Origin of the sequence: Sphingorhabdus sp. (assembly GCF_046292425.1) — a bacterium.
Classification (GTDB): domain Bacteria; phylum Pseudomonadota; class Alphaproteobacteria; order Sphingomonadales; family Sphingomonadaceae; genus Sphingorhabdus_B.
In genome coordinates, this window is the sequence record NZ_JBKBQV010000015.1 from 1 (window position 1) to 48653 (window position 48653).

The following is a 48653-nucleotide window of genomic DNA, read 5'->3' on the forward strand; positions in this document are numbered from 1 at the left end:
GGCTGCGCTGCGGCAAGTGCTGCAGCTGCGGCTGACTTGTCACCAAGTTCAATCGCCGATTCGACTTTTTTGATAAAAGTACGGATCCGGCTGACGCGTGCGCCATTTACTTCAGTGCGACGCGCATTGCGACGGATACGCTTTTTTGCTTGCGGCGTATTGGCCATTTTTGTCCTCGAATTTCAATAACTGAGAGGGCGCAACCATTTGGTACGCCTGTTGAAGGTGCGGCCCTTAACCCTGCCTAAGAGATTCGTCAACCTCCTATTGCCGCCCTATCGCTGGCATTTCGGGCAGTAGAAGGTTGATCGGCCCGAATCAACACGTCGCAATATCGTGCTGCCGCAGACGCAAGCATCACCCTCACGGCCATAGACGCGCCAGTCCTTGGCGAAATAGCCCAATTCCCCATCAGGAGCCGCAAAATCACGCAACGTCGATCCGCCAGCGGCGATGGCGGCCTTCAGAACTTCCTTGATCGCGGTCACCAATCGAACAAGCCGCGCTTTGGAGATAGATGATGCTGCAACGCGTGGGTCAATGCCCGCCAGATGCAACGCCTCGCACACGTAGATATTGCCTAAGCCAGCCACGATGTTCTGGTTGAGCAACATAGCCTTGATGGGCGCCTTGCGACCGAGCAGCGCCTGTAGCAAAACAGAGGCATCGAACGCGTCCGACAACGGCTCAGGACCCATTTTGGCAAAGAAGCGGTAATTGTCGATTTTGTCTGAATCGATTATATCCAGCGACCCGAAACGGCGATGATCGTTAAGCGCGACCACGCGCCCACTTGCGGTTTCCAAGATGAAGTGGTCGTGCTTTTCAATTTCGACCGGGTCAACACGCCAGCGGCCAGACATGCCAAGATGAAAGATCATGACGTCCTGCCGGTCTGTGTAAATGAGCCCATATTTCGCCCGCCGCCCAAGCGTTTCGATACGCGCGCCAGTTAATCGCTGGCGCAAATCCGGCGGCAACGGCCAACGCAGGTCCGCACGGCGCGGTTCAGCGCGCACGATGAGCTCGCCTTCAAGGACGGACCGTAGGCCAGATACTGTAGTTTCAACTTCAGGCAATTCGGGCATAGGAGTTTGCACCTAACAGCCTTTGCGGCTGGCGCAACAATCGGCTAGAGGCAGCAGAATGAACGACACCGTATCCTTTGGCTATGAGGAAGTTAGCCCCGAAGAAAAGACCCAGCGCGTTGGCGATGTCTTTTCCAATGTCGCGCGCAAATATGACATCATGAATGACGCGATGTCGGGCGGCATGCACCGACTGTGGAAAGACACCTTCGTCCGCCGGGTAAAACCGCGCGCTGGCGAGGATATTCTCGATATGGCGGGCGGCACTGGCGACATTGCGTTTCGCATGGAAAAATCGGGCGCGCAGGTCACGGTATCCGACATTAACGAAGATATGCTGGATGTCGGTATGGAACGCGCCATGAAGCGCGGCATCGACAGCCTGATCTGGTCCGCACAAAACGCCGAGACGCTAACCTTTCCCGACGCGCATTTTGACGCGTACACAATTGCTTTTGGCATTCGGAACGTAACCGACATTCCAAAGGCCCTGCGCGAGGCGCACCGAGTCCTGCGTTATGGTGGCCGCTTTTTCTGCCTTGAGTTTTCGACCGTAGAATGGCCGGGCCTTGCCCAAATTTACGACATATATTCCGACAAGCTTGTGCCGAAACTAGGTAAAGCAATTGCCGGCGACGAAGACAGCTATCGCTATTTGGTCGAATCCATCCGCCGTTTTCCCGACATGCAGAGCTTCAAGCGCATGATTGGTGAGGCTGGCTTTGTGCAAACCAAGGTCGAGCCTATCATGGGCGGTCTGGTCGCAATTCACAGCGGCTGGAAGGTTTAACGCCCCACCCTATGACTCGTCCAGCAACCCACATACTTCGTTTGCTCAAATGGGGCCGCATTCTTGCGCGCCATGGCGCATTGCGCGCCATCGAGGCTGATCGCAACACCCCGCCACAGGTCAAGCGATTGTGCCGCATCGCGCGGTTCGGCACCATCCAGCCCAAAGTGCCGGATTATGCAGGAGCGTTCCGTGCCATAGGTCCTGCCGCAATCAAGCTTGGCCAGACGCTTGCGACCCGGCCCGATATCATCGGCGATGAAGCTGCGCACAATTTGCTCACGCTTCAGGACCAGTTGCCGCCAGCGCCTTTTGACCAAGTCTACGCCCAAATCGACAGCAGTTTGAATAAACCCGCGGCAGCGCTGTTCGAATATATCGACCCCGTGCCAGTCGGTGCCGCGTCAATAGCGCAGGTGCACCGCGCCCGCACGACCGAGGGCAAGGATGTCGCAATCAAGGTCCTTCGCCCTGGAATTCGCGAACAATTCGCCAGCGATATTGAAACCTATGAATGGGCCGCCGCCCATCTCGAAGCGCTTGGCGGCGAAGCGGCGCGGTTGCGCCCGCAACTGGTTATCGCCAACCTCAAACGCTGGACATTGCGCGAGCTGGATTTGCGCCGTGAGGCGGCGAGTGCGTCTGAGCTTAAGGACGCAATGGTCGCGGTTGAAGGCTATACCATCCCGACCATCGACTGGGACCGCACATCCGGCCGCGTCCTGACGCTTGAATGGGTCGATGGCATCAAGATTTCGGACATCGACGCGCTCAGGGCGGCTGGCCATGACCTCGATAAAATGGCTGAGAAACTTGTCCTCACCTTTTTGCGGCAGGCGATTTCAGAAGGTTTTTTCCACGCCGACATGCATCAGGGCAATCTGTTTGTCCGCGCGGATGGCACCATTGTCGCCATTGACTTCGGTATCATGGGCCGCATCAACCGGCAGGCACGATTTTGGCTGGCGGAAATTCTCTATGGCCTGACAACGGGCAATTATAAGCGCGTCGCAGAAATCCATTTCGAGGCGCAATATGTGCCGAGCTATCACAATGTTGACGAGTTCGCGACCGCCCTGCGTGCCGTGGGCGAGCCAACGCGCGGCAAGCCCGTAAGCGAACTGTCGGTCGGGCAAATGCTCGACAGCCTGTTTGCGATTACCCGCGATTTCGACATGCAGACCCAGCCGCATTTGCTGTTGCTACAAAAGACGATGGTCATGGTGGAAGGTATCGCAACGTCGCTAAACCCGCGTATCAATATGTGGGACGTCGCCGCCCCTTATGTGCGCGACTGGATCCGGGGTGAGCTTGGGCCAGAGGCAATGTTGGCCGATGGCTTACGCAAACAAGCCGACACGCTGAAGTTGATACCCGATCTCATCCGCCGTTTGGATGAACAGTTGCCGCGCAAAGGCGGGGCCCCGGAACCGCCGCCGTTGCCGTCCGTGCAACTGATTTGGGAACGCAAGGGCGAGACCAACACTGGCCGCTATCTGCTGGTCGCGGTACTGGCGGGTGGCCTGGGTGCAGCCAGCATGTGGGCGTTGGGCTTAGCTTGATGACGCAAAAGCGCATCCTCTTGATCGTGACAGGCGGCATTGCTGCTTACAAATCGCTTGAGCTCGTCCGGTTGCTTAAACGACAAGGTATCGCGGTGCGTGCAGTCATGACCCAGAGCGCGACGGAATTTGTCACGCCCTTGTCGATGGCCGTGATGACTGAGGATCAGGTGTACGGACATATGTTCGACCTGAAAGAAGAACGCGAGATTGGTCATATCCAATTGAGCCGTCAGGCTGATTTGATCGTCATCTGTCCCGCCACAGCCAATATCTTGGCCAAAATGGCAGCCGGGATATGCGACGACCTTGCGACTACGATATTGTTGGCGACGGATAAGCCGGTGCTTGCAGTGCCAGCCATGAATGTGCGCATGTGGAACCATCCGGCAACGCAACGCAACTTGGCGCAATTGCGCGGCGATGGTGTGCACATCATGAACCCGGACGAAGGCGCCATGGCATGTGGCGAATTTGGCCCAGGCCGCCTGCCCGAGCCGCCAGCCGTCGCAGAACAGATTTGCGCGATGCTGGGACAGCCGTTCGATGCTGCTTTGACCGCAGGGCGTTCGCCAACAACGCTTGCCAGCGCCTCGCCGCTCACCGCGCAACCGGATTTCGCGGGTGTGGACCATCGCCCCCTGTTCGGAAGGCGCATATTGGTGACCGCTGGCCCGACGCATGAGGCCATCGACCCCGTACGGTATATCGCTAATCGTTCATCCGGACGTCAGGGCTTTGCGATTGCCGCAGCAGCAGCAGATTTAGGCGCAGAAGTTACGTTGATCGCTGGCCCTGTCCATTTGGAAACTCCGCCCGGCGTTGTCCGTATTGACGTAGAAACGGCGCTTGAGATGCAGGTCGAAGTTGAGAAAGCCTTGCCCGTTGATGCTGCGATAATGGTAGCCGCCGTCGCCGACTGGCGTGCTTCGCATCCGCCTGATCATAAGATCAAAAAGGAGGGCAACGAAGTGCCCCCGCTCGTATTGACTGAAAACCCAGACATATTGGCAAGCCTTTCTACGCATATATCTCGTCCAAAGCTGCTGATTGGCTTTGCAGCAGAAACCGAAAAGATTGTTGAGCATGCACAGGCAAAGCTCGCCAAAAAAGGCTGCGACTGGATTGTCGCCAATGATGTATCAGGCGATGTGATGGGCGGCGCGAACAACGCGTTTCACATCGTTACCAAAAACGGTGTTGATAGCTGGCCGGAAAGCCCCAAAGATATCATCGCCCGCAAATTGATGGAGAAGGTTGCCGATGCACTCGCAAAAGGTTGAAATTCGCGTCAAGCGTCTGAACCACGGCGCTGAAATGCCGCTGCCCGAATATGCGACTTTGGGCGCAGCAGGCATGGACATTTGCGCTGCGGAAAGCGTCAACCTGCGCGTCGGTAAGCGCCATGCGGTCGCCACCGGCTTTGCTTTTGCCATTCCAGAGGGATATGAAGTTCAGGTGCGTCCGCGTTCGGGCCTTGCGCTGAAGCACGGCATTACCTGCCTGAATACACCCGGCACCATCGATAGCGACTATCGCGGCGAAGTGAAGGTCATCTTGGCGAATTTGGGCGATGATGAATTTATGATCAACAAGGGGGACCGGATCGCCCAGATCGTGGTCGCACCCGTTACGAGGGGCGTAATGGTCGAAGTCGAGGCCCTTGACGATACCGAACGGGGTAGCGGAGGCTTTGGTTCTACGGGGATATGATTCTTACCGACCAGCAGCTGGACCGTTATGCGCGCCACATTGTGTTGCGAGACATTGGCGGCCCCGGACAAACCAAATTGTTGTCGAGCCATGTGCTGCTTATCGGCGCGGGTGGTATTGGATGTCCCGCAATCCAATATCTTGCGGCATCTGGCGTCGGAACCATCAGCGTCGTTGATGACGACACAGTGTCCTTGCCAAATCTGCAGCGGCAAATCCTCTATAGCGATAACGACATTGGCACGGCGAAAGTCGAAGCCGCCGCCGCCGCCGTCGCGCGTTTGAACCCCGACGTCACATTCCACGCAATCAAACAGCGTATTGACCATATGACGTCCGCAGATCTGTTCCAGGATGTCGACATTGTCATCGATGGCAGTGATAATTTTGCTACCCGGCTCATCGTCAACGACTTGTGCCTTGCGGCGAAGGTGCCGCTGGTCAGTGCCGCTATTGGACAGTTTCATGGGCAAATCGGCACGTTTACGGGGTGGCAAGACGATGCCCCTTGCTACCGCTGCTTTGTCGGTGACGCACACGACCCCGATGATTGCGACGATTGTGCCACACAGGGCGTTCTGGGGGCCATGTGCGGACTGATGGGATCATTCGCTGCCATGGAGGCCATTCGTGCCCTGACAGGCTTCGGAGAAGCTCAAAAGGGCAAGCTAAACCTTTTCGACGGTATGGCTCCCGCAATGCGGTCTATAAGGCTGCCCAAAGACCCGGCTTGCACTAGCTGCGGTGCCTCAATTCCCTAAAATCTCTTCGACCCAGGCAGGTACAACCTCAGTCGCTGGGCCATGCCGCGATTCTTCAAACCATGACGTGCCGTGCGACGGTTCAAGGTTTAGTTCCAACGTCCTGATGCCCTTTTGCCGCGCCTCGCGCACAAGGCCTGCGGCTGGATAGACTGCCCCCGATGTACCAATGCTGACAAACAGGTCGGCGCGGTTAAGCGCATGATAGATGTCGTCCATGCCATAAGGCATTTCCCCGAACCAGACGATGTCAGGGCGAAGCTTTCCTTCTATTCCGCACGCCGGACAGGCTGGCCGGTCAATCAACGTTCTGCGCCAAGGGTGGCGTTCATCACAAGCGCTGCACCACGCGTTCAGATGCTCGCCGTGCATATGCAGCAGGCGCTTTGACCCTGCCCGCTCGTGCAGATCATCGACATTTTGTGTCACCAGCAGCAAATTGCCTGTCCATGCCGCATCCAGCCGCGCCAGCGCCAAATGCGCTGCGTTCGGCTCGACCTGTTGAATACGCTCGCGGCGCATATCATAGAAACGCAGCACCAGGTCCGGGTCGCGTGCGAACGCCTCAGGCGTGGCGACGTCTTCGACCCTATGCTGTTCCCAAAGCCCGCCTTCGCTGCGGAACGTGTCGATCCCGCTCTCGGCACTGACCCCGGCACCGGTCAGGATCACGATATTTTTGGTTTCCGAATTCACATTCATTCCTTCTTCATCACCCTGCAGCCAGCGGCGTGCACAGCACAACTTGTTTCACGGCCTTAATATAGTAAGACCCGTCGACAAGATCAGGGTGGTAACAAATGAAAATTGGAATCATTGGCAGCGCAGGGCGCATGGGGCAGGCTTTGGTCGACGCGATTGTCGCCGACGGCCACGAACATGCAGGCGGCGTCGACAAGGATGGTGATTTGGCTTCGTTAATCGCCGTGTCCGATGTGCTCGTCGATTTTTCAAGTCCTAATGGCCTTGAGGCCAGTCTCGATGCATGCGTCGCTGCTGGTAAACCGATCGTTATTGGCACGACCGGACTGGAAGAACGACATCATTTTTTGATCGACGATGCCGCGCGCGACATTCCGGTATTGCAAACGGGCAACACATCGCTGGGTGTTACGATGCTCGCTGCACTGGTGGAGCAAGCGGCGCGCCAGTTGGGCGAAGATTGGGATATCGAGATATTGGAGATGCACCACCGCCATAAAGTCGACGCGCCATCAGGCACTGCCCTGCTACTTGGCGAAGCGGCCGCAAAAGGTCGCGGGATTGACCTTAAGGACCACAGCGACCGCGGACGCGACGGTATTACAGGGGCGCGCACGTCCGGAAATATCGGTTTTGCATCGCTGCGCGGCGGTAGTGTTGCAGGTGACCATCTGGTTATGTTTGCATCTGAAAATGAACGCATTGAGCTTGTCCACCGCGCGGAAAACCGCGCGATCTTTGCCAAAGGCGCAGTCAAGGCTGCAACCTGGTTAGCCCGACAGAAAGCCGGTCGGTATAATATGCAAGAGGTTCTGGGCCTTTAACAACTCAAGCCTTGGTCTATTTCCCGTCCTTCAATTTCTGCAGCAGATAGACATGCTGCAGCGCCAGTCTTTTTGCGGTTTCTTTCAGATTCGCCGCAGCACTGTGCCCGCCGTCGATATTTTCATAATATAGAAATTCATGCCCCTGATCCTGCATCCGCCGGGCCATCTTGCGGGCATGTGCTGGGTGTACCCGGTCATCCTTGGTGGAAGTCAGGAAAAAAACTTCGGGATATTTCCCGTTGGCCTTGATGTTGTGATAGGGCGAAATCTTGCGCAGGAACGCGCCTTCGACCGGATCGGCAGGGCTACCATATTCCCCGACCCAGCTAGCGCCTGCGAGCAATTGGTCGAAGCGCAACATATCGAGCAAGGGCACGGCGCAGACGACCGCATTGAACAGGTCCGGACGCTGGGTAAACATGACACCCACCAATAGGCCGCCGTTGGAACCACCCTCAATCCCCAAATGTATCGGAGCAGTTATCTTGTCCGCAATCAGTTTCTCGGCAACGCTTATAAAATCGTCATAAATCTTCTGCCGTTCGGTCTTCAGCCCTGCCTGATGCCATTTCGGGCCATATTCGCCGCCACCGCGAATGTTCGCAAGGACATATACGCCCCCCTGCTCCAGCCATAACTTGCCGCGTGTTGCCGAATAAGACGGGTTCATGGACACTTCAAACCCGCCATAGCCGTACAATAACGTTGGATTGGTGCCATCAAGCTTGGTCGACTTGCTACGCACTACGAAATAGGGAACCTGCGTGCCGTCTGTTGATGTCGCGAAAAATTGTTCAGCGATCATGGCACTGGCATCAAACCAGTTCGGCAGGCCCTTGGCCTTCGTGCTTACGCCCGCTCCCGTATCATAGGTCCACAAAGTGCTCGGTGATAGGAACGATTCGCTGTTGATGAACGCGATATCTTCTTTGTCGTTGGTCGCGCCGATTGAGACTGAACCATTGGCCGGAAAATCAAGCGGTTTTGAATTCCACGCTTTGCCGTCCCAGTCGAATTCATATGCTGCGCTGGTGACGTCGCGCGAAATGCTCATGAGTATCTTTGACTTGGTTTGGCCGTAGCCATTTATCGACGACCGCGCATCCGGCCTGAATACAAGATTGACCATGGCGATTTCGCCATCAGCCATGAAGTCGTCCATCGCAAAACTGACCAGATCGCCCGTTTTGAACGTGCGCCAATCTTCGTTAAGCGTCAGCAGCATCTGCCCTTTGAATTCTTTGCCCATGCTGGATTTTGCCGGCACCGGAAATTTGACAGGTTTTTGCAGGACACCGTCTTTGCGCGGGACCCAGAAGGTTTCGTTATCGTAAAAAGTCACCGCACGCGTGATGATGATCTCGCGGCTGCCATCGCCGCGTTCGAGTGTTCCAGGCCAAAGGCCAACATCGCTGGGCTCGCCACGTATGAATTCTACCGCTGAACCCAGCGCCTGACCGCGCTTCCAGATGCGCGCTGTCATGGGATAACCCGATGCCGTCATCGTGCCCGGACCGAAATCGACGCCAACAAGCTGCGTATCTTTATCCAGCCACGTTGATCCGCCCTTTGACTCGTTGGTGACAAAGCCACCTTCGACCCAAGCCTTGGTCCGTGCATTGAACTCACGCTGGATTGCTGCGTCCTTACCGCCGTCGGACAGGCTGACCATGCAATGTTCGTATTCGGGGCTCAGGCAATCATTGCCCTTATACACCCAGTTCTTTCCCTCGGCGGTGGCCAGTGCATCGATATCGAGCACGGTCTCCCATTCAGTATCTGCTGATAGATAGCTTTTAAGCGTCGATTTGCGCCAAATGCCGCGCACGGACTGCGCATCCTGCCAGAAGTTATGCGTCTCGCCGTTGCGGTAGGACACATAGGGAATCTTGTCTTTTGAATTCAATATTTCGAGCGCATGCCCCTCAAGCACCGCAAAACGCGGGTCACCGGTCAGCCGTTTCAGCGAACGGTCGTTCCAGGCTTTTACTTCGGCAATCGCCTTGTCGCCCAATACCTCCTCAAGGTAGAGATGGTCGGCATCGGTCTGGCCCGGTGTGGTATATTCGATCATGTCACTCGCTTTAATTGGGCTTTTTAGAGGGGTATCGGCCTGGGCTGCGATTGGCGCGATTGCCATCAGGGCACCAGCCAAAAGTTTAGATTTGCTTGAAATGCGACCGGTTTTCACCATGGAGTTGTGTCCCTGTCTTGTGTTGGCTCGAGTTCTTCTGGATAGTAGCTACATGACTTTTAAACGCTACTCGCTGTCCGCGCATTGTCGGCAGAATACAACATGAAAAAGGCCGACATCTTCGAATTTTACCGGCGTTTGGCCGAAGCGAATCCCGACCCTGAAACTGAGCTGGCATTTGGCAATCCGTATCAGTTGCTGGTGGCGGTAACCTGCTCGGCGCAATCGACCGATGTGGGAGTGAACAAGGCGACCAAGGCATTATTCGAGGAAGTAAAAACGCCGGCAGAGATGCTCGCGCTTGGCTTGGATCGCCTAAAGGCGCATATCAAGACCATTGGGCTGTTCAACAACAAGGCCAAACACGTCATCGCATTATCGGAAATTTTGGTGCGGGACTATGGTGGCGAAGTTCCGGCGGACCGGGACGCGCTGGAATCGCTGCCCGGTGTGGGGCGAAAGACAGCCAATGTGGTGATGAACACCGCATTTGGCGCAGAAACCTTTGCCGTAGATACCCACATCTTTCGCGTCGGTAACCGCACGGGGATTGCGCCGGGTAAAACCGTTGGTGCAGTGGAAAAGGCTTTGGAGAAAAGCACGCCCAAACCCTTCCGCATTGGTGCGCACCACTGGCTGATCTTACATGGTCGGTATGTCTGCAAGGCGAGAACGCCGGAATGCTGGCGCTGTTCTGTCGTGGATTTATGCCGCTACAAACCCAAAACACCCCCGCCCAAGATAAAGTCAGCAAAAGTTCAGGCTGATGATGATACGGCCAGTAGCTGAAAATGGAGAAACCTTATGCGTAAGATGCTGCTGATCATTCCTGCCTTTGTTTTGCTGTCGGGCGGCGGCGCGGTTGCCCTTTCGAACAAAAAAGCCCCTGAACCCGTTCGCGCGGTTGGTGAACCGAAAAGCTGCGTAAATATCTCGCAAATCCGGTCAACGAAGGTTGTCGACAATAGCACCATAGATTTCCGTATTGTTGGCGGCAAAACGTACCGAAACACCCTGCCACAAAGCTGCCCGGGCCTGAAGTTTGAAGACCGCTTCTCCTATCGCACATCGTTAAACCAATTGTGCAACGTCGATATCGTGCGTGTATTGCATGACCAAGGGGGACGTTTGACCGAAGGCGCCGGCTGCGGGTTGGGGAAATTTCAGATGATCGAAAAAATCGCGCAGGCGCACTGAACGATTATTTCCCCGTCCAGTTACCGGGGCGCTTCTCAACGAACGCGGCCATGCCTTCTTTCTGGTCTTCCGTACCGAACAGCCCGTGGAACAAGCGGCGTTCAAACACGACGCCCTGCTGCAAGGTGGTTTCAAACGCGGCGTTCACCATCTCTTTGCACGCTATCACCGCTAACGGTGCCATGCCTGCAATAGCGGCGGCGGTCTTGATGGCTTCATCAACCAGTTCAGCCGCAGGAACAACCTTGGCGACAAGGCCCGATCGCTCGGCCTCTGCTGCATCCATCATGCGCCCCGTCAGGCACATTTCCATGGCCTTGGCCTTGCCGATGGCGCGGGTCAGCCGCTGTGATCCGCCCATGCCAGGGGTGACCGCCAGCTTGATTTCCGGCTGACCAAATTTGGCATTATCGCCCGCGATGATAAAATCGGCCATCATCGCTAGCTCGCAGCCGCCGCCCAGCGCAAAACCGTTGACGGCCGCGATCCATGGCTTGCGGGTTGCAGTGACCCGGTCATAGCCTGCGAAGAAGTTTGATCCGTACATCTCTGCAAAGGACTGGCTTTGCATTTCCTTAATGTCTGCGCCTGCAGCAAAGGCCTTTTCACTGCCCGTCAGCACAGCGCATCTTTGGCTATCGTCGGCATCAAAGGCAGCAAAGGCCGCAATAAGGTCAGCAAGCACCTGACTGTTCAGCGCGTTCAGCGCCTGTGGCCGGTTGAGCGTGATCAGCGTCACCGCGCCGCGTTGTTCAACCAGGACTGTTTCATATGTCGCGCTAGGGCTGGTCATAAGGGCTTCCATTCTTCATGCGCTGGCAAGGGTGCGAATATCGCGTCGATCAGATCGTCAGTCACGCCTTCTGGCGTTGCCGGATTCCATTGGGGCGCATTGTCCTTGTCGATGATGACCGCGCGGACGCCTTCGGCAAAATCGGGACGCGCGATGACCCGGCTGGCGATGCGATATTCCATCGCCATATTATCGGCAAAGTCGGTAAGCGCGGCGCTTTCAGCCAACTGCCGCAACGCCACTTTGCAGGTCTGCGGGCTTTTCGTCCGCAATGTCGCCAATTCGCGCATCGCCCATTCGCTCTCGTCGCCTTCAATGCTGGCGAGAATGTCTTCAAATTTACCGGAGGCAAAATGGCGGTTAATCTGAAAGAGCGTGTCGACGACCTTTGACGGTGGCGGCGTCTCTGACAAAGTGCCAAGCAATCCGTCAATGCGGTCGACATCTTCGCTGGCAATGCGTGCCTTGGCGTCGGCCAGCGCGCTGCTTGGCAAATAATGCGTGGCGAGGCCAAGAGCAAGACAGCCGGGGCCAGCTACGCGCGAGCCGGTGAGCGCCAGAAACTCCCCCACCCGCCCTTCAAGCCGCGAGAGATACCAGCCACCACCGACATCTGGGAACAGGCCAATGCCCGTTTCCGGCATCGCAAATTTCGTGTTCTCGGTCGCCACGCGAAAACGCGCAGGCTGACTAATGCCAACGCCGCCGCCCATCGTGATGCCGTCCATGAATGCCACCACGGGTTTGGGATAGGTGAATAACAGATGGTTCAGCTGATATTCGTCGTGGAAGAATTTCCGGCCCGACTGCCCGCCATCATTGATCGCCGAATCGCGCAAGAAAGCAATATCGCCACCCGCACAAAAGCCCCGTCCTTCGGCATGATCGATGACCACGCATTTGACGGCGTCATCATCGCGCCAGGCAAGCAAAGCCTGAGTCATCGCATGCACCATCGGAAGCGTAAGCGCATGCAGCGCCGATGGCCGGTTCAAGCTAATAAAACCAGCATGGCCTTCGACGCGGACCAAAATATCCCCGGTCATTGGCGTAACAAATCCCGGCCAATAATCATGCGCATGACCTGATTTGTCCCTTCAAGGATGGAGTGGACGCGCAAGTCCCGCCAGAAACGTTCAATGGGATAGTCGCGCAAATAGCCATAACCGCCAAAAAGCTGAAGCGCTTGGTTGACAATTTCGCTGCCGCTATCGGTCGACAGCCGCTTGGCCATCGCCGAAAAGCGGGACTTGTCCGGCGCGTTCGCCGTGACCTTGGCTGCGGCAATATACAGCAACGCACGCGCGGCCTCCAGATCGGTTGCCATGTCGGCGAGCATGAATTGCGTATTCTGGAATTCGGACACGGGCTGACCGAATTGCTGGCGCTCCTTGGTATAGGCAATCGCCTCATCAAGGCAGCGCTGCGCGCCGCCAATCGAGCACGCGCCAATATTCAACCGGCCGCCGTCGAGGCCCATCATCGCAAAACGGAAACCATCGCCTTCTGCGCCAACACGGTTAGCCACAGGCACACGGCAATCTTCAAAAATCACTTGCGCAGTTGGAGAAGCATTCCAACCAAGCTTCTTCTCTGGCGCACCGAAGCTCAGGCCCGGCGTGTCCTTGTCGACGACAAGGCACGTAACGCCCTTGGTCTTTTCCTCGCTTGTGCGGACCATCACGACATAGACATCATTATATCCAGCGCCTGAGATGAACTGCTTTGTGCCGTTGAGCACATAATGATCGCCATCAAGCCGCCCGCTTGTTTTCAGAGCCGCTGCGTCCGACCCGCTGCCGGGCTCGGTAAGGCAATAGCTCGCGATTTTCTGCATCGATACAAGGTCAGGCAAATAACGCGCCTTCAACTCCGCATTGCCAAAGCAGTCGATCATCCAAGCCGCCATATTGTGGATGGAAATGAAAGCGCTGGTGGCAGGACAGCCATAAGCCATCGCTTCCATGATCAGCGCCGCTTCCAACCGGCCAAGGCCAGTCCCGCCCGATTCTTCAGACACGTAAATCGCACCAAAGCCAAGCTCGCCAGCGGCTTTCCACACATCGACCGGATAATGCGACTTTTCATCCCATTCCGCCGCAAACGGCGTGATGGCATCGGCAGTGAATTTACGCGCCATATCCTGGATGGCGACCTGATCGTCGGTGAGTTCAAACTGATTTTGCATGCGGTCGCCGTAGCATCGCAATTTTCAGTTATCCAGCCATTAGCTTTGGACAGCGTACATATCGCGTCCGCATTCCGTCGGATAGATCAGTGCGGGTAAGCCGCGAGCGGTCTTCGCTCAATTCAAATGCCATCGCCCTCGTTGATTTGCTGGCTTTACCTACAAAATCAAACTCGGCCTCCATTGTCTTCGATGTCATCCTCTTGCCTTGAACCATTGTGCCCACAGCGTCTGGCAACTTGATAAGCCTGCCTTGGAGCGACATGATTGAAGCGCTCCTCTCGGGATCCTCAGCGCAGCCTGCAGCCGTTTGCGCCCAGCGTGACTGATAGCCGCCGGGAAACTGGTTGAGCGCGATTTCCAAAGCTACATCGGCAGCGCCCTCGCCGACTGTCGCTGATGCCGCGTTCTCAGAAGCGCCATTTCCGCTATTTTCGGCCATGGGCCAACATGCGCCAACGGTCGCGCCTAACAGGCTTGCACTCAAGCATAATAGTTTAGCAGCCATCCATATGTCCCCATTTCATCTACGAAAACATTCGGACTGGCGATGGGTTCCATGACGCACAGCAATGGATCAAGCCGCGATATCATAACCCCCTAAAAAAAAACTTGGCCCAATGCCCTTCTCCCTGCTAACCGGACCCGGCCCGCACCCATAGCTCAGCTGGATAGAGCGCTGCCCTCCGAAGGCAGAGGCCAGAGGTTCGAATCCTCTTGGGTGCGCCATTATTCCCCCATTTGAGACGAAATTTGCTGCTGCAAGTGTCACGATCATGGTTGGCTAGGGGCGGCTGGTCCTTGGACAGAAAATACTGATCCGCGCCTCTCGCCCGCGCCGATGATTTTTACGCTGTAAGCTATTCACATCCCACCCCATCACCATCGCGGTCTAAATGGCGTCCATAACCTGGCTGCCCAGCAAGTACCGGCGCGGCTCCCGCGGCGCGTGCCGCCGTGCAATTGGGGTATGCCCCCTGCGTTTCGGACGACCGCTGTATTGGCGCTGGCGATTTCCTGCCACCGCCATGGCAATGCCGGCCACCGTTGTTGCGGTCATTGTGGCAGCCATCGGCAGCTAGGCCGCCGCCGTGCGCCAAAGTACCGTTGACAGGCGTGACCAAGGCTATGGTCACGCCAATGGCAATACAACGGCGCATCATATGCTTAATTTGGCTTCGTGCTGAGTGTTACCTCACCCTGTCCAGTCTGGGTCACTTGTGATTTGGTCCCGACGGATTCGATGTGAACTGCCGGAATCGGAGACAGAGGCATAGGCGGAGGGGTTGATGTCATCGATACAGCAATATCTTCATCAAGAAACGCCTTCACGGTGCTCCCGGTTTGAATCATTGCGCTCGTACCTGTCGTGAAGAAGCCGACAACCGGAATCAAAACCACGGCAGCCACCACACCGGCAGTGCCAGTTACACCTTTATCGTCGAACGATCCATTAAGCCTGATGGTGCGATCTCCCACGCGCATAGAGATCGCACGGGCTCCAATATAACCGGATTTACCCCACATGCCTTTATTCCGAATTTCTGTAATTTCACCAACGGCAGGAGTTCCGGCAGGAACTATTATCTGGTTGTTGACACGAATTGGCTCTGCGACCTCCATCTGAAAACGGTAACCGACCTTCAACTTCTTCTTTTTTGTTGTCAGTTCTTCGCGTGTTTTGAGAATGACTTCTGAACCTGCGCGGATCATGTTTTCGTTTGCTGGAGCTAGAATAGTTGGGGCTGGCGCCGGTTGCAAATTTGCTTGCGCAAAGGCTGGTGCGCTAGCCAGAATAACCACGCCACAAACTAAGGCGGTTCTTACCGCTGTATTTAATCGAATCATGAATTGCCCTCCCAAAAGTAACACTTTTACTGTGTTACAAAGGTTTACAAGTCAATAAGCTTTTAAATATTTAGCCGCTTCAACAATATATATGGTTGAATAATTTTGTTGGGCACAAACGGGCTTCGCAACGACATCAACAAAACAGAAACTGACAACGCAAACCTCTTCAGGATTCTTTATCAGGAATAAAGGGGAGCAATATACAATTTAGATCCGGAATATTGCTGCCTCGTCTAATATCTTTGGGATTGACGAACTTTTACACCGGCGTATCATCACGGTAATACACCAGAAGGAGGTTCCACCCGTGAAAAATACAGTTTTTACTTCAGCTCTAACATTAGCCGTGCTTTTGACTGCTACGCCCGTTGATGTTGCATTTGCGCAAGAGACGGTTCCGTTGATTGAGCGCGAGAAGCTGTTTGGTAACCCGCAAATGGCTGGTGCTGCTCTAAGCCCAGATGGGAAATGGATCGGGTGGCGGGCCCCTCTCGATGGCGTGATGAACGTGTTTGTCGCACCTGCCAACAACATGGCTGATGCAAAACCGATCACTGCTTCCAAAGATCGTCCGATCCGCAATTTTAGCTGGTCGGGCGATTCATCGATGGTCCTGTATATTCAGGACAAGGGCGGCGATGAGAATTTCCTGCTTTACGGCGTCGATGTCGCCACTGGTAAGGAACGCAATTACACGCCATTTGACAAAACTCGCGTTACACTTGTCGGCGCATCTTACAAAGATAAGGACACATTACTGATTGGTCTAAACAACCGCAATCCGCAATATCATGATGTCCATTTGCTTGACCTGAAAACGGGCGCAACCACAGAAGTCATGCGCAATGACAGCTATTCGGGCTTCATTGCAGACGACACGTTGACGCTTCGCATGGCGCAGCGCTCTAATGCCCAAGGCGGGTCCGACTATTTCAACATTGTCGGTGGCAAGGTGGAAGAAAAACCTTTCGCGTCGACCGGATTAGAAGACTCGTTGACCACTGCCCCAGCCGGTTTCACACATGACGGTACTTTATTGTACTGGATCGACAGTCGCGACCGCAACACGGCAGCGTTATACGCGCAGGATATGAAAACCGGCAAACGCACACTCGTCGCGGAGAATGCGAAGGCCGACATTGGCGGAACGCTGCGTGATCCGAGGACTGGGGTTGTAGAAGCGTATAGCGCCAATTATCTGCGCAATGAATGGACGATCGTTGACGAAGATCTCAAGGCGGACTGGAAGTTCCTGCGCACGCAATTGACTGGAGACTTCGGTTTGCAATCGCGCACTGATGCCGACGATATATGGTTGGTCTGGAACGATCCGCTGATCGCGCCTTCGACCGTTTATCAATTTGACCGCAAGAGCAAAAAGCTCACCCAATTGTATGTCGGACGCCCAGAACTGATTGGGGCGCCCCTTGTGCCCATGTATCCAGTCGAGATAAAGTCGCGCGACGGCTTGAATTTGGTGAGCTACCTGACCCTGCCGAAGTCCGCTGACGCCAATGCGGATGGAAAGGCGGATAAGCCAGTACCGATGGTTTTGATGGTGCACGGCGGACCATGGGCACGCGATTCCTTTGGCTTCAATGGCTACCACCAATGGCTTGCGAACCGTGGCTATGCCGTATTGTCAGTCAATTTCCGCGGCTCGACGGGTTTTGGCAAGGATTTCATCTCGGCAGGCGACCTCGAATGGGGCCGCAAGATGCAGGATGACCTGACCGACGCTGTTGCCTGGGCGGTAAAGAGCGGGGTAGCTCCGAAGGACAAGGTGGCAATAATGGGCGGCAGCTATGGCGGATATGCAACGCTCGCCGGGTTAACATACACGCCAGATGTGTACGCGTGCGGCGTTGACATCGTTGGCCCGTCCAACCTCGAAACCTTGCTCAAAACGATACCGCCATATTGGGCTCCAATCGTAAGCCAGTTTCACAAGCGGATGGGCAACCCGAACACGCCCGAAGGACTGGCAATGCTCAAGGAGCGTTCGCCGCTCTATTCTGCTGACAAGATCGTCCGTCCGCTGCTCATTGGGCAGGGTGCCAATGACCCACGGGTCAATAAAGCCGAATCGGATCAAATTGTGTCGGCTATGCAGGCAAAGGGGATTCCGGTTACCTATGTGCTATTCCCCGACGAAGGGCACGGCTTTGCAAAGCCGAACAACAATATTGCGTTTAACGCAGTTACGGAGAGCTTTTTGGCCAAATGTTTGGGCGGCCGTGCAGAACCAATTGGCGACACCGTTCGCAATTCGACTGCAGAGGTGCCCGCCGGAGCAGAATATTCGCCGGGCCTCGCCGCAGCGCTTAAATCCAATTAATTCGACTGGCGGGTCGGCATCTGCCGGCCCGCCATCTTCTATAGGTGGCAAACGCATGCTATCTGATTGAAAAAAATAGAGTTGATTGCCGCGCCATACTCGCTAGGACGTAGTTAGTTTGCAAAATAATGCAAATTATGGGGTGAGTATGGGAAACTTGTCAGCATATATGCGAGACATTACTGCGGACGTCAGTCCGGTAGATAGTGAATTAACCCTTCAGAATGTTCAAATGGGCTGCACGATATTGGTAGTCGACGACGATCCTGTCTGCCTTGATGAATATTGCGAAACAATCATCAATCTTGGTTATAGCGTGCGATCCGCTTCGGACGCACCAGAAGCGTTAAAATTATTAGCCGACTCGCCAGACATTGGTGTTGTGATTACAGATATCGAAATGCCGAGCATGGATGGTATTTCGCTTTTGTCTGAAATTGCCAACCGCTTTTTACCGACCAGGCCCATTGTGACCCTGGTTATCACTGGCCATTCTAGTTTGAATGTCGCGACAAGGGCGATGCAGTCGCAAGCAACCGATTTGCTGAGCAAGCCGGTTTCGATGGAGGATCTGGCCGCAGCATTGCGGCGAGCGTCGGCGCATCATTTTACGATGTCGAACAGGTTTCATATTGCCGCACTAACAAAGCGGTTGGATCCAAATGCTCTCGGCGACCGGGCGACAAAAGCCGATTCTGCGCCAACAGGTCAGGAATTACAGTCGTTCATCCGCATGTTGCTGAAATTCCAGCATAACAAATCGAGATATTTTGACCCGGCAATATTCTCCGGACCGTCTTGGGAAATTTTGCTTGATATCACAGAAGCAAGTTTGCGGGGTGAGGCTGTACCGGCATCAAGCGCATCAGTGACGACGCTTGTGCCGCTGAGCACCGCTTTGCGCCATGTGAATAATCTGGTTAGCGCGGGACTCGTGCGGCGCTGGATTGACCCGACAGACAAGCGCAGGACCCTGCTGCAACTGGAACCACATGCGTTGGAGGCCATGCAGCGCTATCTGGCTTCAGCGTGGAAAATTCAAACACAGGCGGGCTAGATTCTCACCCCATGGCTGGCCGCACGGCAAGGTAGTTGGCATTTTCGAGGTCTTGGCGATAAAACGGCGTCAGGGTTCGCCTTGTTCATCAAGACATTGATTTTCCTGAAAAATCCGTCGGATACGAATGGCCTGCTGTTCAATTCGTTCCATCTTCTTGAGAAGATAATCCGCGTCTTCATTTTTCAGATTAGCGATCCTTGCGCGGACGTTTCCGCATGACAGCAAAATGATGTTTAGAGGCTGCATGACATCGTGCAGTGCTGGCATATCGGTCCCGTCAGGTTTCCGCATGTACGTACCCCCCGATCAACATTTAGAACCTATTTCAAATAAAAAGCAACGCCTTGAGTTGTTGCCGCTGACAACCGGTCAGGACGCGATTGCCATGTCCCTGTAAACGTCATTCAACAATATGCGTTGGATTTCGGCAGCCGTTTCTTCCGTGAGTTCCAGAAAAACCCGTCGTTGATCTTCGGGGTCAAATTGACGCTTAATAATATTACGTTCAGTCAGTATCGCAATATGCCGCAGGGCGGTCGTGACTGGTGAAAATGATGCATGGCACGCACTTGACACGCTTGTCTTGAGACCTGAATTCTGCCGCACAAATAGGTCGAGCAATATGAACCAAGCCGGATCAGCAAATAAATTTGCTGCCGACGCCAGTCGGGAACGCCTTTTGGTGATCTCAATCAGATCTGTCGCTTTCTTCACAGCGTAGCTGGTGGCGATGTTTGAGGGTTCCGGTTCATGGGACTGCAGTTCAGACTCATCAACCTCGGCATCAACTGCGCGCAGCATTTTTTCCAATTGAGTCCGGGTGAATTTTATCGGCACATCAAAAGTATGTATTTGATCCATAAGGTCAGAGTTGCTTTGGCTGTCGAACATATTTCCTCCCTTGCGTAAGTACAGGAAATCCTTTGCGATTAATGAACAAAGTTCGCCTTATATTTCCTTAATCTGCCGAGATAGTTGGAATAAGCATCATAACGACCCGAGGCTTATACTGGACAGAACGGACTGTTACCCTGCCCGTCGAAAAATGCACGGCATATCGCCACCGGAACGCAACCAAATATCGCCATTGTGGTGCTATTGCCGACATACCAAAGTCAGAAAAATTTTTGTCGAAACAGTAAAAATAACGCTTTAAGCTGAGAATGTTAGCTAACTACCTAAACACGATGGTCCGGTTGCTGTTCAGCAAAACACGGTGTTCAATATGTGCCTTGACGGCGCGGGCCAAAACCCTGCTCTCCGTATCTTGCCCCTGTGCAATGAGGTCATCGACTTTATCTGCATGATCCACGACCGAAACATCTTGCGCGATGATCGGACCTTCGTCGAGGTCCGCAGTTACATAATGCGCCGTTGCGCCGACCATTTTGACGCCGCGCTCATGCGCTCGGTGGTAGGGTCTCGCCCCTTTGAAGCCCGGAAGAAAACTGTGGTGGATATTGATAATCCGTCCGCTCATGCGCGCGCATAAATCGGCGGAGAGCACCTGCATATATCGGGCCAGGATCACAAGGTCGACGCGCTGCGAATCAAGCAAAGCCAACAGCTTTTCCTCTTGCGCAGATTTATTTTCGGGGGTGACGGGCAAGAAATGGAAATCCAGCCCCTCATGCTCCACCCGACGCTGCCACGTCCGGTGGTTGGAAATGACGCTGGTGATTTCCATCGGCATACGACCAGTCGATGTCCGATACAGCAAGTCATTAAGGCAATGGCCCCCCTGACTGACCAATATGGCCACACGTGCCTTGCGCGAGGCATCATGCACCTGCCAGTCACAGCCGATTTCGTCAGCCACAATCGCAAACGCGTGGCGAAAGGTCTCAATGCCAAGTCCAGCAGGGGGCGCGAAGGCTACCCGCATAAAAAAGCGGTTGGTGTCGCTATCCCCATATTGTGCGCTCTCAAGGATATTGCAGCCCTGCCCTGCGATGCATTGCGCGACAGCGGCGACTATGCCCGGACGGTCATCGCAGGTAATCAGCAGAATGAAATGATGCTGGGTCACCCGATCAGCATGGGTGCAAGCTTGGCGCGTTGCCACGCCGCGTCACCAAATTGGGATGCGTGAAAAATAGCCGCGCGGCGGTGGAGACCAGCATCGCAATCATGGGTGAACCCAAAGCCGCCATGAAACTGTATCGCCCGGTCCGCAGCAAAGCTGTAAGTTGTGTCCGCAGCAGCTTTGGCCATCCGTACGGCAATTTCGCCTACGCCCTGATCGCCAAAGCTGTTGGCCGCACTGTAGAGATGTGACCGGGCCTTTTCATATTCGACATATGCATCAACCGTCGGATGCTTAAGCGCCTGATACTCGCCTATCAGCTTACCAAACTGCTTGCGCGTTTGCAGGTAACTGACCGTATAGTCGATGACACTTTGTGAACCTCCGCACATTTCTGCGCTTTGCAACAGGTTTGCAGCTTGTTCAAGATGTGACAGCGTCAATGATGTGCGCGCGATCTCTAGCAAGGCTGCACGAGATACGACCAACCCGTCCATAGACAATGCAAAGCTGCGCTTTGTTTCATCGATAATGGACTCGCGCCGAAGGCGGCCATGTACGTCTTTGGCCGTTAGCAAAACCAGCGCTGGTTTGCCATCGAGCATAACTGAAGCAATAACCAAATCTGCTGTCTCTGCCCATGCTACAAAGAGTTTCTCTCCGGACAGATGCACGGCGTCGCCTTCAAGTTTTGCCGTTGCCGTGATATTCTGAAGATCCCAGTCGCCATGCGCCTCCGACAGGGCCAGTGTGCCGATTGCGCCTGCGGCAAGCTTGGGTAGCCAACCGGACCTTTGCTGGTCAGTCCCGCCAGTGATAAGCGCTTGGGCGGCCAGTGCCGACGACACAAAGGGGGAAGCCATCAGATTGCGGCCCATCTGTTCAACAACCGGCACCACTTCGGCAAGCGATAAGCCAACGCCCCCATGCGCCTCGGGTATAGCAATTGCGGTCCAGCCCAAGGCCGCCATTTCGGCCCAGACGTCGGCATCATAGCCCAGTTCGCTGTCCATCAACTTGCGGACGCGGTCGATTGGTGATTTGTCTCGGCAAAAGCTGGTGGCCACATCAAGCAGCTCAATTTGTTCTTCGCTATACCCTAGCCCAGCCATCTGCATGTCATTCTCTCCTCACGCCATTCCATCCTCTATGGCGCGAGGCAATGCAAGAAATCAAGGCGATTTAAGCGATCAGTTAAAAGCAGGCTTTAAGCTAGCTCAAGAACCTTCCGGCCAGGCCGCACTCTCATTTTGTGCCCTGTTTTTGTTGCCAGCGAGATGTCTTTGACTGTCTGCATGAACACCCATTCGTTGGTTGCCGCCTGCGGCGTAAGCGACAAATGCATATAGCCGCGGTTGGACGCATCGACCCAACGTAGTTCCTGCTTGCTACCTTCAAGCAAACCGCGCGCGATGATCGTTGGATCAAGGCCCGGTGCCGCACTTTCAAAACCGGGGGAAGAAACGCTATGCCCGCCAAATTCGACGCCAGCGGGCTTGCCGCCCTCCGGCAGGTCATAGGCCCAGCCATTATGACTGTCGCCTGTAACGACGACCAAGTTGGCATCCACACGCTGCGCCGCCGCTAGCAACCGCGAGCGCGCCGCTGGATAGCCTCCCCAATTGTCAAGATTATAGGGCAAGCCAGCCTTACCGGCTGCAATGCCTTGACGCACATAATTGCGCGTGCGTTCCGGCGCATTAGCCGGGAACCAGTCCATGGCGTTTTCAGGGGTGTAATTATAACCCATGTTGGTGCCGGAGCCGAGCACCGCCCAAGTTGACTTGTTGCGGGCAATCGCGCGCGACAGCCACGCTTCCTGCTCGCTGCCCAGCATTGTCATCGATGAGTCAAGCCATGCGCCATCACGGAATTCGGCAAATACCTTCGCCGGATCACCAGAGCGGATGAGGTCGCTATGCGCATATGGCTTGGACCGTGCTACTGTGCGCGTGTCAGTGCGGTAATAGGTCGCAAGGTCGCCAATCGGATATTCCTTCCATGGCTGCTCACCGACCGGCAGCCATTCGCGCCACACCTGCATCGCTGCGTTACGCCGGGCGCTCCAATCGCCTTCATCAACGCTGTGGTTTTGCGCCCCACCCTCCCAGCTGTCATTGGCAGTTTCATGATCGTCGGTATTTGCAATCATCGGGAAGTTGGCGTGTAGCGCCTGCAACTGTGCATCGGTGCGATAGCTTGCGTAGCGCAACCGGTAATCTGCCAGCGTCAGGATTTCATCAGCCGGGAACATGCGCGCGGCAAATTTTGCGCCGCCATCATAACCACCACGCCCATATTCGTAGATATAGTCACCCATGTGGAGAACGAGATCAATGTCGTCACGGGCGGCGGCATGCCCGTACGCGTTGAATTCGCCGAAGCCCAGATTGGAGCAGGAGAATATCGCGATGTTGAACTTCGCAGCCTTACCGATGGGTAGCGTTTTTGTACGGCCAATCGGAGAGATGCTGCCGTCGGGGGCGATAAAGCGAAACCAGTGCCATTTGCCTGGCGCGAGATTGTCGACGGTTATCTTCACTGTGTGGTCGCGCCACGGGCCAGTTGTCATCTGCCCGCCGCCCGCAATTCTGGAAAAATCGCGGCTATCCGAAATTTCCACGCGGACCTTGGAAGGGCCGCCAGTTGGGTTCACATAACGCGTCCACAAAAGCACTGAGTCTGGGCCAGGTTCACCGCTTGCAACATTATGGGTAAAACCGGTGAGGCCAAGAAGCGTTTGCGCCATCGCGCCGCCGCCCGGCAGCATCAGTCCGCCAAGGCCGAATCCGGCAGTCATCAGCAAATTACGGCGATCGATTACAAATGACATTTCCGGCTTCCCCTCATATATTAGAAAATCCCTGCGGCACAACATCCCGGTGCCATGAATGACGCGCTAATCAAATGCTATTTCAACCATGTGACAGGCAATCACAACTGTGTGCGCAGCGACCATAATTCGGGGAAAGCACGCTTTGTTACCGTACTGCTGAGATAGCTAACACCAGATGTGCCGCCGGTTCCGGTCTTACCGCCAATGATACGCTCAACCGTCAGGACATGCTTATGCCGCCACGTCGCCATTGCGTCGTCAAGGTCCACCAATTTCTCTGCAAGCTGATATAGCTCCCAATATTGGTCAGGATTTCGGTAGACTTGGAGAAATGCTGCCTCAACCTCGGGCGAGAAGATATGCGGCTTGCTCCAGTCGCGCGCAAGCAAGGCAAGTGGCAGATCAAATCCCGCACGTGCCAGTGCCGCAATCGCATCATCCCAAATGCTTGGGCTGACAAGCGCCTCGGTCATCGCTGCATGTGCGTCCGGCCGATCCTCCTGATATTTCAGGAACGCCGCCGCTTTCAGCCCAAGCATATATTCGACGGTGCGGAACTGGTCCGATTGGAAGCCAGAGCTTGGCCCAAGCACATGGCGAAAGCGGGTATATTCGGACGGGGTCATCGTGGACAAGACGTCCCAGCTCAACGTCATCACCGCCTGAATACGGCTAACACGCGCGAGCGCCTTATAGGCCGGCACCAATGCATCATTGCGGATCTGGGTTTGCGCCAATTGAAGCTCGCGGATTGTCTGCTTCAGCCATAATTCCTTCGTCTGGTGAATGATGATGAACAGCATCTCGTCATCCAGATCGGATTGCGGGTGCTGGCAATCAAGCAAGGCATCCAACGCAAGATAGCGCGCGTAGGTCATGGGCGGGTCGGAAGCTGGGGTGTTAGTCATTCGCATGACCTTAATGTTTCAAATGAAACTATCTAGCCACTTTTCCGCCAAAGCCTCCGCCTCGCCGACGCTGAAGGGCGCATTACCGAGGCTCAGCTCAAGCCACAGGCCGTCCACCAGAGCTGTCAGAGCGACAGCGGCCAGCCTCGCATCCGCTGGCGCGTTCGCGCAGGCAATGATCAGTCGTTCCATGTCCTGCCGGTTTTCGGCGTAAATCTCGTCATGGATTATGCCGATGGCAGGAACTGTCCGTGAAAGGCTCCAAAACGCCAGCCATGTTGCAAGCAACTCCGGATCAGCGATCGGCGCACGAAAGCTTGCGGTGACAAAGGCGAGTAACCGGCCACGCGCGTCCTCCACCGGAACTGCTTCAACCGCGGCATGTAACGCGGCTGCAACGCGTTCCCCTGTGGCACGATAGGTCGCCGCCACCAGCGCATCAATTCCGTCAAAATAATGCCGCAGCAATCCCGCCGACACGCCGGCCTCCACGCAAATCGCGCGTACCGATGTCCCATGTGCCCCTCGCGTCGCAAGGCATCGCGCCGTTGCCGCAATCAAAGCGTCGCGGCGGGTATCGGCACTCTCGCGGGTGAAGACTTGTCGCGCTGTCATGGCACTGTTATACACTCGTACAACAAGGGGGCAAGATGTCCGAATCGGACTTACACATGAAGCGCGATGATCTGGAGGGCTGGAGCTTACCGGCCTGGACCTATGATGATTCCGAATTCGCCGCGCTTGAGGTGGACCGCATATTCCGTCCTTCTTGGCAAGTGGTCTGCCATGTCAGTGACGTCGCCAAGGCAGGGGACTGGCACAGCCTGGATTATATCGGCGAGAGCGTCATTGTTGTGCGCGGCAACGATCTCGAACTGCGCGCCTTCACCAATGTCTGCCGCCACCGGGGCAGCCGCTTGGTCGATGGCTCCGGCGGGTGTGCCAAAAAATTGGTCTGTCCCTATCACGCATGGACTTATGACCTCGATGGCCATTTGACAGGTGTACCCGACAGCGCATCATACCCTACGCTCGACAAGGGCAAGGCCGGCCTCGTCCCGGTCGATATGGAAATCTGGCGCGGATTTGTGTTTGTCCGTCTGGAAAACGGCGGGCTGTCCGTGGCGGAAATGATGGCGCCTTATGAGGCCCAGGTCGCGCCCTACCGTTTCGAGGAATTGAAGGCACTTGGCCGGGTCACAATGCGGCCGCGCGATGTGAACTGGAAAAATGTCGGCGACAATTACTCCGACGGCTTGCACATCCCCGTCGCGCACCCCGGCCTCACGCGCTTGTTCGGCAAAAGCTATGGGATAGAGGCAGAGCCGCATGTCGACCGCATGTGGGGCGACCTTGTCGACCGGCCATCAGCTAACTGGTCCGAGCGCGGATACCAAAACCTATTGCCACCGGTCCCGCATTTGCCCCCAGATAATCAGAAACGCTGGCTCTATTTCAAACTTTGGCCATCGGTCGCGTTCGACATCTATCCCGATCAGGTTGACTTCATGCAGTGGCTGCCAACAGGTCCCAACAGCTGCGTGATTCGCGAAATCAGCTATGTACTGCATGATGACCGCCGCGAAATGCGCGCCACGCGCTACCTCAACTGGCGGATCAACCGGCAAGTCAATGCCGAGGACACCGTTCTCATCACCCGCGTACAGCAAGGGATGGCGAGCCGCAGCTTCTCGATGGGCCCGCTGTCCGACAAGGAAGTGTGCCTGAAAAGCTTCTGCCGCCAGATCCGCCACATCATTCCCGAGGCCCGCCTCGAACGGCGCCCCGCAGCGGGCTGGAGCAAAAAATGACCAAAAAATATGACGCCCTCATCATTGGCGCTGGCCATAACGGTCTCGTCTGTGCCTTTTATTTGGCGCGCGCTGGCCTGAAGGTCCGCATTGTCGAACGCCGCGATGTTGTCGGCGGCGCTGCTGTCACCGAAGAGTTCCACCCCGGTTTCCGCAATTCAGTCGCCAGCTACACCGTCAGCCTGCTTCAACCCAAGGTCATCGCCGACATGAAGCTGGTCGACCATGGCTACCGCGTCATTGAACGGCCCATTTCCAATTTCCTGCCGCAGGAAGATGGCGGATATCTGAAACTGGGCGGCGGCCTAGACCGCACGCAGGCCGAATTTGCGCGCTTCTCAAAACATGATGCGGCCGTGTTGCCGCAATATTACGAGATGCTTGAAGGCGTTGCCGACGTCCTCCGTGACCTTGCATTGCGATCGCCGCCCAATGTGGGAGATGGCCTCAAAACGTTCATCGACGCCGCTGTACAGGGACGCGGTCTGATGAAGCTTAACCTGTCACAGCAACGCGACGTGCTTGAACTGTTCACGAAGTCGGCCCGCAGTTTCCTCGACAGCTGGTTCGAGAGCGAAGCCGTGAAAGCGGCATTCGGTTTCGACGCCGTTGTCGGCAATTATGCAAGCCCTGACACGCCGGGCAGCGCTTATGTGCTGTTGCACCATGTCTTTGGCGAAGTGAATGGCAACAAGGGTGCTTGGGGCCACAGCATTGGTGGCATGGGCACAATCACGCAGATCATGGCCAAGGTATGCCGCGAACTGGGCGTCGAAATCAGCCTTGAAGCGGCCGTGTCACGCGTTCTGGTCGATGGCGAAAGGGTCGCTGGCGTGCGTCTTGAAAGCGGCGAGGAAATCGTCGCGGACCGTGTCATCTCCAATGTCGGGCCAAAGCTGCTCTATGAACGCATGTTCGACGATGCCGACCTGAAGCCTGAATTCAAGCGCCGCGTTAAGGGCTTTAAAGCGGGAAGCGGAACGTTCCGCATGAACGTCGCGCTTTCGGAACTACCCAAATTCACCTGCCTGCCCGAACCCGGCGAGCATCATCAGTCAGGCATCATCATCGCGCCGACATTGGATTATATGGACCGCGCGTTTCTGGATGCAAAACGTGATGGCTGGTCGCAAAAACCAATTGTCGAAATTCTTATCCCGTCGACAGTCGATGACAGTCTCGCGCCCGTGGGTCAGCATGTCGCCAGCCTGTTCTGCCAGCAATTTGCGCCTGAACTGCCTGACGATGCGGACGGTTCACCACGCGACTGGGATGCCGAAGAAGGCAAGGCGGCCGACGATATCATCAGAACCGTCGACGCGTATGCCCCGGGCTTCCGCGCATCGGTACTTGGCCAGCAAATTCTCAGTCCCAAAGGGCTTGAGCGTAAATTCGGGCTCGTCGGCGGCGACATCATGCATGGCAATATGAGCCTTGACCAGTTGTGGTCAGCGCGCCCAATACTCGGCCATGGTGCCTATCGCGGGCCGCTAAAGGGCCTGTATATGTGTGGTGCAGGCAGCCATCCGGGCGGCGGGGTTACTGGTGCGCCTGGGCATAATTGCGCGGCGGAAGTACTAGCCGACCGCAGCCTGTTCAAACGAATATTTGCTTGAATCTCACGAAAAAGCCGGACCTTTTCAGATCCGGCTTCTCCCCCTGTCGCTCTTGGCAACAAACTTAAACCAATCTTCAGAAATCTCGCGAGAATTTCACGCCTATCAAGCGCGGCTTGATGACCACATCATAGAACGCGCCGCCAGTCGGCGTTGATGCGGTAACACCCGTTCCACAGACTGTTTCAAGACACTGGACGCCCGTGTTCACGATGCCACGCGTGTCGAACAGATTGGTGGCAAATGCCTCGATTGCCCAAACATTGCTTTTCACGCCGATGGAGAAGTCTGCCGTCGTATAGGCATCCAGATTGCCCTTAATAGCGTTCTGCGCTGGCCGCAAATCGCTTCTGCGGCTACCTGTGTGGTTGACCGCAAACTGCACATGGCCATCCCAGTCAGCGACCGGGAATTCATAACGCGCAATCGCATTGCCCTTGACCTTGGCGGTCACTGGCAAGCGCGATCCCGACGGAGCCAGCAGCGAATTACCAACCGTAGTGCAATCAAAGGTTGCGTTGGCAATAGCGCAGAAATCACGGCGGCTTGTCGCATCATTATAGCTAAAGCCAGCGTTGAGGCTGAACCCACCAGTACGGAAACCAGCATCCATTTCGACACCGCGTATGCGGGCCACACCAGCGTTGCGGATTTCGGTCAGGCCGTTCGCACCAAGAAACGACAGCTGAATGTTGTTCCAATCTTCCTGGAACACTGCGCCATTCCATCGAAATGCACCGAATGTCGATTTCCAGCCAAGTTCGTAGTTGTCGAGCTTGTCCGACCCGTAAGGCGGCAATGTGCCACGACGGTTGATCCCGCCCGGGCGGAAGCCTCGCGACCAAGTGGCATATACCAGAACGTCATCGGTGACTTTGTAGGTCGCATTAAGCTTGTGGATAAAGCCGGTGTCAGACGTCGATTTATCGACATTGGTGCAAGGGCTGCCATTCACAAGGATCGGGACGGGTGTGCCAGCGGGATTTGCGCGACGCGTTGTGCCATCGGTGTTGAGGCAGGCTGCTTCACCAGTTCGGCTGGAATAGCCGGCTGAGTAACCAAAGAAACCCTGCAACGAGTTATCGAACTTATAATAACGCAAACCGCCCGTGAAGGAGAGCTTGTCTGTCAGATCATAAGTCAACTCACCAAAGGCTGCATAATCGCGATCAACACGCTTCTGCTTGGTCAGCCAGATATTGCTGTCCGTACCCGTCACAGTGATGGAATCGGCAATATCATCGATGATGTAGTTCTGTTCGATATTATGCGACTGGCGTTGCGCAAACACACCGCCGATGAACCGTAATGGGGCATCTGCTGGGCTGGCAATACGCAATTCGCCGAAGCTTTTCTTGTATCGGTCAATGCCCCGAATATATTGGTTCGGGTTCACAAGGTCCCCGGCATTGTCATAGAAGTAGTTACCATAGCCGGACAGCGCATCGTAAAAATAGGCATAATCGGAATAATCCGACTGCGTTTCGGTCTTGCGGCGCAAATGGCCACTCGTTGCCGTAACGTCCCAGCTGCCGATCTTGCCTTCAATAGTCAGCGCGGCTTGAATCCATTTATCGCGGCTCGATTCGGGATTGTATTGAACAGTCTGCAAATCACGGGTGGTTTGCCCCGAACGCTCCTGCGAATAGCTGCCTTCCGTATTTTGAACCTGCCCCATCAATGTTGGTTTAATCGTCCAGTTGTCGTCAAGATCGATGCCAAGCGCCAAACGCGCGCCATAGGTTTCAGCGTCATTGTAGTTTTTTTCGACCAAAGCGGCATTGCTCTGCGTGATGCCAGAGCTGGCATAGGTCCGCGCGCCCGGAACGTTATCGATATAACCGCCATCATCCCGATACCAGCCAACTAGTCGTGCAGCGGCACCCTCGGCGATCGGTGCGTTGACAAATCCTTCATAGATCGCCCCGAAATCGCCGTGCGCCACCTTGTTGATTTCAACACCCACGCTTCCGTAAAAGCCAGATGGGTCAGGCGCGTTAGTGACCAGCTTCAACGTGCCAGCCATTGAACTCGCACCGTATAATGTACCCTGCGGTCCGGCCAGCGCCTCAACACGCGCCAGGTCATAGGCGTGCAAATCGAGAGCGCCCTGAATGGTGGTGATCGGCATTTCGTCGAGATAGGTGCCGACGGTCGGCAATGAAGCCGAGTGGTTGGCATTTTCGCCAGATGCAACGCCGCGGAAATATACCTGAGCAAAACCCGGTCCGCCTTGTTGAATGGTCACAGAGGGCAGGAACTTAACGACATCTTGCAGCTCGCTGACCTGTAATTGGTCGAGCTTTTCATTGCCAATGGCGTTGATAGCAATTGGAACATCTTGCAAATTCTGTTCGCGTTTTTGCGCTGTCACAACGATGACATTGCTATCCGTGTCATCGGCCTGCTGCGCAATTGCAGGCGTGGCAATACCGAACGCTGTTGATGTAAGTAATGCGGCCAACGCCGTCCGGACTTTAGACCGTTTCGTTATTTTATGCACAAGTTACCCCCTTGGTTACCTGTAATAAATAGGCTCTCAATCACGCCTCTGTGCAATATGTTTTCGATGCGTCACACGATTGCAAGTAATTTTGCATATGTGTGTTGCAATGCAGCAACTATTAAATTGCGGGATAGATTTCCCAGAGTGGGCCAAGCGCGCGCTTTAAAGGCGTAAGATGCGCTTCATAAGGTTTCCATTGATCCACGCCGTCGCGATTGATTGGGCGACGCACTTGTTCGCTTGAAGCGGTGCGCACCGCACGCTTGTTTTGATGGAAATTCAGGCAGGCATCTTGAAAGGGTAGATTCAAAAATTGCAGCAGGCTGCGGATCTCGCCTTCAGGGTCTTCCAACAGCCGTTCATGAATAACGCGGTGCACATAGCCCGTTGCGACACTATCGAAATGCGCCATCAAACGCACATAATCCGCATAATATTGCCCCGTATGCGCAAGGTCATAGCTAAACGCCTGCCCTTTGGCGAAATGCTGCCGGTAATTGGAAAAACAGCAATCCAGCGGATGCCGTCGCGCGTCGATGATCTTGGCATTGGGCAGGATCAGGCGGATGAAGGCGAGATATATCCAGTTATTGGGCAGCTTATCAATGAAGAACGGCTTGTCCGTCTTGCGCTGGATGCGCGTGCGTTCGATGAACTCTGCACCTAGCCGTTCGGCATCGTCGAGATTAAAACCCGCCAGCGCGTCAATCCAGTCCTCGCCGCACCCTTCGCGCAACGCCATCGCCGGAATGTCAGGCAGCTCCATTGTCCCTTCGACCATCGAATGGCTGGCGAGGATTTGTTCAATTAACGTCGAGCCGGCGCGGGGCATGCCAATAATGAAAACGGGGTCAGGCGCATGATGTCCCTGCCCGACGCGCGCCTCCAAAAAGGCAGGCGTGAAGCTCGCGATGATCTTGTCTACCTGTCTGCTCACCGTTTGCGGATCATATTTCAATTCGGCACTGCGCTGCGCGTTCGCCTTGGCATAATGCATGAATGCCGCGTCATGATCGGACCGTTCCTCCATCGCCTTGCCTAGTGCGAAATGGAGATGATATTCGTCTTCTGCACTGAGCCCCTCCGACGTCAAGGCCGCATCCATCGCGGCGACATCATCGTCAGTAAAGCTTGTAGTTTTGAGATTGGCGAGGCTCCACCAGACTTCGCCTAAAGTGGGCTCTACCGCTAAAGCACGGCGATAGGCAGCAACGCTCTCGTCCTGACTGCCAACGGTCTTGAGCATATGGCCATAGCTCATCCACAATTTCGCATGGTCGGGGAAACGCGTGGTCAGTTCCTGATAGAGAGCGATCGCCTCTTCATAGCCGCCAATCCGGCCAAGCGCTGCGGCCTTCAGATTTTGCTGGACTGGATTGTCGCCACCTTCCGCCAATACCGCATTGAGATGCTCGAGCGCCTCTGGAAAGCGGTTCTGTTTGTACAGCACTGTCGCCAGATTGGCGCGTGCTGCGCCGAAATCCGGTGCCAGTTCCAACGCACGACGCAGCAATGCCTCGCTATCCTTTAACCGGCCAACACGCGCGGCCAATTCAGCCATCATGCGAATGGCGGCAACATCAGTCGGCGCATCACGCAAATGGCCGCGCAACAGTGGCTCTGCATCCTCCAGCCTGTTTTCCGACAAAGCTGTGGCAGCCGCCATGAGGTGGGGGTTTCGCAACGCGGCGTCAATCGCGGCACGGGCAGACAGCTCGCTCATGCAGCAGGGTCTATGCGATGCGGCAGCGCTTTTGAAGCGGCTAAATCATCCGGGGTATCGATATCGCGCAAACTGCCTGTGGGTGCAGCTAACGTCATGGCGTTCAAAAGAATTTGCCGCGCACCAGCATCGCCTTTGGTTTCTAGCAACAGCGCCCACATCGCACGCGGAAAAATGGCTGGCGGCATGGGTTGGTTTGCGTCGGATGACTGGATGGTTTCGCCTTCACAAGCAGCAATAAGCGCTTCGACATGGGAAGCCGGAACGAACGGCATGTCGGCCAGCGCAACCAGCAACGCTTGCGCCTCTGTCTTTGCAGCAGCCTCAACCGCCAGATGGAGCGAAACGGACAGTCCAAGGTCAGCTTGCGGGTTGTCGATAATGTCGTAGCCCAAATCTGCATAATGCGACGCGATAGTTGCTTGGGGCTGGCAGACGGCAAAATGCGCGGCGGCATCCACCTGCGCCAGTTGCTGCGCGACAGGTAAGCCAAGCGGCGCGCCATCCAAATCCGCCATCAATTTGTCCGAACCAAAGCGGCGCGCATTGCCAGCGGCGAGGACGGCGATTGCGACATGCTTTGCTTCCATTAGCGCAGGCCATCATTAAACGCGCGGATCATCCCACCTGCAATCGAAAGTGCGATTTCCGGAGCGCTGATCGCATTAATTGCGACGCCAGCTGGCCCCTCTATACGCGCGGATTGTTCCGCGCTGACACCCGCCGCAGACAGGCGTGACAGCCGCGCCTGGTGCGACCGCTTGGAGCCAAGCGCAGCTACATAGGCCGCCGGGCTCGCCAACGCGGCCAGCAGCGCCGGATCGTCAATTTTTACATCGTGGCTCAAGGTGACAATCGCGCTTCGGCTATCCGGCGCGAACGCTTTGACCGCTTCGTCGGGCCAACGGTCATCAAGGCGCACTCCGGGGAATCGGTCAGCCGTCAAAAATCGCCCGCGCGGGTCGCAGAGGGTGACATCAATGCCTTGCGAGACAGCAATCGCAGACAAGGCAACAGCAATCTCGACAGCGCCCACAATCAATAAACGGCGCGGCGGATAATAGACATTCACAAAGCCTTCCGCCTTCGTATCGCGCGATATCTTACTGCGACCAGAGGCGAGGTCGGTCTCAACGGCTGATGTCGACCCTTCGCTCCTCGCCTTGATAATTTCGGCAAACAGGTTTTCCGGAAAACCTTCTGCCGAAACCGGCTGCACCAACACCTGAATGTCACCGCCACAGGGCAACCCCACTTCCCAAGCTGCGTCATCGGCAACACCATATCGGCGCAACACGGCAGGCGCGCCAGCCAGAACCATTTGCGCGCGTTCCAGAACATCGGCTTCGACACAGCCGCCAGATACGGACCCCACAAACCGACCATCGGCATGGACCAGCATATGGGTGCCCACGGGGCATGGCGCGGATTTCCATGTTTCGACCACAGTCGCTATCGCCAAAGGCGCGCCAATCCAATCGATTGCGGCGGCAAGGATACGATCATGATTTGCACTGCCTGTTTGCATGGCTACGCGCTAGCAAAGAGGACGAAGCGTTGCTATATGAAACGCAACTAAGGGTGGGAGCTCAGCTACATGGCTATTCAGACGTCAATTAATGGCAAAATGGTGGCATTGTCCGCTGAGCCGGACACGCCCTTGCTGTGGGTCATCCGCGAAGAGCTTGGCCTGACTGGCACAAAATTTGGTTGCGGCATAGCGGCTTGCGGGGCATGCACGGTCCATGTCGATGGCGAACCCGCCCGCTCTTGCAGCGTTCCTGTCAGCGAAGTGGCGGGCAAATCGATTACCACTATCGAAGGTCTGAAATCAGCCGATGGCGCGTTGCATGCCGTGCAACGGGCCTGGATTGCTGCCCAGGTGCCCCAATGCGGTTATTGCCAGTCGGGGCAGATCATGGCCGCTGTCGCCCTCATCGAAAAGACTGGCCGTCCCAGCGATGCGCAGATTGACGAGGCGATGACCAACATATGCCGTTGTGGGACGTATCCGCGAATCCGCAAGGCCATTCGTGCGGCGACCGGACAAGCGGCCCAAGCTGTAGAGGGGGCAGTCTGATGGCCGACAACCCGACCCTCGAAATGGAGCCTGCAGCACCTGTAAAACGCAAAGGCGTCAAACGCCGTGCTTTTCTTATTGGCGGCGTCGCGATAGTTGGCGCTGGCTTGTTCGGTATCTCGATTGCCGATAAAAATGCGGCCAAGAATGCAAAGGCACTCGTCGGCAGCAAAGGCGGACACAGCTTCGCGACCTGGCTAAAAATCAGCGAAGACGACGTCATCACTATCTATTCGCCACATACCGACATCGGTCAGGGCTCAAACACCGGCCTTGCGCAGATGCTCGCCGAAGAATTGGACGCGACTTGGGAACAAGTGCGCATCGTCTCGGCTCCAGCGGAATCGGCCTTTGCCAATGTGGGCTTGGGTCGCGGGTTTCTAGCCGAAATGTCCGGTCAGCCCGCGATTATCAACGGCATTCCACAATCATTTCTGTCGTTCATTGCGCGGCAAATGAACCTTCAGATTACGGGCGGATCGACCGCTTTGCGTTTCACTGGCCAAGTCACGTTTCAAAAGGTTGGCGCGGCCACGCGGCTTGCATTGATTGAAACTGCAGCAAAGCGCTTCAATGCTCCGGTGGGGGAACTCACCACACAGGACAGCCATGTCGTCCATGCCAAGTCGGGGCGGTCTATGCGCTATGGCGAGCTGGCGGCGGAAGCGGCTACCTTAACACTGAATAATGATCCAAAGTTGAAAGACCCATCGCAATATCGCTTGGTCCGCCAATCGATGCAGCGGCTCGACATTCCGGCCAAGGTCGACGGCAGCGCGCAATATGGCATGGATTTCGCGATCCCCGATATGCGCGTTGCGACAATCATGGCAGCGCCCGTGCGCGGCGGAAAGCTGACGTCCGTCGACACCGCGCCCGCATTGGCCATTAAGGGCGTCGAAAAAGTCATCAAGCTCGATGACGCCGTTGCTGTCATTGGTAAGGGCTATTGGCCCGCAATCTCCGGCCTACGTGCCTTGGCACCTAGCTTCAGCGACGGTGGCAATGCGGGCATGTCCACCACATCTATTTTCAAGGCGCATGACGCGCTCATGGCCAAGGGTGAGGCAGACGGTGAAGCTGGTGAAGGCGATGTGCAAGCGGCGCTCGGGGCAAAGCCGGTCCAAGCGAAATATCAGGTTCCCTTCCTCCACCACGCGATGATGGAACCCTTTGCGCTCACTGCGCAATATAAGGACGGCAAGCTAGACATTTGGGGCGGCATGCAAGACCCGCTGGCGACCAAGATGATGGCAGTCGAGATATCGGGTCTCGACGCCGATAAGGTCACTTTCCATCCCATGATCATTGGCGGCAGTTTTGGCCGCCGCTTGCCCATGTATATGGAAATCGTTGGGCAAGTGACGAAGCTTGCGATGCAGCTTCCCTATCCGGTCAAGTTGATCTGGAGCCGCGAGGAGGAAGTCGCACAAGGCGCATATCGCCCACAAAGTTCGGCGGTACTGACGGCGTCGCTGACCGAGCAAAAACGCATTGCCGCCTACCGCAATGATTATGCCCAACCCGAAAGCGCAGAGGGCGAGACGGTATTCCCATACAGCCTGCCCGCTGTGTCGCGCAGGCATTTTGCACATGTGTCGAACCAGACAACGGGCGCGTGGCGGTCGGTTAACTCAACGCAGCAGGGCTTTTACAATGAAAGCTTCATGGACGAACTCGCACATTCGGCGGGCGAAGATCCGGTCACCTTCCGCCGCAACCATCTAAAGGCTGGCTCCCGCCACCTACGCGTTCTTGACGAAGTCGCTGCGCGCAGCGGATGGGGCACGCCCTTGCCCGCTGGACGTGGTCGGGGCGTTGCTTTGGTCGAAAGTTTTAAAACCATCGTCGCGCATGTGGTTGAGGCTTCGGTCGGCGAAGACGGTTTGCCCAAGGTACATAAGGTCACCACCGTTGTTGATGCAGGCAGCATCGTGAACCCTGACGCCGCCATGGCGCAAATTGAGGGCGGCACCATCATGGGCCTATCCTCGGCGATCGGCGAAGCCATCACGCTTGAAAAAGGCGCGGTGCAGCAAAGCAACCTCAACGATTATCCGTTGATGACCATGGCGCAGTCACCGCTGGTGCACGATATCCACTTCCTGAACAGCGGCGCAGAGATGGGCGGCATTGGCGAACCCGGCGTTCCTCCGGCCGCGCCTGCCCTTGCCAACGCATTGTTTGCAGCCACGGGCAAGCGCATTCGCAACCTGCCAATCATGACGCAGGCGAAGGGATAATTTTGCCGCAAGCCCGGTTACTTCAGCCCACAGATAATCTGGAAATCGCCGAAACACTGGCGCGCGCTTTCCAGAACGAATCTGGCTGGAGCTATGTCATTCCCGACCCCAAATTGCGTGCGCGGCGGCTGGCTGGCGCGTTCCATCTCTTTCTGCGTGACGAACATCGCAAAGGCGCGGTATATGGCACCGACGGCGTGGAAGCAGTCACATTATGGCGCGGCCCCGGACAAGCGCGCGATAGCATGTTCGATACCGCGCGGATGATTATCCCCTTCGTTCAACGCTTGCGATTCTCGATTTTGCGTGGCCTTGAAGTTGCCAACCTTATTGAAAAGCACCTCCCAACCGAGCCCTTCTGGTATTTGCATTACGCCGGATGCGATCCCGCTTTTCAGGGCAAGGGCTTCGGCGGTGCGGCGATCCAGGCCGGTCTGGAACGCGCTGACCAAGACGGACTCCCCGCCTATCTCGAAACAGCCGATGAACATAATATTGCTTTATATCAGCGCTTTGGGTTTGCAGTGAAACATAGCTGGCAGGTTCCGGAGGGGCCCCAATTCTGGGGTATGCAAAGGCCTGGCAAGACGCGCCACTGATTACGGAGGACACACCCTTGCCCTCGGACCAAAACTCGCCTAATCTGTGCCCACGCATCAGGTCTGCGCGAAAGCGTGGATAATAGGGAAGCCGGCGGAAATCCGGCGCTGTTCCCGCAACTGTAACCGGCGAGCTTTTGCTCCAAATGCCACTGGAAAAACGGGAAGCCGTAACACTGGGAAGGCGGGGCAAGGGCACTGACCCGGGAGCCAGGAGACCTGCCTGAATGCGGTTTGTCCTTTGTGCTTGCGGGACACTGGCGCAATCGGGGTTTTCCTCCGCGTGACGACATTTGGTTGGACGTCATGTGAAGGAGATTAATCCATGACCATATTAAAATATACGGCAGCCGCACTTGCGATGCTGCCGACGACTGCCTTTGCGCAAGTTAACGCGGACGAAATTGTTGTCACCGCCAGCGGCTTTGAACAGCCAAGATCCGAAACCGGGCAGGCCATTGAAGTCGTCGATCGCAAACGCCTTGACCAGTTGCAAAGCGCCACAATCGCCGACGTGTTACAAACAGTGCCGGGCATCAGCATTGCCACGCGGGGTGGTCTTGGCAGCCAGACCAGTGCGTTCATTCGTGGCGGCAGCAGCGCGCAGACTCTGGTATTGATCGACGGGGTTCGGATCAACGATCTTACCAGCCCCAATGGCGCATTCGATTTTGGCGCCTTGATGACCGGAAATATCGGCCGCGTCGAAATATTGCGCGGACCAAATTCAATTATCTGGGGCAACCAAGCCATTGGCGGCGTGGTGAATGTTCAGTCGATTGCGCCGATTGACGGCTTCGAAGGGCGCGTTGGTGCAGAATATGGTGGCTTTGATACCAAGCGCCTTAACGCCAATGTTGCGGGGTCCAGAGGGACATTGGAAGGCAGTGTCGGCGGTTCCTTCGTGAGCAGTGATGGCATTTCTGCGCTCATGGGTGGAACCGAACGCGATGGTTATGAAAACGCGACCGGCAATGCCCGGTTAAAGGTCAACATTAGCGACAGCTTCAACCTTGATTTCCGTTCTTACTATAACCGCGCAACGGTCGAATATGACTCTGCCTTTGGCGTCGGCGCCAATGGCTTGCCCGTTTCGCGCAACCGGCAGTTTGTTGGGTATATCGGTGCGAATTTCGATCTGCTCGATGGCCGCGTGCAAAACCGCGTTGCGTATACGCGAACCGACATTAAGCGCGTCGGCACTGACCCGGTCGTGTTCAGCTTTAACAATTTTAATGTTCGTGGTGCAATCGACCGGGCGGAATATCATGCCGCGTTCGACCTGAACGATGCGCTGACTTTGGTAGCGGGTTTGGAATATGAACGCAGCTTTGCCAGCACTTCGTTTGAGGGCGCTGCACCCGATGTCGCGCGCAATGACGTCGGCAGCGGCTTTGGGCAGATCATCCTGCGCCCGGTCACTGGCCTGACGCTTACCGCCGGCGTCCGCCATGATGCCTATAGCGACTATGGCGGACAGACGACGCTAGGGGGGAACGCAGCTTTCACGCCAAACGAAGGGCGCACAATCCTGCGCGCTACTTATGGCGAAGGTTTTCGCGCTCCCACCCTAACCGAGGGCCAGCCGCCATATGGCAATCGCGATTTGAAACCGGAGACGGCGCGTAATTTCGACCTTGGCGTTGAGCATCAGTTTCTGGATGGCAAGGCGCAGGTTTTTGCGACCTATTTCAACCGCCGCAGCAACGACCTCATCGCCTTCTCCCTTGTCAGTTTTCAGTCCGAAAATATCGACAAGGTGACAGCTAAAGGCATTGAGGCTGGCCTGAATCTGAACCCAACCAGCAGCCTTGATGTCCGCGCCAGCTATACGCTGGTTAACGCGATCAACCGCACAACGGGAAGCAACTTCGGCAACCGCCAGGCATTGCGTCCTCAGCATAGCGCAAGCCTTACAGCAGACTGGCGGACACCTTTTGGCCTTTCGGTAGGAACCAGCCTGTTGCTCGTGGGAGACAGTTTTGACGATGCCGCCAATACTCGCCCGCTTGATGGCTATGCGCTGGTGGGGCTTCGCGCATCAATGTCTCTGACGGATAATGTTGAGGTCTATGGCCGTGTCGATAATTTGCTGGATTCCGAATATGTTGTCGTCTCTGGCTATAACAGCTTTGGGCGCAACGCCACGGTGGGCGTGAGGACCAAATTCTGATGCGCTTTGGGTGGTGCCTCCTTTCTGCTTTTGCATTGGCAGGATGCACCAGCCATTCCGCTGTCGTGCCAAACGGGATCGTGTCCAACAATCCCTGCATCGACGCCGTGCTGGCCGAAATCGCTTTACCGGGACAGGTCACTGCGGTCAGCAGTTATTCGCATGACCCGGATAGCGCTTCTGCCCCCTTGTCGTGGTCGGCCAGCCTGCCCGCCGTCGGCACTGGGGCGGAGGAACTGCTCCTTGCACGACCAAGGCTTGTACTGACAGGCAATTTGGCGTCGTCCGGCGCGAACGCTGTTCTGGCGCGTGCCGGGGTCAAAACGGTTGCCGTTGGTGTTGCGCCAACGATAGATGAAGATCGCAACCAAATACGACTGCTTGCCAAAGCAATAGACAGGGTCGATGCCGGAGAAGCGCTGATATCGCGTATCGACCAATCCCTACCCCACAACCAAATGTCGGGCCCTCCGGTTTCGGCGATCATATGGCAAAATGGTGGTTTTGTGGCTGGTAAGGGCACTTTGCAGGATGAACTGCTACAGCGCCATGGGTTTGTGAACGCCAGCGAACAATACGGCCTTGCGGCATGGGGCGTGCTGCCATTGGAGACGCTGGTTCGCAACCCACCACAGGTTATCTTCATGCCAACCGAAGCGAACGGCGCCGACGCGCGGGCCTTAAGTGCCCGTCAGGCAATGCTTAAGCATTTGGGCGGACGCACGCAGATCATAGAATTTCCGGATAAGCTGCTATTCTGCGGTGGGCCGACGATCATGAAAGTGTCGGCGATATTAGCTGAAACCCGTGCCTCCGTCTCGACATTGGCGCGGACGAATATCCGATGAGCTCGCGTTCGCTGACATGGCTTCTGCTGCTCTTAACTTTCGCGGCATTCTTTCTTTCGCTGATGGCGGGCAAGGTCTGGATCTGGCCCACATCATGGGCGGCGGATAATGCCGATGGCTGGATTTTCCTTGAATTGCGCTTGCCCCGGGCGGTGCTTGGTCTTTGCATTGGCGCCGTTTTGGGCCTCTCGGGCGCAGTGATGCAAGGCTATCTGCGCAACCCGCTCGCTGATCCGACTGTGCTTGGGGTGTCGGCAAGCGCCGCACTTGGCGGGGTTATTGCAATTTTCGCCGGTATCAGCTTATTGCCATTCGGACTTTTCGGCTGTGCGATGCTTGGTGCAGGGGCCAGCATATTGTTGCTGCTGGCAATATCACACGGTAGCGGTCCGATTGGGTTTATCCTTGGCGGTGTGGTGCTTTCCACGCTAGCGGGCGCATTGACCGCATTTGTCATCAGCATCGCGCCGAATCCTTTTGCAGCTAGCGAGATTATTAATTGGCTGATGGGCGCGCTGACTGACCGGTTAATGTCTGATGTTTGGACTGCCCTGCCCTTCATGGCGCTGGGCTCAATGCTGTTGCTGTCCACGGGGCGTGCACTTGATGCTCTTACTTTAGGGGAAAATGGCGCGAAAAGCCTGGGCATTGACCTGTTCCGATTGCGATGGGTCATCATTGTCGGTGTAGGGCTAGCCGTCGGCGCATCGGTTGCTGTGTCAGGCGTTGTCGGCTTCGTGGGATTGATTGTACCCCACCTTGTTCGCTCTTCTTACGGCGAAAAACCATCGGAAATATTGCTTCCGTCGGCACTGGGCGGCGCCATATTGACGTTGACCGCCGACAGTCTGGTCCGTCTGGTACCCGGCCCCGGGGAAGTTAGGCTTGGCATAGCCATGGCCGTTCTTGGTGCACCGTTCTTCCTTACCTTGTTAATGCGTTACCGAAAGAGCGCGGCGTGAATCTGTCGGTCCGCAATCTCAGCTTTGCGCACGCCGGCCAACCAACACTGACCGGGATCAACGCGGCATTTGAAGCTGGAAAGCTTAGCGTAATCTTGGGTCCAAACGGTGCAGGTAAATCGACTTTGCTAGCGTGTATGGCTGGCTTGTTAAAAGCTGATACGGGGTCAGTAAGCGTTGGAGATGATGATATTGCCAGCATAGCCCCGATCGCCCGGGCCCAACGCATTGGCCTTTTGCCACAAGGCGCAGAAACCCATTGGGCAATCACGTCAGAGGCTTTGGTCGCGCTTGGTCGCATCCCGCATATGCGCGGGGCTGGCGCGTCCGTAGACGATCGCAGGGCTATATCCTCGGCCATGTCGGTCACTGCCACTGAAGGCTTTGCCAACCGCCCCGTCACACAGCTTTCTGGCGGTGAGCGCGCCCGCGTTCTGCTTGCCCGCGTGCTGGCGGGTGAACCGCAATGGATATTGGCGGATGAGCCGCTGGCCAACCTCGACCCCGGGTTTCAGCTCGACATTTTGGACTTGCTGAGGCGGCAGGCTACTGCGGGGAAGGGCGTCGTTGCGGTATTGCACGATCTGCACCACGCCGTGCGCTTTGCCGACTTCATCGTACTGCTACACAAGGGAAGGCTGTTTGCCCAGGGCAGCGTCGACGATGTCGTCACCGCTGACAACTTAGCCCAAGTTTACGGGATTGACGCGAATCTGTTCCAAGACGAGGAAGGGGCTACCCAGCTATTTATCAAAGGCAAAATCTCATGAAATATGCCCTTCCCCTTTTTGCTCTGCTGCTCTCCAGTTGCGCGGCAAATGTCACCGAGCCTGCAAGGGTGTCTGGAGCTGCGCCGCAGAGTGCGCAGGAGGCCCTTCGCCCTTACTACGCGAGGCTGGACGTCAAACTCCCAAAGGCGCCCGCCAACCCCGCGCTATCCGACGACACAGTTATCACCCGCTTTGCATTTGGTAGCTGCGTCAACGAAAACCGCGACATGAAGTTCTGGGATGTTATCGCCGCGCAAAAACCGCAGGCATTTCTGCTGATTGGTGACAATGTCTATGGCGACACAAGACCTACCAATGGCGCGGACATTCCGACGCTTACGGCCAGCTATAAAAAGCTGAATAGCCGCGTCGAATTTGACCGCTTTCGCCGAAGCATCCCCATGATGACGGCATGGGACGACCATGACTATGGCGCCAATGATGCCGGTGGCGCTTTCGCATTCAAGGAATGGGCCGAAAATGTATACGAGACTTACTGGGGCTCCTCGGACGAGGTAAAATCCCGCCCCGGCGTTTATGAAAGCCGCATAGTTGGTCCGCAGGGCAGGCGTGTCCAGTTCATCATGCTCGACGGTCGCTTTTTCCGGTCAGACCTGGCGACCATGCCTTATCGCGACCCCGGCCCGACGCTCGGCTGGTACATTCCGAATATGGATCCGAACGCGACCATCTTGGGCAAGGCGCAATGGGACTGGCTGGCGCAGGAACTGGAAAAGCCAGCCGATGTACGGTTCATTATTTCATCGACTCAGGTCATAACCGACGCGCACAATTTTGAAGGCTGGACGAACTTCCCCAAAGAGCGCGAACGCCTTTACGCGTTGCTTGGTCAAAAGGGCGTCAACAACGCCATTTTCCTAACTGGTGACCGGCATAGCGGCGGTTTTTACAAGACCACCGCCCCCGGCCTTTCCAAACCTTTATGGGATTTCACTTCAAGCTCGCTTAATTTCGCCTTCGGCAAAGGTGATGGGAGCGACCGTGAACCCGATCCACGCAGGACCGGCGGCTTCTGGGGCATTCCAAACTTTGGGCAAATCGATATTGATTGGGCAGCAAAAAAAGTCACAATGACTCTGCGCAAGGACGATGGCAGCGTAATTGAAACGCAGGTTGCTAATGCGATTGATTGATCGCTGAATAGTCGACTGCCGCTACTTTTTCCATAACTGCCTCGCGGATTGCCTGTGCCGTCAAAAGCGGCACGGCAATCATTTCCAGCGTGCCGCCTGCAATACCGAACTTAAGCGAGGCCATCCCCATGCGCCGCGTCAACGGTCCTTGCGAAATCTCGATGCTTTGCACTTTCACTTGGGGGGCAATGGTGAACTGCTGCTGCCACCAGCCACGCTGAACATATAATTGCTGGTCGTCCAGACCGAAACGGTATTTACGCCAGTCAAGCCAGAACATGAACGCAGCGAAGATCACCAAACACAAGAGGAGGGTCGTTCTAAGCACTGCAGCATCGGCAAAAATCACCAGTGCCGCCATAGCCGCAAATATTGGCGGCACGAGCAGGAGAAGCTGGATTATCCAATAGCCGGCAGAACCTTTGCCAAGCCGCTCATCGCCATCCGGCGCATCGATCCTTGCGGCTTTCGCAATACGCCACACCTCGTCCAATGTCGCAAACGGAGCGGCTACGTAATTGGTTTCTTCTTTGCTATCCTGCGCAAGGCTCACAAATTTCAGGCTGTGCCAACCGCGCCATTTGCGCACAGGTCCGGTCTGCACAACGGCAGCCTGCACTCGGTGCGTAGGCATCACGACATCTGTCAGCGTCAGCAACCCGCGCCGCCGCCGGAAGCCCTTGGAAGTCTGAGTTAGGCGGAAGCCATGTTCACGCAATAATGTGCGCGCAACGCCAGTAGCAAAGCCGATAAAGATAAGGCTAGTGAACGCGCCAAACGCCAAGACAAGTTGCGCCGCGACGCCCACGCCATTGATCTGATCCACGCTGACGCCGCTTTCTTCCGCAAGGCCAGCCCAACGTTTGAAATCCCAAAGATCGAACGGCAACAGAAAATCGAATTGCTGCGCAAGCCCCCCGAGAACCGCGAAAATAACGAGTGAAAAGGAATAGAGGCCAAGGATAAAAACGCGCTTTCCATCCATCGCAAATATAATTTCGGCGTCTTCGGTTTCTGCAGCTTGCGGGGCATCCTGCACAACGGTGACACCGGCCTTGCGTGAGCGGATCAACGCGCGCAAGCGATTGGCTTCGTCCAAAGTGACAAAGCTCAGTTTCGCGTCATCGCCATCGCCGCCACCCGTTTCAAACTTAACTTCACCCAGCCCCATCATGCGTGCCAACGGCTTTTGCTCAATGCTGACGTCCTGAATCCGGTCATAGGGGATCGAACGCGCGGTCCGGCTCAAAATGCCTTTTTCCACGCGGATATCATGGTCACCGACATGATATCGAAACCGCAACCATGCGAGCCAGCGAAAGAACAGGCTTAAAACTAGCACCAACGCTATGACGATGGGGATAAGCACCGGATTCTTGGCTTCCCGTACGCCAAAAACCACCGCCACTATTGGAAAAAGAAGCTGCGGCAAACCGGACACGAAGCTGACGAAGAGACCGCTGATATGCAGCCGCTCACCCTCATGTATCGCGACTTCGCGCACGCCGTCGGTAACTTCGTTCACAGCAGGTCCTGCCGGATCGCGGCACGAATGGCCTCGCGCATCGCCAACGCATCGGCATGCGCCAGACCAGGCAAGGCGACCGTGCTGTTATGATTGCCTGCCGTATGGACCGTCAGCGTCGCAAGTCCATATCGTCTGTCGATTGGACCTTGGTCGACGTCAATGTGCTGGATCCGGCCAAATGGGACGATCGTATCGCGGTAAAACATATAACCGCGTACGATGCGTATGCGGTCTGCCCCCATGTGATAACCCCAATGGCGGTATTTGCGCGCCGGTACTGTAAATGCCACGAAAACATAGAGTAAAAGTACAGGCACAACAAAACTGCCGGGTGGAAGCAGCTCCGCAACCTCCAATACCCCTGCACCAATGACAAATGGCAACAAGCCAAGCGCTGTGGCTATTCGGGTTGTCGTCACGAACGCTGGATCTAATGGGATAAGCTCCGGCGTAATATTGTCAGTCATGAAACAGATATGCGCACACTGTGTTGCATTGGCAAGACGGTTTCGGAAAAGTCGCTCTTCAAACGATCTTTCTCGGTGAGGATATCTCCGTCACCGCGCCAATGCAGCATTGGCTTCGTCCACCAGCTTCGCGATGATATCGACTACTGGCCGCTCCACATGGACCATACCTACAGATTGCCCGGCCATGACGGAGCCATATTCGACATCGCCGTCAATCACTGCTCGGCGCAGGGCCCCTGCCCAGTATTTTTCGATCTCAAGCTGCGCGGCCTCCATGTCAATCTCGCCGCGATCCAGCATGGCGGCGACTTCGACCTGCTTCTTTGTAAATTCCTCTGTGCCCTTGTTCTTCAACGCCCGCACGGGGATGACAGGCAGGCGCGGGTCGATCTGGACACTTGCAACCGCGTCGCGCGCGTTGGCACGCAGGAACGCTGCTTTAAAATTCGGATGCGCGATGCTCTCATGCGCGCAGACAAAGCGGGTTCCAAGTTGAACACCCGCCGCACCCATTTCCAGATAGCTTGCAATTGCGCCGCCGCGTGCAATTCCGCCAGCAACAAAGATCGGCAACTGGTCACCAAGCTCAGGCAATATTTCCTGCGCCAGCACTGATGTCGAAACCGGGCCAATGTGACCACCCGCCTCACTACCCTCAATTATCAGCGCATCGACACCCGAACGTGTGAATTTTTTGGCAAGCGTCAGAGCTGGTGCAAAACATATGACCTTCGCGCCAAAGCCCTTGATCGCCTCTATGCTGCCCTTGGGCGGTAGCCCGCCCGCGAGCACCACATGGCTCACATTATACCGGGCGCATACGGCAATTAGCTCCATGATTTGGGGATGCATCGTGATGAGGTTCACACCGAATGGCTTTGACGTCATCTGCTTGGTTGCGGCAATCTCCGGATCGAGCAATTCGGGCGTCATGGCACCACAAGCAATAACGCCAAAGCCGCCTGCATTGGAAATGGCGGACACAAGATTGCGTTCCGATACCCAAGACATCGCGCCGCACATTATCGCGACCTCACAGCCCAAGAAGTCCGTGCCGCGTTGCATAAGGTGAGCGAGTTTAGTCATGATGCGCCTTTAATACACGGTTGGTCGTTGCCGCGAAGGCGGTAATCCAATTCCTGTCCTCTTATGTTGAAACATCGGAGTTGGTCCCCCGTCTCCGCGGGGGTAATGACAATATTCGCCGCCTTACTCAGCATCTAGCCCATAAGCAGTATGCAGCACTCGGACCGCCAATTCGGTTTCATCCTCGTCAATCAGCACGCTGACCTTGATTTCGGACGTTGAAATCGCCTGAATGTTAATCTTGCGGTCGGCAAGGCTGCTGAACATCGTCGACGCAACGCCCGCATGGCTTTTCATGCCGACGCCGACAACGGAGATTTTGGCGACCTTGGTGTCGGGGATAAGCCGGTTGTATCCAATGGCATCGCGTTGGTTTTCCAAAATGTCGATGCAACGCACAAGGTCAGCCTGCGGACAGGTGAATGTCACGTCGGTCTCTCCTTTGTCGCGGCCGACATTCTGAATAATCATATCGACGTTAATGTTCGCATCAGCCAATGGCGCAAAGATATTTGCCACTGCCCCAGGTCGATCAGGCACGCGGGTTAGCGTAATTTTTGCCTCATTCTTGTCATGCGCGATGCCGGTGATCAGTTGGCGTTCCACGTGGCTATTCTCCAATTCTTCGTCGGTTACGATCATCGTGCCGGGGATGCTGTCGGCGTCGGGTGCGCTGTCGTCTACGAATGAGGACAGCACTTGAATACGCACACCTTCCTTCATGGCAAGTCCGACCGAGCGGGTTTGCAACACTTTTGAACCAACCGAGGCCAGCTCAAGCATTTCTTCGTAGGTAACGGCCTTCAACTTGCGCGCGCGGGCGACAATCCGTGGGTCGGTTGTGTAGACGCCGTCAACGTCAGTATATATGTCGCAGCGGTCGGCCTTTACAGCGGCGGCAACAGCTACCGCCGAAGTATCCGACCCGCCCCGGCCCAAAGTGGTGACTCGGTTGTCGTCGGTCAGCCCCTGAAATCCGGGGATCACTGCAATATTACCGGCCCCCATTGATGCCAGCAACTCATCGGTATCAATCGAACCGATCCGTGCCTTCGCATGCGCGTCGTCAGTATGGATGGGCATTTGCCAGCCCAGCCAGCTGCGCGCCTCGCAGCCGAGCGCTTGCAATGTAATCGCCAAAAGACCGGCCGTAATCTGCTCACCGGCAGCAACAACCACATCATATTCGGCTGGATCGTACAACGCATTCGCTTCACGACAGAAATTCACGAGGCGATCCGTGTCACCAGCCATTGCAGACACCACGACGGCGACCTCGTCCCCCCGTTCCGCTTGTCGCTTGACCAATTGTGCCACACGGCGGATGCGTTCGGTGCCGGCCATCGACGTGCCGCCAAATTTCATTACAATGCGCGCCATGAAAACCTTCAATATTCGCTATATTACAATCGCGGGCCCTGATAGGGACAGGATATGACAAACGCAAGCTCAGCTACGACAATAAACGCCGCAGAAGCCGCTCATTTCGGTGGCTTGGCGGCTGAATGGTGGGACCCAAAGGGCAGTTCAGCAATGCTGCACAAACTTAATCCTGTGCGGCTGCGCTTCATACGGGCCGCAATCGACGCGCATTTTGGCGGCGACGGCAAGACGCGGCACCCGCTGGCAGGGAAAACTGCGCTGGATGTTGGTTGCGGCGCCGGCTTGCTGTGTGAACCGCTCGCGCGGCTTGGCGGGGAGGTTACTGGTGTGGATGCCGCGCCTGAAAATGTCGAAGCGGCAAAGGCACATGCGGCATTGTCCGGCCTCATTATTAACTACCGCGCTGGCGAAATCGCAGCGCAGGGGCTTGGGCAGTTCGACGTTGTAACCTGCATGGAGGTTATCGAACATGTTGTGGACCCGACCGCGTTTGTTGCAGAGTTGGTCCGACATGTGAAACCCGAGGGGCTGTTGTTACTGTCGACGCCAAACCGCACGGCAGCATCGCGTGTGTTTTTGGTGGAGGCCGCAGAACGGCTTGGCCAAGTCCCGCGCGGCACGCACGATTGGGACAAGTTCCTGACGCCCGAAGAATTGACCGGGTTGCTTCAGGATGCAGGGCTTGAGGTTTTGGAAATCAAGGGTATCGCCTTTTCGCCGATGTCCGGATTGTATTTGAGCGACAATATGGCGCTAAATTACATTTTGAGTGCGCGGTTGCGGAGATAGGTGATAGGTTTCGCCACAGCGCGCTATGTGCCGCCCTGCCCTTTTCGTCACCCTGAACTTGTTTCAGGGTCTATTTGC

Annotated in this window: 46 protein-coding genes, 1 tRNA gene and 1 riboswitch; of the genes, 22 read left to right on the top strand and 25 right to left on the bottom strand. The window is 55.8% G+C overall.

The features are described 5' to 3' along the window. Both rpsT and mutM read right to left on the bottom strand, forming a co-directional pair. Window positions 1–167: 30S ribosomal protein S20 (rpsT, locus tag ACK4S7_RS04905; protein WP_409644926.1), on the bottom strand; the 167-nt coding region annotated here is incomplete at its 3' end. Between the two features lie 108 nt (window positions 168–275). Beyond that, window positions 276–1088, bottom strand: coding sequence for a bifunctional DNA-formamidopyrimidine glycosylase/DNA-(apurinic or apyrimidinic site) lyase (mutM, locus tag ACK4S7_RS04910; RefSeq protein WP_409644879.1), 813 nt, complete (start codon window positions 1086–1088; stop codon window positions 276–278). Between the two features lie 58 nt (window positions 1089–1146). Between mutM and ACK4S7_RS04915 the strand changes: the two genes are divergently transcribed. The 5 genes from ACK4S7_RS04915 to ACK4S7_RS04935 are packed head-to-tail and all read left to right on the top strand — an operon-like array spanning window position 1147 to window position 5914. Beyond that, a complete protein-coding gene (locus ACK4S7_RS04915; RefSeq protein WP_409644880.1) occupies window positions 1147–1878 on the top strand; it encodes a class I SAM-dependent methyltransferase in 732 nt (243 codons plus the stop codon). 11 nt (window positions 1879–1889) lie between these two features. Next, window positions 1890–3440, top strand: a complete 1551-nt coding sequence (gene ubiB, locus ACK4S7_RS04920) for a 2-polyprenylphenol 6-hydroxylase (RefSeq protein ID WP_409644881.1) — start codon at window positions 1890–1892, stop codon at window positions 3438–3440. Further along, window positions 3440–4723, top strand: a complete 1284-nt coding sequence (locus tag ACK4S7_RS04925; RefSeq protein ID WP_409644882.1) for a bifunctional phosphopantothenoylcysteine decarboxylase/phosphopantothenate synthase — start codon at window positions 3440–3442, stop codon at window positions 4721–4723. Before ubiB ends, ACK4S7_RS04925 begins: the two co-directional genes overlap by 1 nt. Beyond that, complete coding sequence (gene dut / locus ACK4S7_RS04930; protein WP_409644883.1) at window positions 4704–5153, top strand: dUTP diphosphatase; 450 nt, start codon at window positions 4704–4706, stop codon at window positions 5151–5153. Before ACK4S7_RS04925 ends, dut begins: the two co-directional genes overlap by 20 nt. After that, entirely contained in the window at window positions 5150–5914 is a 765-nt protein-coding gene (locus tag ACK4S7_RS04935) for a HesA/MoeB/ThiF family protein (RefSeq protein ID WP_409644884.1), read from the top strand. The genes dut and ACK4S7_RS04935 overlap by 4 nt, the downstream gene beginning before the upstream one ends. Here ACK4S7_RS04935 and cobB read toward each other — a convergent pair. Beyond that, window positions 5903–6610 carry a Sir2 family NAD+-dependent deacetylase gene (gene cobB / locus ACK4S7_RS04940; RefSeq protein ID WP_409644885.1) on the bottom strand — a complete coding sequence of 236 codons (708 nt, stop codon included), beginning with the start codon at window positions 6608–6610 and terminating at the stop codon, window positions 5903–5905. The two genes, ACK4S7_RS04935 and cobB, sit on opposite strands and share 12 nt — an antisense overlap. Window positions 6611–6714: 104 nt before the next feature. On the opposite strand from cobB, the gene dapB reads away from it, so the two are divergent. Further along, window positions 6715–7440, top strand: coding sequence for a 4-hydroxy-tetrahydrodipicolinate reductase (dapB, locus tag ACK4S7_RS04945; protein ID WP_409644886.1), 726 nt, complete (start codon window positions 6715–6717; stop codon window positions 7438–7440). A 16-nt stretch (window positions 7441–7456) separates the two neighbouring features. On the opposite strand, the gene ACK4S7_RS04950 is transcribed toward dapB, so the two are convergent. Beyond that, window positions 7457–9637, bottom strand: a complete 2181-nt coding sequence (locus tag ACK4S7_RS04950; RefSeq protein ID WP_409644887.1) for a prolyl oligopeptidase family serine peptidase — start codon at window positions 9635–9637, stop codon at window positions 7457–7459. Between the two features lie 102 nt (window positions 9638–9739). Between ACK4S7_RS04950 and nth the strand changes: the two genes are divergently transcribed. Together nth and ACK4S7_RS04960 are read left to right on the top strand one after the other, a co-directional pair. Next, window positions 9740–10426 (top strand): endonuclease III, encoded by a 687-nt coding sequence (nth, locus tag ACK4S7_RS04955; RefSeq protein WP_409644888.1) that lies wholly within the window; start codon window positions 9740–9742, stop codon window positions 10424–10426. Between the two features lie 15 nt (window positions 10427–10441). Beyond that, window positions 10442–10834, top strand: a complete 393-nt coding sequence (locus ACK4S7_RS04960; protein WP_409644889.1) for a hypothetical protein — start codon at window positions 10442–10444, stop codon at window positions 10832–10834. Window positions 10835–10838: 4 nt separating this feature from the next. On the opposite strand, the gene ACK4S7_RS04965 is transcribed toward ACK4S7_RS04960, so the two are convergent. The 4 genes from ACK4S7_RS04965 to ACK4S7_RS04980 are packed head-to-tail and all read right to left on the bottom strand — an operon-like array spanning window position 10839 to window position 14257. After that, entirely contained in the window at window positions 10839–11627 is a 789-nt protein-coding gene (locus ACK4S7_RS04965) for an enoyl-CoA hydratase (protein ID WP_409644890.1), read from the bottom strand. Then, a complete protein-coding gene (locus ACK4S7_RS04970; RefSeq protein WP_409644891.1) occupies window positions 11624–12673 on the bottom strand; it encodes an enoyl-CoA hydratase/isomerase family protein in 1050 nt (349 codons plus the stop codon). The genes ACK4S7_RS04965 and ACK4S7_RS04970 overlap by 4 nt, the downstream gene beginning before the upstream one ends. Next, window positions 12670–13815, bottom strand: coding sequence for an acyl-CoA dehydrogenase family protein (locus ACK4S7_RS04975; protein ID WP_409644892.1), 1146 nt, complete (start codon window positions 13813–13815; stop codon window positions 12670–12672). Before ACK4S7_RS04975 ends, ACK4S7_RS04970 begins: the two co-directional genes overlap by 4 nt. A gap of 28 nt (window positions 13816–13843) precedes the next feature. Next, window positions 13844–14257: a hypothetical protein gene (locus ACK4S7_RS04980; protein WP_409644893.1), complete on the bottom strand. Its 414-nt coding sequence runs from the start codon at window positions 14255–14257 to the stop codon at window positions 13844–13846. A 210-nt stretch (window positions 14258–14467) separates the two neighbouring features. On the opposite strand from ACK4S7_RS04980, the gene ACK4S7_RS04985 reads away from it, so the two are divergent. Next, window positions 14468–14544 (top strand) — tRNA-Arg (locus ACK4S7_RS04985). A 131-nt stretch (window positions 14545–14675) separates the two neighbouring features. Here the strand turns inward: ACK4S7_RS04985 and ACK4S7_RS04990 are convergent. Both ACK4S7_RS04990 and ACK4S7_RS04995 read right to left on the bottom strand, forming a co-directional pair. Continuing rightward, the gene (locus ACK4S7_RS04990) at window positions 14676–14951 is read right to left on the bottom strand and encodes an excalibur calcium-binding domain-containing protein (protein WP_409644894.1); all 276 of its coding nucleotides are present in this window, start codon (window positions 14949–14951) and stop codon (window positions 14676–14678) included. A 31-nt stretch (window positions 14952–14982) separates the two neighbouring features. Continuing rightward, window positions 14983–15663, bottom strand: a complete 681-nt coding sequence (locus ACK4S7_RS04995) for a hypothetical protein (protein ID WP_409644895.1) — start codon at window positions 15661–15663, stop codon at window positions 14983–14985. A gap of 310 nt (window positions 15664–15973) precedes the next feature. On the opposite strand from ACK4S7_RS04995, the gene ACK4S7_RS05000 reads away from it, so the two are divergent. Further along, window positions 15974–18004, top strand: coding sequence for a S9 family peptidase (locus tag ACK4S7_RS05000; protein WP_409644896.1), 2031 nt, complete (start codon window positions 15974–15976; stop codon window positions 18002–18004). Window positions 18005–18152: 148 nt separating this feature from the next. Then, window positions 18153–19061: a response regulator gene (locus ACK4S7_RS05005; RefSeq protein WP_409644897.1), complete on the top strand. Its 909-nt coding sequence runs from the start codon at window positions 18153–18155 to the stop codon at window positions 19059–19061. 69 nt (window positions 19062–19130) lie between these two features. On the opposite strand, the gene ACK4S7_RS05010 is transcribed toward ACK4S7_RS05005, so the two are convergent. From ACK4S7_RS05010 to ACK4S7_RS05040, 7 genes are all read right to left on the bottom strand, one after another. Continuing rightward, a complete protein-coding gene (locus tag ACK4S7_RS05010; protein WP_409644898.1) occupies window positions 19131–19355 on the bottom strand; it encodes a hypothetical protein in 225 nt (74 codons plus the stop codon). Window positions 19356–19433: 78 nt separating this feature from the next. Further along, window positions 19434–19955 carry a hypothetical protein gene (locus tag ACK4S7_RS05015; protein WP_409644899.1) on the bottom strand — a complete coding sequence of 174 codons (522 nt, stop codon included), beginning with the start codon at window positions 19953–19955 and terminating at the stop codon, window positions 19434–19436. 283 nt (window positions 19956–20238) lie between these two features. Continuing rightward, entirely contained in the window at window positions 20239–21129 is an 891-nt protein-coding gene (purU, locus tag ACK4S7_RS05020; RefSeq protein WP_409644900.1) for a formyltetrahydrofolate deformylase, read from the bottom strand. Continuing rightward, window positions 21090–22208, bottom strand: coding sequence for an acyl-CoA dehydrogenase family protein (locus tag ACK4S7_RS05025; RefSeq protein ID WP_409644901.1), 1119 nt, complete (start codon window positions 22206–22208; stop codon window positions 21090–21092). Before ACK4S7_RS05025 ends, purU begins: the two co-directional genes overlap by 40 nt. Before the next feature lie 89 nt (window positions 22209–22297). Then, window positions 22298–23923 carry an alkaline phosphatase D family protein gene (locus ACK4S7_RS05030; protein ID WP_409644902.1) on the bottom strand — a complete coding sequence of 542 codons (1626 nt, stop codon included), beginning with the start codon at window positions 23921–23923 and terminating at the stop codon, window positions 22298–22300. A gap of 101 nt (window positions 23924–24024) precedes the next feature. Continuing rightward, window positions 24025–24834, bottom strand: coding sequence for a tryptophan 2,3-dioxygenase (locus tag ACK4S7_RS05035; RefSeq protein ID WP_409644903.1), 810 nt, complete (start codon window positions 24832–24834; stop codon window positions 24025–24027). A gap of 18 nt (window positions 24835–24852) precedes the next feature. Then, window positions 24853–25449, bottom strand: coding sequence for a TetR family transcriptional regulator C-terminal domain-containing protein (locus tag ACK4S7_RS05040; RefSeq protein WP_409644904.1), 597 nt, complete (start codon window positions 25447–25449; stop codon window positions 24853–24855). A gap of 35 nt (window positions 25450–25484) precedes the next feature. Between ACK4S7_RS05040 and ACK4S7_RS05045 the strand changes: the two genes are divergently transcribed. Both ACK4S7_RS05045 and ACK4S7_RS05050 read left to right on the top strand, forming a co-directional pair. After that, window positions 25485–26645: an aromatic ring-hydroxylating oxygenase subunit alpha gene (locus ACK4S7_RS05045; RefSeq protein ID WP_409644905.1), complete on the top strand. Its 1161-nt coding sequence runs from the start codon at window positions 25485–25487 to the stop codon at window positions 26643–26645. Then, window positions 26642–28261, top strand: a complete 1620-nt coding sequence (locus ACK4S7_RS05050; protein ID WP_409644906.1) for a phytoene desaturase family protein — start codon at window positions 26642–26644, stop codon at window positions 28259–28261. The genes ACK4S7_RS05045 and ACK4S7_RS05050 overlap by 4 nt, the downstream gene beginning before the upstream one ends. Window positions 28262–28337: 76 nt before the next feature. Here the strand turns inward: ACK4S7_RS05050 and ACK4S7_RS05055 are convergent, their stop codons facing one another. The 4 genes from ACK4S7_RS05055 to ACK4S7_RS05070 form a co-directional block, all read right to left on the bottom strand. Then, window positions 28338–30755 (bottom strand): TonB-dependent receptor, encoded by a 2418-nt coding sequence (locus ACK4S7_RS05055; protein ID WP_409644927.1) that lies wholly within the window; start codon window positions 30753–30755, stop codon window positions 28338–28340. A 130-nt stretch (window positions 30756–30885) separates the two neighbouring features. Next, window positions 30886–32490: a sulfotransferase gene (locus tag ACK4S7_RS05060; protein ID WP_409644908.1), complete on the bottom strand. Its 1605-nt coding sequence runs from the start codon at window positions 32488–32490 to the stop codon at window positions 30886–30888. Further along, window positions 32487–33080 (bottom strand): nucleotidyltransferase family protein, encoded by a 594-nt coding sequence (locus ACK4S7_RS05065; protein ID WP_409644909.1) that lies wholly within the window; start codon window positions 33078–33080, stop codon window positions 32487–32489. Before ACK4S7_RS05065 ends, ACK4S7_RS05060 begins: the two co-directional genes overlap by 4 nt. Continuing rightward, window positions 33080–34018, bottom strand: a complete 939-nt coding sequence (locus tag ACK4S7_RS05070) for an XdhC family protein (protein WP_409644910.1) — start codon at window positions 34016–34018, stop codon at window positions 33080–33082. The genes ACK4S7_RS05065 and ACK4S7_RS05070 overlap by 1 nt, the downstream gene beginning before the upstream one ends. A gap of 69 nt (window positions 34019–34087) precedes the next feature. On the opposite strand from ACK4S7_RS05070, the gene ACK4S7_RS05075 reads away from it, so the two are divergent. The 8 genes from ACK4S7_RS05075 (at window position 34088) to ACK4S7_RS05110 (ending at window position 43319) form a co-directional block, all read left to right on the top strand. Continuing rightward, window positions 34088–34570, top strand: a complete 483-nt coding sequence (locus tag ACK4S7_RS05075) for a (2Fe-2S)-binding protein (RefSeq protein ID WP_409644911.1) — start codon at window positions 34088–34090, stop codon at window positions 34568–34570. Beyond that, a complete protein-coding gene (locus ACK4S7_RS05080) occupies window positions 34570–36813 on the top strand; it encodes a molybdopterin cofactor-binding domain-containing protein (RefSeq protein ID WP_409644912.1) in 2244 nt (747 codons plus the stop codon). The genes ACK4S7_RS05075 and ACK4S7_RS05080 overlap by 1 nt, the downstream gene beginning before the upstream one ends. A 2-nt stretch (window positions 36814–36815) precedes the next feature. Further along, window positions 36816–37412 (top strand): GNAT family N-acetyltransferase, encoded by a 597-nt coding sequence (locus tag ACK4S7_RS05085; RefSeq protein WP_409644913.1) that lies wholly within the window; start codon window positions 36816–36818, stop codon window positions 37410–37412. Between the two features lie 42 nt (window positions 37413–37454). Then, window positions 37455–37654, top strand: a riboswitch (cobalamin riboswitch). A gap of 83 nt (window positions 37655–37737) precedes the next feature. Next, on the top strand, window positions 37738–39585 hold the full coding sequence (locus tag ACK4S7_RS05090; RefSeq protein ID WP_409644914.1) for a TonB-dependent receptor plug domain-containing protein: 1848 nt from the start codon (window positions 37738–37740) through the stop codon (window positions 39583–39585). A gap of 65 nt (window positions 39586–39650) precedes the next feature. Further along, a complete protein-coding gene (locus ACK4S7_RS05095) occupies window positions 39651–40433 on the top strand; it encodes an ABC transporter substrate-binding protein (protein ID WP_409644915.1) in 783 nt (260 codons plus the stop codon). Then, a complete protein-coding gene (locus ACK4S7_RS05100; protein ID WP_409644917.1) occupies window positions 40430–41395 on the top strand; it encodes a FecCD family ABC transporter permease in 966 nt (321 codons plus the stop codon). Before ACK4S7_RS05095 ends, ACK4S7_RS05100 begins: the two co-directional genes overlap by 4 nt. Next, a complete protein-coding gene (locus tag ACK4S7_RS05105; protein ID WP_409644918.1) occupies window positions 41392–42165 on the top strand; it encodes an ABC transporter ATP-binding protein in 774 nt (257 codons plus the stop codon). Before ACK4S7_RS05100 ends, ACK4S7_RS05105 begins: the two co-directional genes overlap by 4 nt. Further along, on the top strand, window positions 42162–43319 hold the full coding sequence (locus tag ACK4S7_RS05110; RefSeq protein ID WP_409644919.1) for an alkaline phosphatase D family protein: 1158 nt from the start codon (window positions 42162–42164) through the stop codon (window positions 43317–43319). The genes ACK4S7_RS05105 and ACK4S7_RS05110 overlap by 4 nt, the downstream gene beginning before the upstream one ends. Here the strand turns inward: ACK4S7_RS05110 and ACK4S7_RS05115 are convergent. The 4 genes from ACK4S7_RS05115 to ACK4S7_RS05130 form a co-directional block, all read right to left on the bottom strand. Then, window positions 43303–44844, bottom strand: a complete 1542-nt coding sequence (locus ACK4S7_RS05115) for a PH domain-containing protein (RefSeq protein WP_409644920.1) — start codon at window positions 44842–44844, stop codon at window positions 43303–43305. The two genes, ACK4S7_RS05110 and ACK4S7_RS05115, sit on opposite strands and share 17 nt — an antisense overlap. Next, window positions 44841–45314, bottom strand: a complete 474-nt coding sequence (locus tag ACK4S7_RS05120; RefSeq protein ID WP_409644921.1) for a PH domain-containing protein — start codon at window positions 45312–45314, stop codon at window positions 44841–44843. The genes ACK4S7_RS05115 and ACK4S7_RS05120 overlap by 4 nt, the downstream gene beginning before the upstream one ends. Window positions 45315–45404: 90 nt before the next feature. After that, on the bottom strand, window positions 45405–46403 hold the full coding sequence (locus ACK4S7_RS05125; protein WP_409644922.1) for an NAD(P)H-dependent flavin oxidoreductase: 999 nt from the start codon (window positions 46401–46403) through the stop codon (window positions 45405–45407). 123 nt (window positions 46404–46526) lie between these two features. After that, complete coding sequence (locus ACK4S7_RS05130) at window positions 46527–47783, bottom strand: aspartate kinase (RefSeq protein ID WP_409644924.1); 1257 nt, start codon at window positions 47781–47783, stop codon at window positions 46527–46529. A 54-nt stretch (window positions 47784–47837) separates the two neighbouring features. Here ACK4S7_RS05130 and ubiG point away from each other — a divergent pair, with 54 nt between their 5' ends. Then, complete coding sequence (gene ubiG / locus ACK4S7_RS05135; RefSeq protein WP_409644925.1) at window positions 47838–48575, top strand: bifunctional 2-polyprenyl-6-hydroxyphenol methylase/3-demethylubiquinol 3-O-methyltransferase UbiG; 738 nt, start codon at window positions 47838–47840, stop codon at window positions 48573–48575. Window positions 48576–48653: the final 78 nt, after the last annotated feature.

What these genes read in the sequence shown, in the direction of transcription:
- mutM (WP_409644879.1), bottom strand. Translation starts at nt 1,088, where the DNA reads ATGCCCGAATTGCCTGAAGTTGAAACTACAGTATCTGGCCTACGGTCC.
- ACK4S7_RS04915 (WP_409644880.1), top strand. Translation starts at nt 1,147, where the DNA reads ATGAACGACACCGTATCCTTTGGCTATGAGGAAGTTAGCCCCGAAGAA.
- ubiB (WP_409644881.1), top strand. Translation starts at nt 1,890, where the DNA reads ATGACTCGTCCAGCAACCCACATACTTCGTTTGCTCAAATGGGGCCGC.
- ACK4S7_RS04925 (WP_409644882.1), top strand. Translation starts at nt 3,440, where the DNA reads ATGACGCAAAAGCGCATCCTCTTGATCGTGACAGGCGGCATTGCTGCT.
- dut (WP_409644883.1), top strand. Translation starts at nt 4,704, where the DNA reads ATGCACTCGCAAAAGGTTGAAATTCGCGTCAAGCGTCTGAACCACGGC.
- ACK4S7_RS04935 (WP_409644884.1), top strand. Translation starts at nt 5,150, where the DNA reads ATGATTCTTACCGACCAGCAGCTGGACCGTTATGCGCGCCACATTGTG.
- dapB (WP_409644886.1), top strand. Translation starts at nt 6,715, where the DNA reads ATGAAAATTGGAATCATTGGCAGCGCAGGGCGCATGGGGCAGGCTTTG.
- ACK4S7_RS04950 (WP_409644887.1), bottom strand. Translation starts at nt 9,637, where the DNA reads ATGGTGAAAACCGGTCGCATTTCAAGCAAATCTAAACTTTTGGCTGGT.
- nth (WP_409644888.1), top strand. Translation starts at nt 9,740, where the DNA reads ATGAAAAAGGCCGACATCTTCGAATTTTACCGGCGTTTGGCCGAAGCG.
- ACK4S7_RS04960 (WP_409644889.1), top strand. Translation starts at nt 10,442, where the DNA reads ATGCGTAAGATGCTGCTGATCATTCCTGCCTTTGTTTTGCTGTCGGGC.
- ACK4S7_RS04965 (WP_409644890.1), bottom strand. Translation starts at nt 11,627, where the DNA reads ATGACCAGCCCTAGCGCGACATATGAAACAGTCCTGGTTGAACAACGC.
- ACK4S7_RS04970 (WP_409644891.1), bottom strand. Translation starts at nt 12,673, where the DNA reads ATGACCGGGGATATTTTGGTCCGCGTCGAAGGCCATGCTGGTTTTATT.
- ACK4S7_RS04975 (WP_409644892.1), bottom strand. Translation starts at nt 13,815, where the DNA reads ATGCAAAATCAGTTTGAACTCACCGACGATCAGGTCGCCATCCAGGAT.
- ACK4S7_RS04980 (WP_409644893.1), bottom strand. Translation starts at nt 14,257, where the DNA reads ATGGCCGAAAATAGCGGAAATGGCGCTTCTGAGAACGCGGCATCAGCG.
- ACK4S7_RS04995 (WP_409644895.1), bottom strand. Translation starts at nt 15,663, where the DNA reads ATGATTCGATTAAATACAGCGGTAAGAACCGCCTTAGTTTGTGGCGTG.
- ACK4S7_RS05005 (WP_409644897.1), top strand. Translation starts at nt 18,153, where the DNA reads ATGGGAAACTTGTCAGCATATATGCGAGACATTACTGCGGACGTCAGT.
- ACK4S7_RS05010 (WP_409644898.1), bottom strand. Translation starts at nt 19,355, where the DNA reads ATGCGGAAACCTGACGGGACCGATATGCCAGCACTGCACGATGTCATG.
- ACK4S7_RS05015 (WP_409644899.1), bottom strand. Translation starts at nt 19,955, where the DNA reads ATGTTCGACAGCCAAAGCAACTCTGACCTTATGGATCAAATACATACT.
- ACK4S7_RS05025 (WP_409644901.1), bottom strand. Translation starts at nt 22,208, where the DNA reads ATGCAGATGGCTGGGCTAGGGTATAGCGAAGAACAAATTGAGCTGCTT.
- ACK4S7_RS05030 (WP_409644902.1), bottom strand. Translation starts at nt 23,923, where the DNA reads ATGTCATTTGTAATCGATCGCCGTAATTTGCTGATGACTGCCGGATTC.
- ACK4S7_RS05035 (WP_409644903.1), bottom strand. Translation starts at nt 24,834, where the DNA reads ATGACTAACACCCCAGCTTCCGACCCGCCCATGACCTACGCGCGCTAT.
- ACK4S7_RS05040 (WP_409644904.1), bottom strand. Translation starts at nt 25,449, where the DNA reads ATGACAGCGCGACAAGTCTTCACCCGCGAGAGTGCCGATACCCGCCGC.
- ACK4S7_RS05045 (WP_409644905.1), top strand. Translation starts at nt 25,485, where the DNA reads ATGTCCGAATCGGACTTACACATGAAGCGCGATGATCTGGAGGGCTGG.
- ACK4S7_RS05050 (WP_409644906.1), top strand. Translation starts at nt 26,642, where the DNA reads ATGACCAAAAAATATGACGCCCTCATCATTGGCGCTGGCCATAACGGT.
- ACK4S7_RS05060 (WP_409644908.1), bottom strand. Translation starts at nt 32,490, where the DNA reads ATGAGCGAGCTGTCTGCCCGTGCCGCGATTGACGCCGCGTTGCGAAAC.
- ACK4S7_RS05065 (WP_409644909.1), bottom strand. Translation starts at nt 33,080, where the DNA reads ATGGAAGCAAAGCATGTCGCAATCGCCGTCCTCGCCGCTGGCAATGCG.
- ACK4S7_RS05070 (WP_409644910.1), bottom strand. Translation starts at nt 34,018, where the DNA reads ATGCAAACAGGCAGTGCAAATCATGATCGTATCCTTGCCGCCGCAATC.
- ACK4S7_RS05075 (WP_409644911.1), top strand. Translation starts at nt 34,088, where the DNA reads ATGGCTATTCAGACGTCAATTAATGGCAAAATGGTGGCATTGTCCGCT.
- ACK4S7_RS05080 (WP_409644912.1), top strand. Translation starts at nt 34,570, where the DNA reads ATGGCCGACAACCCGACCCTCGAAATGGAGCCTGCAGCACCTGTAAAA.
- ACK4S7_RS05090 (WP_409644914.1), top strand. Translation starts at nt 37,738, where the DNA reads ATGACCATATTAAAATATACGGCAGCCGCACTTGCGATGCTGCCGACG.
- ACK4S7_RS05100 (WP_409644917.1), top strand. Translation starts at nt 40,430, where the DNA reads ATGAGCTCGCGTTCGCTGACATGGCTTCTGCTGCTCTTAACTTTCGCG.
- ACK4S7_RS05110 (WP_409644919.1), top strand. Translation starts at nt 42,162, where the DNA reads ATGAAATATGCCCTTCCCCTTTTTGCTCTGCTGCTCTCCAGTTGCGCG.
- ACK4S7_RS05120 (WP_409644921.1), bottom strand. Translation starts at nt 45,314, where the DNA reads ATGACTGACAATATTACGCCGGAGCTTATCCCATTAGATCCAGCGTTC.
- ACK4S7_RS05125 (WP_409644922.1), bottom strand. Translation starts at nt 46,403, where the DNA reads ATGACTAAACTCGCTCACCTTATGCAACGCGGCACGGACTTCTTGGGC.
- ACK4S7_RS05130 (WP_409644924.1), bottom strand. Translation starts at nt 47,783, where the DNA reads ATGGCGCGCATTGTAATGAAATTTGGCGGCACGTCGATGGCCGGCACC.
- ubiG (WP_409644925.1), top strand. Translation starts at nt 47,838, where the DNA reads ATGACAAACGCAAGCTCAGCTACGACAATAAACGCCGCAGAAGCCGCT.